At 64.4% G+C, this 57,671-nt stretch carries 48 protein-coding genes and 1 pseudogene (1 of these 49 only partly in view); 22 read left to right on the plus strand and 27 right to left on the minus strand.

Annotation, left to right across the window (positions count from 1 at the left end):
* Positions 1-140 carry the beginning of an alpha/beta fold hydrolase gene (locus NKG59_RS19905; protein ID WP_253540258.1) on the minus strand. Its footprint begins 769 nt before the window's first position, so 140 of the gene's 909 nt are visible here — the first part of the coding sequence; its start codon is at positions 138-140; its stop codon lies beyond the left edge, outside the window.
* A 175-nt stretch (positions 141-315) separates the two neighbouring features.
* Positions 316-1,386, minus strand: a complete 1,071-nt coding sequence (locus NKG59_RS19910) for an NAD(P)H-dependent flavin oxidoreductase (RefSeq protein ID WP_253540260.1) — start codon at positions 1,384-1,386, stop codon at positions 316-318.
* Between the two features lie 148 nt (positions 1,387-1,534).
* Between NKG59_RS19910 and NKG59_RS19915 the strand changes: the two genes are divergently transcribed.
* Both NKG59_RS19915 and NKG59_RS19920 read left to right on the plus strand, forming a co-directional pair.
* On the plus strand, positions 1,535-2,119 hold the full coding sequence (locus NKG59_RS19915; RefSeq protein WP_253540262.1) for a CGNR zinc finger domain-containing protein: 585 nt from the start codon (positions 1,535-1,537) through the stop codon (positions 2,117-2,119).
* A 116-nt stretch (positions 2,120-2,235) separates the two neighbouring features.
* Positions 2,236-3,000 (plus strand): SDR family NAD(P)-dependent oxidoreductase, encoded by a 765-nt coding sequence (locus NKG59_RS19920; RefSeq protein WP_253540264.1) that lies wholly within the window; start codon positions 2,236-2,238, stop codon positions 2,998-3,000.
* A gap of 330 nt (positions 3,001-3,330) precedes the next feature.
* On the opposite strand, the gene NKG59_RS19925 is transcribed toward NKG59_RS19920, so the two are convergent.
* From NKG59_RS19925 to NKG59_RS19940, 4 genes are all read right to left on the minus strand, one after another.
* The gene (locus NKG59_RS19925) at positions 3,331-4,767 is read right to left on the minus strand and encodes a M20/M25/M40 family metallo-hydrolase (RefSeq protein ID WP_253540267.1); all 1,437 of its coding nucleotides are present in this window, start codon (positions 4,765-4,767) and stop codon (positions 3,331-3,333) included.
* A gap of 191 nt (positions 4,768-4,958) precedes the next feature.
* Positions 4,959-6,506 (minus strand): methyl-accepting chemotaxis protein, encoded by a 1,548-nt coding sequence (locus NKG59_RS19930; RefSeq protein ID WP_253540271.1) that lies wholly within the window; start codon positions 6,504-6,506, stop codon positions 4,959-4,961.
* A gap of 207 nt (positions 6,507-6,713) precedes the next feature.
* Positions 6,714-8,120 (minus strand): alkaline phosphatase family protein, encoded by a 1,407-nt coding sequence (locus NKG59_RS19935; RefSeq protein ID WP_253540275.1) that lies wholly within the window; start codon positions 8,118-8,120, stop codon positions 6,714-6,716.
* A 107-nt stretch (positions 8,121-8,227) separates the two neighbouring features.
* The gene (locus tag NKG59_RS19940) at positions 8,228-9,487 is read right to left on the minus strand and encodes an MFS transporter (RefSeq protein WP_253540278.1); all 1,260 of its coding nucleotides are present in this window, start codon (positions 9,485-9,487) and stop codon (positions 8,228-8,230) included.
* An 89-nt stretch (positions 9,488-9,576) separates the two neighbouring features.
* On the opposite strand from NKG59_RS19940, the gene NKG59_RS19945 reads away from it, so the two are divergent.
* The 3 genes from NKG59_RS19945 to NKG59_RS19955 all read left to right on the plus strand — a co-directional run bounded on the left by NKG59_RS19945 (position 9,577) and on the right by NKG59_RS19955 (position 12,170).
* A complete protein-coding gene (locus NKG59_RS19945) occupies positions 9,577-10,539 on the plus strand; it encodes a GlxA family transcriptional regulator (RefSeq protein WP_253540280.1) in 963 nt (320 codons plus the stop codon).
* Positions 10,540-10,603: 64 nt separating this feature from the next.
* Positions 10,604-11,269, plus strand: coding sequence for a glutathione S-transferase (locus NKG59_RS19950; protein WP_253540283.1), 666 nt, complete (start codon positions 10,604-10,606; stop codon positions 11,267-11,269).
* A 40-nt stretch (positions 11,270-11,309) separates the two neighbouring features.
* The gene (locus NKG59_RS19955; protein WP_253540286.1) at positions 11,310-12,170 is read left to right on the plus strand and encodes a class I SAM-dependent methyltransferase; all 861 of its coding nucleotides are present in this window, start codon (positions 11,310-11,312) and stop codon (positions 12,168-12,170) included.
* Between the two features lie 12 nt (positions 12,171-12,182).
* On the opposite strand, the gene NKG59_RS19960 is transcribed toward NKG59_RS19955, so the two are convergent.
* From NKG59_RS19960 to NKG59_RS19980, 5 genes are all read right to left on the minus strand, one after another.
* Positions 12,183-12,515: a hypothetical protein gene (locus tag NKG59_RS19960; protein ID WP_024977499.1), complete on the minus strand. Its 333-nt coding sequence runs from the start codon at positions 12,513-12,515 to the stop codon at positions 12,183-12,185.
* A gap of 119 nt (positions 12,516-12,634) precedes the next feature.
* On the minus strand, positions 12,635-13,000 hold the full coding sequence (locus tag NKG59_RS19965) for a response regulator (protein ID WP_024977498.1): 366 nt from the start codon (positions 12,998-13,000) through the stop codon (positions 12,635-12,637).
* A gap of 29 nt (positions 13,001-13,029) precedes the next feature.
* Positions 13,030-13,563: a hypothetical protein gene (locus NKG59_RS19970; protein ID WP_253540289.1), complete on the minus strand. Its 534-nt coding sequence runs from the start codon at positions 13,561-13,563 to the stop codon at positions 13,030-13,032.
* 11 nt (positions 13,564-13,574) lie between these two features.
* Positions 13,575-14,291, minus strand: a complete 717-nt coding sequence (locus NKG59_RS19975; RefSeq protein WP_253540292.1) for a methyl-accepting chemotaxis protein — start codon at positions 14,289-14,291, stop codon at positions 13,575-13,577.
* Entirely contained in the window at positions 14,291-16,672 is a 2,382-nt protein-coding gene (locus NKG59_RS19980) for a HAMP domain-containing protein (RefSeq protein ID WP_253540295.1), read from the minus strand. The genes NKG59_RS19975 and NKG59_RS19980 overlap by 1 nt, the downstream gene beginning before the upstream one ends.
* A 462-nt stretch (positions 16,673-17,134) precedes the next feature.
* Between NKG59_RS19980 and NKG59_RS19985 the strand changes: the two genes are divergently transcribed.
* From NKG59_RS19985 to NKG59_RS19995, 3 genes are all read left to right on the plus strand, one after another.
* Positions 17,135-17,530, plus strand: a complete 396-nt coding sequence (locus NKG59_RS19985) for a DUF1801 domain-containing protein (protein WP_253540298.1) — start codon at positions 17,135-17,137, stop codon at positions 17,528-17,530.
* A gap of 77 nt (positions 17,531-17,607) precedes the next feature.
* A complete protein-coding gene (locus NKG59_RS19990; RefSeq protein WP_024977493.1) occupies positions 17,608-17,940 on the plus strand; it encodes a DUF2322 family protein in 333 nt (110 codons plus the stop codon).
* A gap of 156 nt (positions 17,941-18,096) precedes the next feature.
* Positions 18,097-23,019: an NAD-glutamate dehydrogenase gene (locus NKG59_RS19995; protein WP_253540301.1), complete on the plus strand. Its 4,923-nt coding sequence runs from the start codon at positions 18,097-18,099 to the stop codon at positions 23,017-23,019.
* Between the two features lie 8 nt (positions 23,020-23,027).
* Here the strand turns inward: NKG59_RS19995 and NKG59_RS20000 are convergent, their stop codons facing one another.
* Positions 23,028-24,278, minus strand: a complete 1,251-nt coding sequence (locus tag NKG59_RS20000; RefSeq protein ID WP_253540304.1) for a phosphatidylserine decarboxylase family protein — start codon at positions 24,276-24,278, stop codon at positions 23,028-23,030.
* A 101-nt stretch (positions 24,279-24,379) separates the two neighbouring features.
* On the opposite strand from NKG59_RS20000, the gene NKG59_RS20005 reads away from it, so the two are divergent.
* From NKG59_RS20005 to NKG59_RS20015, 3 genes are read left to right on the plus strand one after another with little or no spacing between them, the layout of a single operon-like run.
* Positions 24,380-25,012 (plus strand): UdgX family uracil-DNA binding protein, encoded by a 633-nt coding sequence (locus NKG59_RS20005; protein ID WP_253540307.1) that lies wholly within the window; start codon positions 24,380-24,382, stop codon positions 25,010-25,012.
* A gap of 57 nt (positions 25,013-25,069) precedes the next feature.
* A complete protein-coding gene (locus NKG59_RS20010) occupies positions 25,070-25,504 on the plus strand; it encodes a hypothetical protein (protein WP_253540310.1) in 435 nt (144 codons plus the stop codon).
* On the plus strand, positions 25,494-25,688 hold the full coding sequence (locus NKG59_RS20015) for a hypothetical protein (protein ID WP_253540313.1): 195 nt from the start codon (positions 25,494-25,496) through the stop codon (positions 25,686-25,688). The genes NKG59_RS20010 and NKG59_RS20015 overlap by 11 nt, the downstream gene beginning before the upstream one ends.
* A 132-nt stretch (positions 25,689-25,820) precedes the next feature.
* Here NKG59_RS20015 and NKG59_RS20020 read toward each other — a convergent pair whose 3' ends face one another.
* From NKG59_RS20020 to kbl, 10 genes are all read right to left on the minus strand, one after another.
* Positions 25,821-26,081 carry a hypothetical protein gene (locus NKG59_RS20020; RefSeq protein ID WP_253540316.1) on the minus strand — a complete coding sequence of 87 codons (261 nt, stop codon included), beginning with the start codon at positions 26,079-26,081 and terminating at the stop codon, positions 25,821-25,823.
* Between the two features lie 237 nt (positions 26,082-26,318).
* Positions 26,319-26,549: a hypothetical protein gene (locus tag NKG59_RS20025; RefSeq protein WP_082076146.1), complete on the minus strand. Its 231-nt coding sequence runs from the start codon at positions 26,547-26,549 to the stop codon at positions 26,319-26,321.
* Positions 26,550-26,930: 381 nt separating this feature from the next.
* The gene (locus NKG59_RS20030; protein WP_253540319.1) at positions 26,931-27,947 is read right to left on the minus strand and encodes a PgaD family protein; all 1,017 of its coding nucleotides are present in this window, start codon (positions 27,945-27,947) and stop codon (positions 26,931-26,933) included.
* Positions 27,944-29,227: a poly-beta-1,6-N-acetyl-D-glucosamine synthase gene (gene pgaC, locus NKG59_RS20035; RefSeq protein WP_045205782.1), complete on the minus strand. Its 1,284-nt coding sequence runs from the start codon at positions 29,225-29,227 to the stop codon at positions 27,944-27,946. The genes NKG59_RS20030 and pgaC overlap by 4 nt, the downstream gene beginning before the upstream one ends.
* A gap of 1 nt (position 29,228) precedes the next feature.
* On the minus strand, positions 29,229-31,394 hold the full coding sequence (pgaB, locus tag NKG59_RS20040) for a poly-beta-1,6-N-acetyl-D-glucosamine N-deacetylase PgaB (protein ID WP_420804042.1): 2,166 nt from the start codon (positions 31,392-31,394) through the stop codon (positions 29,229-29,231).
* Positions 31,395-31,444: 50 nt separating this feature from the next.
* Positions 31,445-33,910: a poly-beta-1,6 N-acetyl-D-glucosamine export porin PgaA gene (gene pgaA, locus NKG59_RS20045; RefSeq protein WP_253540330.1), complete on the minus strand. Its 2,466-nt coding sequence runs from the start codon at positions 33,908-33,910 to the stop codon at positions 31,445-31,447.
* A gap of 73 nt (positions 33,911-33,983) precedes the next feature.
* Positions 33,984-34,985: a LuxR C-terminal-related transcriptional regulator gene (locus NKG59_RS20050; protein ID WP_253540332.1), complete on the minus strand. Its 1,002-nt coding sequence runs from the start codon at positions 34,983-34,985 to the stop codon at positions 33,984-33,986.
* A gap of 589 nt (positions 34,986-35,574) precedes the next feature.
* Positions 35,575-35,820: a hypothetical protein gene (locus tag NKG59_RS20055; RefSeq protein WP_253540335.1), complete on the minus strand. Its 246-nt coding sequence runs from the start codon at positions 35,818-35,820 to the stop codon at positions 35,575-35,577.
* 109 nt (positions 35,821-35,929) lie between these two features.
* Positions 35,930-36,913 carry an NAD-dependent epimerase/dehydratase family protein gene (locus NKG59_RS20060; protein ID WP_045205779.1) on the minus strand — a complete coding sequence of 328 codons (984 nt, stop codon included), beginning with the start codon at positions 36,911-36,913 and terminating at the stop codon, positions 35,930-35,932.
* Positions 36,913-38,130 (minus strand): glycine C-acetyltransferase, encoded by a 1,218-nt coding sequence (kbl, locus tag NKG59_RS20065; protein ID WP_253540349.1) that lies wholly within the window; start codon positions 38,128-38,130, stop codon positions 36,913-36,915. Before kbl ends, NKG59_RS20060 begins: the two co-directional genes overlap by 1 nt.
* Positions 38,131-38,217: 87 nt before the next feature.
* Here kbl and NKG59_RS20070 point away from each other — a divergent pair, with 87 nt between their 5' ends.
* Entirely contained in the window at positions 38,218-38,814 is a 597-nt protein-coding gene (locus NKG59_RS20070) for a helix-turn-helix domain-containing protein (RefSeq protein ID WP_045205777.1), read from the plus strand.
* A 20-nt stretch (positions 38,815-38,834) separates the two neighbouring features.
* Here NKG59_RS20070 and NKG59_RS20075 read toward each other — a convergent pair whose 3' ends face one another.
* Positions 38,835-40,190 carry an MATE family efflux transporter gene (locus tag NKG59_RS20075; protein WP_253540352.1) on the minus strand — a complete coding sequence of 452 codons (1,356 nt, stop codon included), beginning with the start codon at positions 40,188-40,190 and terminating at the stop codon, positions 38,835-38,837.
* A 362-nt stretch (positions 40,191-40,552) separates the two neighbouring features.
* Between NKG59_RS20075 and NKG59_RS20080 the strand changes: the two genes are divergently transcribed.
* Positions 40,553-42,199 (plus strand): APC family permease, encoded by a 1,647-nt coding sequence (locus NKG59_RS20080; protein ID WP_253540355.1) that lies wholly within the window; start codon positions 40,553-40,555, stop codon positions 42,197-42,199.
* Positions 42,200-42,304: 105 nt separating this feature from the next.
* Here the strand turns inward: NKG59_RS20080 and NKG59_RS20085 are convergent, their stop codons facing one another.
* A complete protein-coding gene (locus NKG59_RS20085; protein WP_253540358.1) occupies positions 42,305-43,219 on the minus strand; it encodes a LysR family transcriptional regulator in 915 nt (304 codons plus the stop codon).
* A gap of 102 nt (positions 43,220-43,321) precedes the next feature.
* Between NKG59_RS20085 and NKG59_RS20090 the strand changes: the two genes are divergently transcribed.
* Positions 43,322-44,206, plus strand: coding sequence for an aldo/keto reductase family oxidoreductase (locus NKG59_RS20090; RefSeq protein WP_301288209.1), 885 nt, complete (start codon positions 43,322-43,324; stop codon positions 44,204-44,206).
* Between the two features lie 65 nt (positions 44,207-44,271).
* On the opposite strand, the gene NKG59_RS20095 is transcribed toward NKG59_RS20090, so the two are convergent.
* The gene (locus NKG59_RS20095; RefSeq protein WP_253540362.1) at positions 44,272-45,258 is read right to left on the minus strand and encodes a response regulator transcription factor; all 987 of its coding nucleotides are present in this window, start codon (positions 45,256-45,258) and stop codon (positions 44,272-44,274) included.
* On the minus strand, positions 45,239-48,676 hold the full coding sequence (locus NKG59_RS20100) for a hybrid sensor histidine kinase/response regulator (RefSeq protein WP_420804037.1): 3,438 nt from the start codon (positions 48,674-48,676) through the stop codon (positions 45,239-45,241). Before NKG59_RS20100 ends, NKG59_RS20095 begins: the two co-directional genes overlap by 20 nt.
* Before the next feature lie 224 nt (positions 48,677-48,900).
* Here NKG59_RS20100 and urtA point away from each other — a divergent pair.
* The 8 genes and pseudogenes from urtA (at position 48,901) to NKG59_RS20140 (ending at position 56,392) form a co-directional block, all read left to right on the plus strand.
* A pseudogene (gene urtA / locus NKG59_RS20105) lies at positions 48,901-50,137 on the plus strand (urea ABC transporter substrate-binding protein).
* Between the two features lie 87 nt (positions 50,138-50,224).
* A complete protein-coding gene (gene urtB, locus NKG59_RS20110; RefSeq protein ID WP_253540368.1) occupies positions 50,225-51,142 on the plus strand; it encodes an urea ABC transporter permease subunit UrtB in 918 nt (305 codons plus the stop codon).
* Between the two features lie 10 nt (positions 51,143-51,152).
* Complete coding sequence (gene urtC, locus NKG59_RS20115) at positions 51,153-52,289, plus strand: urea ABC transporter permease subunit UrtC (protein WP_253540371.1); 1,137 nt, start codon at positions 51,153-51,155, stop codon at positions 52,287-52,289.
* 14 nt (positions 52,290-52,303) lie between these two features.
* A complete protein-coding gene (gene urtD / locus NKG59_RS20120; protein WP_253540374.1) occupies positions 52,304-53,065 on the plus strand; it encodes an urea ABC transporter ATP-binding protein UrtD in 762 nt (253 codons plus the stop codon).
* Positions 53,066-53,080: 15 nt separating this feature from the next.
* Complete coding sequence (gene urtE / locus NKG59_RS20125; protein WP_027679771.1) at positions 53,081-53,770, plus strand: urea ABC transporter ATP-binding subunit UrtE; 690 nt, start codon at positions 53,081-53,083, stop codon at positions 53,768-53,770.
* 25 nt (positions 53,771-53,795) lie between these two features.
* On the plus strand, positions 53,796-54,818 hold the full coding sequence (locus NKG59_RS20130) for an aliphatic amidase (protein ID WP_253540377.1): 1,023 nt from the start codon (positions 53,796-53,798) through the stop codon (positions 54,816-54,818).
* Between the two features lie 26 nt (positions 54,819-54,844).
* On the plus strand, positions 54,845-56,026 hold the full coding sequence (gene fmdA, locus NKG59_RS20135; RefSeq protein ID WP_253540380.1) for a formamidase: 1,182 nt from the start codon (positions 54,845-54,847) through the stop codon (positions 56,024-56,026).
* A gap of 66 nt (positions 56,027-56,092) precedes the next feature.
* On the plus strand, positions 56,093-56,392 hold the full coding sequence (locus NKG59_RS20140; protein ID WP_092970957.1) for an FmdB family zinc ribbon protein: 300 nt from the start codon (positions 56,093-56,095) through the stop codon (positions 56,390-56,392).
* 102 nt (positions 56,393-56,494) lie between these two features.
* Here NKG59_RS20140 and NKG59_RS20145 read toward each other — a convergent pair whose 3' ends face one another.
* A complete protein-coding gene (locus NKG59_RS20145; RefSeq protein WP_253540383.1) occupies positions 56,495-57,523 on the minus strand; it encodes a MerR family transcriptional regulator in 1,029 nt (342 codons plus the stop codon).
* Positions 57,524-57,671 lie beyond the last annotated feature (148 nt).

Genomic DNA, 57,671 nt, shown 5'->3' on the forward strand with positions numbered 1-57,671 from the left:
AACAGCACGGTCGGCGCATCGGCTGGGCCAGCCTCCCGATAGAACACGCGCACACCTTCGACATCCACCGTGCGGTGGCGCACAGCGCTGAGGGCATACGCATCGACGGCCAGATCAGCGGTTCGGGCAGGGGCGTTCATGGCAAGGCTCCGGGATGGGTTTCGGGGAAACATTAGCTAAACCATCGTAACCTCTATAATTACAATTTACAAGTTACATGAAATTTTCCCATCGTTCGCATACCGATTTGTGATGTCAAATAAAACGGGCACGCCGTCTGGCGTGCCCGCGCGGGAAACGATGCAGCAGGAAAACTCAGGTGAGCCGCTCGAGCGCCTGGGCGGCAATGCGCCGCGTGATGGCTTCAGCCGAGTCTTCCGTGGCCAACTGGCCGGCCTGGCCCGACCACAGATTGATGAAATCACCTGAGCCGGTCGGCTCCGTCTTGGCGCGCAGCGGCGCCAATGCACCGCCGGCCGTGGGGAAGGCCGGGGCAAACGCACTCATCGGGCCAATCTCACGCATCAGCCGGTTGACGATGCCACGCGCCGGGCGGCCGGTGAACAGGTTGGTGAGCGCGGTGTCGGCATCCGTTGCCTGCTTGAGCGCCGCGCGATGAATGGCCGATGTCTTGGCCTCCGGCGACAACATATAGGCCGTGCCGATCTGCACCGCCGATGCCCCCAGCGCCAACGCCGCCACCACACCGCGCGCATCGCCAATGCCACCCGCCGCAATGATCGGCACCTTCACCGCATCCGCCACCTGCGGCACCAGCGCAAAGGTGCCGACCTGCGATTCGATCGTCTTGGCGAGGAACATGCCGCGATGGCCGCCCGCCTCGTTGCCCATCGCGATGATGGCGTCTACGCCGCGCGCTTCCAGCCAGCGCGCCTCTTCCACCGTGGTGGCGGCGGAGATGACCTTCGCCCCCGTGGCCTTCACGCGGGCCTGCAATTCCGGCGAAGGCAGGCCGAAGTGGAAACTCACCACCTCCGGCTTCAGTTCCTCCACCAGCGCGCAGGTCGCTTCATCGAACGGCGCACGGTTGACGGCCGGCGCTTGCGCGTTCAAGTCGATACCAAACTCCGCGTAGTACGGTGCCAGATGGGCGCGCCATTTGGCATCGCGCTCGGGATCTGACTGTGGCGGCGTGTGGCAGAAGAAGTTCAGGTTGATGGGCCCACGCACGGCCGCCCGGAACTGCTCGACTTGCTGGCGAATCTGCTCGACGCTGAGCATCGCGCACGGCAGCGAACCGAGGCCACCGCCGCGCGCCACGGCAATCGCCAGTTCCGCGCCAGCCACGCCGGCCATCGGCCCCAGCACGATGGGCACTTCGATATTGAACAACTCCAGCACGCGTGCGTCAGGCCATGCGCTCATGATCATCTCCGGCAAGAAACTTGGACGACACATGGTAATGCGGCGAGCTTTTCACCGGATTGGGCCGTTGAAACGTGCATGCAACAAGTAACTGGAATAGCACGTTAAATTGGTTACAATTTCCTCACCCTCTTTCTCGTAGACCGCCATGTCCTCACCTGCCGCCGCCCCCGCCGATGTGCCGCTGCTGATCGCCGACGATCCGGTGCTGGACATGCTCAACACCGTGGCCAACGTCAATGGCCAGCCCCACGATTTCTGGCAAAACGACGTCGATGTCTCCGATTGGCTGGTGCGCGCGGGCTGGCTCGCTGAGCCGGTGGCAGGCCGCTACCCGCCTGGCGTGCTGCTGGCTGTGGCGCGACACCTGCGCGAAGTGATTCGCACCTTGGTGGAAGCACGCAAGGCGGGCCGTGCAGCCAGCGCCGACGCGCTCAACGTGTTTCTGCGGCAGGCGCCCAGCCATCCGGTGTTGATATGGGGAAACGGCACCCCGAATGTCGAACGCCTGCGCCCGAACGATTCGGTTGAGCAGTGTCTCGCACCGCTGGCCGAAGCCGCCGCGCACCTGCTGGCAGAAGGCGATTTCCAGCTCGTGCGCGTGTGCGAACACCCTGAATGCACGCTGTGGTTTTACGACCGCACCAAATCGCACAAGCGCCGCTGGTGCAGCATGGCCGTCTGCGGCAACCGCCACAAAGTGGCCGAATATCGCAAGCGCCAGCAGGGCTGATCGCAGCGTCGCTCGTTCCAACGCTGGAACGCCGCGTCGCGGCCAGACGGGCTGCGCATCAGATGGCTGGTTCGTAATCTGTTCTCCCGAAACATTCACCGCGTCAGGAGAACAGCATGTCTCAAACTCAATCCACCCCCGCACAACGCCTCGCAGGTCGCGCGGCTATCGTCACGGGAGGCTCTCGCGGCATTGGCGCGGCCGTTGCGCGTCGACTGGCCGCCGACGGCGCACGCGTGGCCGTGGTCTATCGCAGCAACGCCGCAGAAGCCGACGCCGTGGTCAACGCCATCCGCAGCACCGGCGCACAGGCCATCGCCGTACAAGCCGACGTAAGCGACGCACCCTCCGTCGATGCCATGGTGAGCACCGTGCGCGAGGCCTTCGGCGCCATCGACATCCTCGTCAACAACGCAGGCATCCTGGAAAACCGACCGGTGGGCAGCATCGACCTCGCATCGTTCGACGCGCAGTTCCGCACCAATGCGTTCTCGACGATTCTCGTCACGCAAGCCGTGCTGCCACACGTGCCGGCGCGCGGCGGGCATATCGTGAACGTGTCGTCGAGCCTGGTGTACCGGCCCCGCGCAGGGCTGGCGGTGTATGCGGCAAGCAAGGCCGCCGTCAGCGCCCTCACCCACGCGTTTGCGGTGGAACTGGGCGCGCGCAACATCACCGTCAACGCCGTGGCACCCGCGCTCACGCGCACCGACATGACCGCCCCGATTCCCGATGAGGTGAAAGCACGCATGCGCGAATCGACCCCGATGGGCCGCCTGGCCGAACCAGACGACATCGCCGACGCCATCGCCTTCCTGGCCTCCGACGACGCCCGCTGGATCACCGGCCGCACGCTAATGACCGACGGCGGATTCATCTAACAACCCGCCTCTCCCACGGGCGCTGGGCCAAAACGCCAACCCAGGTACACAGAGGGTGTGGCCGTACCCTGCCCTAGATGGCGCCTTGGATTTTTGTCGCGGGGAGGAAAAAGAGGGGAGGCTGTCTGAGCGCAGCGAGTTTGCCTCCCCTCCCTCCCCGTGACACAAATCCAAGGGGAAGTCGCCATCTCGGGCGCGCCTTTCTTTGCTTACCTTTCTTTGGCAAGACAAAGAAAGTAAGTCGGCCCCGCCAGGGGCCGAAACCCAACAAAAAAAACCAGCACAAACAAGCCGCGCCCGATGAAAAACACGAGCGCAGCGCCCAACAATTTACTCAGCCAACCGCTTCACAAGCCGATAAAGAAACTCCCGCCCGTCATACAACCGCGCAATCTCGATACGCTCATCCAGACCATGCGTGCGCAAGTCAGCCGGCTCGGTAAACAGCCCCGACACGCCATACATCGGAATGCCCGCGTTGCGCATGAACCGGCTGTCGGTTGCGCCCGTACTCATCGCCGGAATCACCGGCACATTCCACATCTGCTGCGTCAGCGCCTCCACCGTCTTCACCAGGTCGCCATTGAGCGGCGACGCGGGGCTTGCGAGCGGCTTGTTGACGTAGCGCACGCTGATCTTCTCGTTGCCGATCACCTGCTTCAACTGACGATCGACATCGGCCGGATCATCGTGCGGCAGGATGCGGCAATTGACGGTGGCCTTCGCCGATTGCGGCAGCGCATTCTCGGCATGGCCGGCATTGACCATCGTGGCCACGCAGGTGGTGCGCAACTGCGCGTTGTAGAACGGAATGGCCGAAAGCCGATCGATCGCAGCCTGGTCCGGCTTGCCGGTGCCGACCGAACGCATGTCGTCCGCCAGTTGCCCCGTGGCCAGCGGCGCGCTGCGTGCGAAGTACGTCTGCGTCACGTCGGCCAGCTTGACGGGAAACTGATACGCGCCCAACCGATCCAGCGCGGCTGACAACGCATAGATCGGGTTCGTCTTCGTCGGCACCGAGCTGTGGCCGCCCACGTCACGCACTTCCAGCTCGTACGTCGTGTACATCTTCTCAGCCACCTGAATGCGGTGCAGCACCGGCTTGCCGTTGCGCAGCTCGCCGCCACCGCCTTCGTTGATACCGAACTCGGCCTTCACCAGCTCGGGCTTGTTGTTGACGATCCAGTACGCGCCGTTGGTCGGCACATCGCCGCGTTCCTCGTCTGTGGTCAACGCCAGGATGATGTCGCGCGATGGCTTGAAGCCTTCCTGCTTAAGCTGCCCCAGCACCGACACGAAGGCCGAAGCCATCGCCTTGTCGTCAATCGCGCCACGCGCGGTGAAATAGCCGTCCGTCTCTTGCAGCTTGAAGGGGTCGGTCTTCCAGTCTTCGCGCTTGGCTTCCACCACGTCAATGTGGGCAAGCAGCAGCATCGGCTTCTTGGCGCCGCTGCCCTTGAAGCGCAGCACCAGGTTGCCCTTCTTCGGGAACGGCTCAAGCACCTGCATGTCGGCAGCGGTAAAACCTGCATCGCGCAGGCGCTTTTCCATCGCATGCGCGGCCTTGGTGGTGTCACCCGCCGAATGCGTCGTGTTGATCTCCACCAGCTCTTTGTAGATGTCGTGATAGCGCTGCTGCTCGGGCGTGAGCGTGGTGGGCGCGGGCTTGCTGGCGGGGATGGTCTGAGCGAAAGCGCCGGCGCTGCATGCCAACACAGCTGCAGACACCAAGGCGCGAACGGGAACACGACGACACTGGAAACGCATGACACCTCCGAATAATCGTTATGTGAACCGGCTCATGGCGCGTAGCGAACGGCTCGGGGGGCGTAGCAAAACCATGAGCGGTTTCTGAGTGCACCGCATAAAACAAAGCGGGGCCGACCAGAAGGCCGACCCCGCAGTGTAGCGCCACGGCAGCCATTTCGCTGCCCGGGCAACCGATCAGAAGGCGTGCTTTACATCGCCACGCGGAAGACTGCCACAGCGCGGCGCAGCTCGTCCGCCTGTTCTTCCAGCGCCTGCGCAGCGGCAGCGGCTTCCTCCACCAGCGCGGCGTTCTGCTGCGTTACGTCATCCATCTGTGTGACGGCTTCGTTGATCTGCTCGATGCCGGTGCTCTGCTCAGCCGAGCCCGCGCTGATCTCGCCCATGATGTCGGTCACGCGCTTCACGGCCACGACGATCTCTTCCATCGTCTTGCCGGCACGTGCCACCAGCGTCGAGCCCGATTCCACACGCGTGGCGGAATCTTCGATCAACGATTTGATCTCCTTGGCGGCAGCCGCGCTGCGCTGTGCCAGCGTGCGCACTTCACCGGCCACCACGGCAAAGCCGCGGCCCTGTTCGCCTGCACGCGCGGCTTCCACTGCAGCGTTGAGCGCCAGGATGTTGGTCTGGAACGCAATGCCTTCGATCACGGCGATGATGTCGGTGATCTTGCGCGACGATTCGCTGATCTCGCCCATGGTGGTCACCACGTCCTGCACCACGGCGCCGCCCTGCACAGCAATCTCGGAGGCGCTGACCGCCAGCGTGCTCGCCTGACGCGCGTTGTCGGCGTTCTGCTTCACGATGCTCGTGAGCTCTTCCATGCTTGATGCGGTTTCTTCGAGCGAGCTGGCCTGTTCTTCGGTGCGCTGCGACAGATTGGTGTTGCCCGCTGCGATCTGCTGCGTGGCGGAGGCGATCGACTCGCTGCCGCGACGCACCGTCACCACGGTCTCCTTCAGCTTGGCTTGCATCTGTTGCAGGCCTTCCATCAGCAGGCCCATCTCGTCACGCGAGTGGATGCGGACGTCGGTGGTCAGGTTGCCGCCCGAGATCTCATGGAAGTGCACCAGCATCTCTGCGAGCGGGCGCGAGATCGCGCGCGACAGCACCAGGTAGCAGGCGGCAGCCAGCGCGATGCCCACGGCGATCACAATGATGAACGCCCACACCAGGCCGTCGAAGAACGACTGCGCCTTACCGTAGGACGAAGCGGCCACCTCAGCTTGAATAGCGCTCAGCCGATCGGCCTTGATGGCGTACGGGACGAACAGTTCGTACAGCTTGTCGAGCACCAGCGGGCGCGCGGTAGCGTAGTCGTGGCGGTCGAACGCCGCCAGAGTCGGCTTCAGACCATCGCTGAAGAACGCATCGCGCAGGCGCTTGGCCTCGCCAGCGGTCTGCTCTTCCTCGGGCGTAGCAAACGGCAGGGCGCTGTAGGCATTCCAACCGTCGTCGCTGGCCTTGACCTGTTCGCGGGCGGCCTTCACCAAGTCGGCGATCTTCGCGTCGTCCGTTTCATAGACGGCCCGATCCAACGCCGTACGGACTTGCACCAGCCTCGAAATGGCCTGACCCAGCGCACGTGTGGATGCGAGCTGATTCGAATAGGTTTCCTTTAGCGCGTTGTTGGAACGCATGTTGCCGTACAACCCCAGCGCGCCGACGCCCGCCAGAAATACAGCCAAAACAAACAGGACCAGCGCCAGCCGGGCCTTGATGGCGAGCGTCTTCATATCTGCCGTGGATTTTGCTAAGAACAAAACGTCGCGACCCCAGACGGGGCGCCGAATTTAGCGAAACTAACGACAGGTACTCAGCGTTCTTTAATCAATATGTCCGGGTTTGCACTGAATATACGGCGCGTACCGCACTTAGTTAAACGCGCTTCACACGCTGCGCGTCCATGCGTTCAACGGGTGAAACATTCGCTGCTTTCACGCTCATTGCCCGGCGTGCGGCAAATCCATCGACGCCAGCACATCCTTGATGTGCTGCGCGGCCTGCTGGGCATTCTGCGCGGCGGGCACGGGCGGCTGTTGATCGGTCGACAGATTGCGCACGTGGTCATCAATGCTGATGCCGGTGCCAAGTGGCGCGAGCATCGCCGCCGATTCGTGCATGGCCCATTGGAAGTCATTGAGCGGCGCGTTGCGGGCTGCCTGCAAACCGGCGGGGTTCGCTGCCATGGCGCGGGCGGCGACTGGGTCGCGGTTGTCATCGGGCGCGCTCAATTCCAGCACCTGACCCAGGTTGGGCGCACTGGCATCGCGGGCGGTGAGCGGCGTCTGGATGTTGTAGCGCATGCGCAGCGTCTTGATGATCGCGGTGTGGTCGTACGGCTGCGCCACGGTCGAGCGAAAGATGGTGCCTTTGGGAATCCACGGTGACACCACCACCGCCGGCACGCGCACGCCCAGCCGGTCGAACGCGAAAAGCTGCCCGGGTTGCGGCGGGCTGGGCGGCACCACGGCGGGCGGCGGCACGTGGTCGAAACAGCCACCGTGCTCGTCGAAGGTGATGACGAGCATGGTCTGATGCCACTGCGGCGAACTGCGCAGCGCGTTGTACACCTGCGCGACGAGTGCATCGCCGTAGCCGACGTCGTGCGGCGGATGCATATCGTTGGGCCAATCCAGATCGGCAAAGTAGCGGGGCTCGATAAAGCTGTACGAGGGCAGCTTGCCGCTGGACGCATCGTCGAGAAAATCATCAAACAGGTGGAAGTGGTCCAGATGCAGCCACAGCCGCGTGAGCGTGAGCGACTGCGCGAAGTCGTGGTAATAGACTGCCCAATCGTCGGGCGCCGCGCCGTCGAGCACATTGAACAGCGTCGGCATGAGATACGGAAAGTGCACCGGCGAGTTGTTCGGATAACCGTGCGCGGAACCGGTGTGCACAAAGAACCGGTTGGGCCACGTCTGGCACGGCGCCGAGGCAAACCACGCATCGCACACGGCATAGTTACGCGCCAGCGTGCTGAGTGCAGGCACCTGGTCCGACGTGAAGAAATGCATGATGTCGCGCGGGTCGCCACCGTTCTTGGCGTAGTTGGTGGTGAAACCCTGCATGGTCGGTGTTTGGCCGAGCGGCATCTGCTGACCGAAGAGCTGCTGGTTGATGTCGGTGAACAGCTCGCCCGGGTCGGGATTGGGCAGCGTCATCACGTTGGGCGGCGCGGGCGTCGTCCACACGCGGATCGGCTGACCGCCGCCGTCGGGATTGGTCTCTTCGCCCGACAGGCCGTCGAACTCCGCGCTCTTTGCATACAGCGTGCCGAACAGGTTGTCGAATGACCGGTTCTCCAACATCAGCACAACTACGTGCTCGATTGCATCCAGGCCTGGCATGGTGGCCCCCTCGTTTCGTTTTCGTTGCTTCGTCTTGCGGGCCCGCGCGGGGCGGCGCCCTGCGGGTCACTATAGGAAGAAACGAGGGGGATTGGCGTGGCGCGCGCCTACCGACGGTCCGCCGGCAGCACACGCCAAGCAATCAGCGCGCTGCCCGCCGTCACCAGCCACACCACGGGCCATGACGACCACGCCAGCACCTGCGGCAGGCACAGCGATGTGAGCCCGAGCGCCGCAAACGCGCCCGTGTTGCCCAGACCCAGCGCCGTGCCAGCACGCTGCGCACCGGCCAAGGTGGCCAGTTCGGTATAGCCCACGCCATGCCACGCCGATACGCAGATGCCGCCCGCCACCACGGCTGCCACCAGCGCAACGCGCATGACCGACAGATCAATCGACAGCGCCGACGTCATCCACGCCACGCCGGCCAGCAACGCGAACAGCACGACGCTCAACCGCGCGCAGGTAAGCAGATAGGCGCGGCGATTGCCGTGACGGTCGGTCCAGCGGCCGCTCCACACGCGCATGACGGCCGCCCCGCCCTGCACCGCTGCCATGGTCAGGCTGAGCGTGAGCACATTGGCGTGCGCAAAGTCGCGCAGGAACACCGTGGCAAAAGCGACGACCGCGCCTTGCGGTACGCACAGCAGCCCAATGGCCAAGGCCATGCGCAACAGCGTCGGATCGCGCAGCGGCCCCGTGCCGCCAGGCGCCGCAGTGTGTGCTGCCACATTCACCGTATCCGGCGCGTCATGCACCCACAGCCACGTCAGCGCCGCAGTCAACGCACACGCCAGCGCCAGCACGCCATACACGGCGGCAAACCCGGCGTGCGCGGCCAGGCTCGGCAGCACCAGCGCGCCAATGCCGCCGCCCAGCGGTACGGCGGTCTGGCGGATGCTCATGGCAAGCCCCCGCTCGCCTTCGCGAAACCAGCCCATGACGGCACGCCCGCTTGATCCGTTCACGCTGCCACCCAAGAGGCCGACGCTCAGCATGCCGCCCACCAGCCACGCCAGCGGCGGCACGTGGCCATGCAGCGGTGCCACGCAACATGCCATCACGAACAGCGCCAGCGCGGTTAGCCCAAGCCCGGCCAGCAGCACAGTGCGGTCGCCCCAGCGGTCGGTCAGCAAGCCCCACGGCAACTCGCTGATGGCAATGCCCAGCCCCAGCGCGCCCAGCGCCACGCCCAGTTCGGCATTGCCCAGGTGATACGCCGAGCGAATAAACACGGCAGTCGTCGGGATGCCCGAAAACGCCGCCGAAAAACTCGCATTGGCCGCCACCCCCACGCCCAGCACCTTCCAGCGGTGATGGCGCGACATGGGCGTCGAAGTGGCCGGTAAGCACATCGCGGTTGTCATGATCGTTTCTCCAGAAATGCGTTTGACAGCAGCAGTCTGGCGGAGCAACATCAGGCCTAAATGACGTTAATCCCTCATTTCAAGACATCATGCGCAGAATCGGCTTTTTGGTGTTTCCGGGCTGCAGCCTGCTCGATTTCACTGGCCCGCTGACGGCCTTTGACGTGGCGAACCGGCTCGCGCCGCAGCCGGCATATCGCATCGACGTGCTGTCCGAAAGCGGCACGCTGGTGCAGAGCGCGCCCGGCCTCGTCATGCAGACGCGGGGCCTGGACGATCCGGTCTTCGATACGTTGATCATCTCGGGCGGCAACGGCCCGCGCGAAGACGCGTTCTCGCCCCGGCTGATCACCTTCGTGCGGGAAGCGGCGGAGCATTCACGGCGCATGACGAGCGTGTGCTCCGGCGCCTTTGCGCTGGCGGCGGCGGGCCTGCTCGATGGCCGCCGCGCAACCACGCATTGGCGTATGGCGGCACTGTTGCAGCGGCGCTATCCGCGCGTGCAGGTGCAGAGCGATCACATCTTCATCCACGACGGGCCGGTCTGGACGTCGGCCGGCATCTCGTCGGGCATCGACTTGGCGCTGGCGCTCATTGAGGAAGACCTGGGCGTCGACGTATCGCGCGCCGTGGCCCGCGAGCTGGTGGTCTACCACCGGCGGCCCGGCGGGCAATCGCAGTTCTCGACCTTGCTGGAGCTGGACCCGGCATCGAGCCGTATTGCACGTGCGCTGGGCTATGCGCGCGAACACCTGCATGAAGCGCTGGACGTCGACCGCCTGGCCGAAGTCGCCCACCTGAGCCGCCGGCAGTTCGACCGCGCCTTTGTGGCCGAGACCGGCCAGACGCCGGCCAAGGCCATCGAAAAGCTCCGTGCAGAAATCGCCCGGCCGCGCGTGGAAGCCGGTGATGAATCGCTGGAACAGGTCGCGCGCGCCGTGGGCTTTGCCGATCCGGAACGCATGCGGCGCGCGTTCATCCGCGTGTTCGGGCAGCCGCCGCAATCGGTGCGGCGCTCCGGGCGGTCAGGGCACACACGGCTGGTGGCCTAACACGCCGCGCCAATGCATCCGCTACCCTGGCGCACCTGAAATCCGTAGCCTCGAATTCGCACCGATGTCCGACAATCAAGACCTGCCCCTGCTCTACAGCTATCGCCGCTGCCCCTACGCCATGCGTGCGCGCCTGGCGATGCTGCAGGCCAATCGACGCTTCCAGACGTTTGAGATCGTCATGCGCGACAAGCCTGCCGAACTGCTGGCGCTGTCTCCCAAGGGCACCGTTCCTGTCTTGCATCTGACAGACGGCGGCGTGCTGGAAGAGAGCCTCGACATCATGCGCTGGGCCTTCGAGGCAAACGACACGGATGGCTGGTGGCGCCGGGCGCAATCCGACGACAACCTCGCCCTGCTGCGCACCAACGACGGCGAGTTCAAACGCCAGCTCGATCGCTACAAATATCCCGACCGCTATCCGCTGGAGGCCAAGCCGCGCGAGACGGCCCGTGCCCTGGCAACAGAAACCCTGCTGATACCGCTGGAATCACGCTTGCTGGATCAACGCTATCTTGGCGGCTCGACGCCGTGCGCGACCGATCTGGCGATCTTCCCGTTCGTGCGGCAGTTTGCAGCGGTGGAGCCGGACTGGTTTGCCGTTCAGCCTTTGCCGGCAGTGCAAGCGTGGCTTGGCGAGTGGCTCGGCAGTCGCCTGTTCGAGGTCTGCATGACGAAGCAGCCCGTGCAGGCCGTTGCCGTGTTTCCGGAGTATCAGCATCCCAATTGATCAACTGATCGACTGATCCATCGATGGAGGCGTGTGTGCAATGAATGAACCACAAACTGCATCCCACGACAGCACAGCAGCGCGCGTCGCGTTGTGGCGCGCCTTGCATGTGCACAGCGATGCACCGCCGCACGTGCTGGAAGACGAGGTGGGCTTGAAGTTGCTGGCCCCGGAACCCGGCTGGCAACAACGCGGCGACATGGATCCGCAGTTCACGCGTCCGTTTCGCGCGTCCATCGTGGCGCGCGCACGCTTTATCGAAGACCTCGTCATCGAGCAAGCAGGCCGCGGCTTGAGCCAGTACGTGATTCTCGGGGCGGGGCTGGACAGCTTTGCGCAGCGCCGGCCCGATGTGGCGGCAGGCATGACGATATTTGAGGTCGATCAGCCGGGCCCGCAGGCCTGGAAACGTCAGCGCCTGGAAGAACTCGGCTTTGGCGTTCCACAGTGGCTGCGCTTCGTGCCGGTGGATTTTGAGGCGCGCGAATCCTGGCAGGATGCGCTGGTCGCGGCCGGATTTGATGCGAGCAGGCCGGCCATTGTGGTGTCCACGGGCGTGAGCATGTATCTGTCGAAGGAAGCCAACGCGGCCACGCTGCGGCAGGTGGCGTCGCTTGCGACGGGCTCGATGCTGGCGATGACGTTCCTGCTGCCGCTGGAGATGGCGGACCCGGACGTCCGGCCCGGCCTTGAGATGGCGGAGAAAGGTGCACGCGCGAGCGGCACGCCGTTCATCAGCTTCTTCACGCCGCCCGAAATACTCGCACTGGCCCGCGAAAGCGGCTTTCGCGATGCCCAGCACATTTCAGCAGACATGTTGACGGGGCGCTATTTCTCCGGCCGCGCCGATGGGCTGCGCCCGCCGCGCAATGCCGAAGAGCTGCTGGTGGCGACGGTCTAGCCGCGCACGCGTCTACCGCTCGCGCAGCGGCCCGGGCAGTGCCTTCAGGCCAATCCACAGCACACCGATGACCACGTTGACTGGCACGCTCAACGCGCTGGGCACGTAGAACAGTACCGACAGGCCCGGCGTGTTGAGCCCCAGTTCCAACACGCCGCCCAGTGCGTAGAAAAGCAACCCGCACCAGAGCCAGCGACGCATGTAAGCGAGCAACCAGTGCGCGTGCGCCTGGTTGAAACGCCACGCGGCAGACCGTTCGAACAGGTTGCCGCGGCTGGCATCTTTGAACAGCCAGCCGAAGAAGAAGTAGCGGTACAGCAGCGTGCGAAAGGCGAGCTCTTGCATGATGGCTCCCTCGGCCAAACCAGCCTTCAAGCGAGCAAGTTTGGCTCCAAAATCGCGCGGGCGCCATGCCCTGCAGCGTCGGGTTGATCATGAAGCACCCGGCCGTGCCGCCCCGCCTTTCAGCTCGCCAGCTTCTTGAAGGTCTCCAGCACTGCGTCGCCCTTGAACGGCTTGACGATCCAGCCCTTTACCCCGGCGGCCTTGCCGCGGTCTTTCATGGCAGGGCTGCTTTCGGTGGTGAGCATGATGACGTTGACCGTCTTGTTGCCCAGCTCGCCTCGCACCTTTTCAACCATGGTCAGGCCGTCCATGTTGGGCATGTTCACATCGCTGATGACGAGTCTGACGCCGGGGTTGGCCTTGATCTTGGCCAGGCCGTCCTTGCCGTCCACGGCGGTGTCCACCGCCAGACCGTGCTTCTTCAGAAAGCCGGCCACCTCATCGCGGACGGTGCTCGAATCGTCGACAACCAGAATCTTGCTCATGACGCTTTCCTCGTTCTCAATCTTTCCAATCAAAACAATTCCAACTCACCGCCGGATTCCACTTCGTCGCTCACATCGGCCACGAAGTCCAGCGGGGCATGGGCACACACGCACACGGTGGCATCCACGCGCACCGTGTCGTTGATGGTGACTGCGTAGGCGGCCACGTAACCGGGCTTGAGCACGTCCAGATACGGCAGGCAGCGTGCGCTCACCACATAAGGCGTGGACATGCCAAGGTCGGGAAACACCTGCAGCAGTTCCTGGTTCAGCGCGCCGCAGCACAGGTTGCCGATTTCCAGGCGCGCTTCTTCAAAAGAACGCCCCGTACCTTCACCAGTGAAATAGGCGCGCGCGGCGTCGGAGTCATCAAAGCGCAGCACCAGCAGCAGGCGGAAGGCGATGGACGAGATGGTGAGGATCAAGGCCTCCTCACCGCTCACGGTGTCGCCTTCGGCTGCGGTGCCGATATGGCACAGGTCTTCCGCCTGCCGCGCAAGCCGCGTACGTACGGCCTTGCGGAAGATGCGATCGAAACTGTCTTGTGCGTTGCTGCGGATCACGTCGGGCCTGCCTAGTGAAGCTGGTGTTGAAACTGGCTGGCCAGCGCCTCGACGCTCGACAGCGACGCTGTGATCATCTTGCCGCCCGCCTGGATGTCCTGGAACGTGGCGGTTGTCGTCAGATCGTTCAGGTGCAGGCTGTTGCGGTAGCTCTTCGACAGTTCTTCCGAACGCGCAGCCAACGCGCGCACTTCGCTGGCCACCACGGCAAAACCCCGGCCCGCCGTGCCCGCACGCGCCGCCTCGATGGATGCATTGAGCGAGACGATCACGACATGCCGCACGATGGATTGCAGCTCCTGGTTCTTCGCGTGCATATCGTGGTTCTGCTCCATGAGCGAGATCATCTGCTCATGCCAGCGCTCGAACGTCAGCGCCAGGCCGCGCAGGCGCGCCGCTTCTTCGGCAATCTTCGCGGCGCGGCTCGCCCACTGTTCCTTCGCTGCCGTGGCCGACTGCAGTTCGGTACGCAGTTGCTCGATGACTTCCAGCTGATCGGCAGCGGCATCACGCATCTGGGCAACGGTGGTTTCCAGCGCGACAACTTCGCGCCCGCCCGTCTCCACCAGCGCGGCGTGCCTCGCAAGATCAGCCGACAGATCGGCGACACGGCGATCGGCCTCGCCCAAGGTGCGCGCCATCGCATTCACTTTCCGTTGCCCGATCAGCCACACCAGCACACCAGCCACGGAGCCGCCGGTGATGACGGCCAGAACAATCGCCCCCATCACGATGCTTCCTTATCCAGATCCATGCGCACTGCCTGTTGCGCGCCGAGCGCAGCGTTCACGCTGTCGACCGCAAGCCGTTCAGGCAGACACACCACCGTCTGGAACTGGCGAAACGCGGCACCCTTGTTGTCATCGGTAAAGCGCAGTTCGATGCTGCCATGTTCACGCTTGAGGAACTCCAGCACGGCGTCCATGCCGACCCCGCGTCCGGACACTTCTGTCACCTTGTCGGCGGTCGAGAAGCCGGGGCGGAAGATGCACTGCGCGATGTCTTCGTCGCTGGCGTGTTGGTCTGCGCCGATCCAGCCGCGCTCAATGGCGATGCTGCGGATGCGGTCGAGCGCAAGACCTCGGCCGTCGTCGCACAGCGTGATCTGGAGCATGCCCTGGTCAACGCCCACGTCGATGTCGATCGTGCCGGCAGACGGCTTGCCGTGCGCCAGGCGTTCGGCGGCGGGTTCGATGCCGTGGTCGATGGAGTTGCGCAGCAGGTGCATGAACACGTTCTGCAGGATGCCGCGCGCCTCGCTGCGCACGCGGTAGCCGTTGTCGTCGATGCGCACGGCCACAGGCTCCTTGCCCAGTTCCTGCGCCAGCGACGGCAGCGATTGCAGCGCGCCGGACAACAGCGCGTCCACCGTCTCGCTGCCCAGGAGGCGCAGCTGCTCATAAATGGAATCGCGCATCGCAACCAGTTCGTGCAGGTTGCCTGGGTTGGCAGACTCCAGCAGGCGCAGGCTTTCCTGAATGCGTGCCATCACATCGGGGGCCTGCATGGTATTGCCCGGTGCCGTATCGCCCTTGCGGCCCAGCTTGACCTCATTGATGCGGGCGTAGTTCTCGATGGCCTCGCGCACGCGCGTCAGCTCTTCCATCAGCCAGTCCTGATCCCACGTGTGTTCGGTGTCAGGTTCGCGCAGCGCGTGGTAGGTCTGCTCGGTCTCGTGCACCACGTTGGTCAGATGCTGCAGGTTGTACGTGCGCGCATTACCCTTGATGGTGTGCATGTTGCGGAACAGCGCCGCAATGGCCGCGCTGTCCGCCTGCGAATACTGACGGATGATCCGCTCGTTCTCGTGCACAAAGGTCGTGGAGCTGTCGATGAAGTGCTGGAACTTCTCCTGGCTCACCGCCAGGATCTCGCCAATCATCTCCAGGTTGCGGCGCTGCTCGCTGGCCTCGGCGGCCAGCTTGCGCAGTTCGGTCACGTCGCGCACGCACAGCATCAGGCGCAGGATCGTGTCGCTCTCGTCGGTAATGGCCGACCACGACAAATCGAGGGTCTTCACGCGTCCGTCCGGCATGCGCTTTTCCACCTCGCTCGCAAGCAGATGCTGGTTGAACGCGAAGTTGATGATGTCCTGCCCAAGGCAGGCATCGACCGCCGCTTCCACCTGCGACAGCGCATCGGCGCCAAGGCTGGTATCGGCAAAGATCAGCTCCATCAACTTGCGGCCGGCAATCTCCTGCGTCTCGAAAATTGATTCAAGGTAGATCGAATATTCCTCGTGCACCACGCCGCCATCGACCACGGTCAGGATGCCCTGCTGCATGTTCTGCAGCATCGCCTGGATGTCTGCCGTCTTCTGTTTGAGCAGCGCAGCGTTCTCCTGGATCTTCTCGATCATCTGGTTGAACGCGACGACCGAGTGGCCGATCTCGTCCATGCGGCCCACCGGCACACGGCGCGTGAAATCCTGGCTGGTGGCGATCTCGCTCATCTCGGCCTGCATGCGCGTGAGCGGTCGGGTGATCTGACGATACAGCAGCATGCCGACGGCGGTCAGCAGCACGATGGCCACGCTGCTCACCACGCCAATGGTGGTGGCCGTGCTCGCTAGCTTGCCGTTCAGGCCAGCGATGGCCTCGTCTTTCTCACGGTTTTTCTCGATGCGCAGCGTCTCGACAATCTTTTCCAGCACGTCTCGGTAGCTGGCCACGTTGGCAAACAGGAAGGCCTGTGCCAGTTCATCCTTGCCCGCGAGCTTCATGTCGGTGGTCTGCTGGATGGCCTCGACGTAGCTGTCGACGCTTTCCTTGGCCTGTGCAACCAGGCCTTCCTGCGCGTGGCTGTTGGCGCGCTTGGCCTGCACGTCCAACGCCGCCCGCAGCGCCGCTTCCTTGGCTTTCAAGTCCTCCCTGGCCTGCGCGACGATGTTGCCGTCCGGCGCATACACCAGCGCCATCGTCGCAAGCTGGACATCCTTGACGAGCGATACGAGGTCAGCCGACGCCAGCGCGCTCGGCACCACGCCCTCCGTCACCTGGCGGACTTCTGCCGCGCTGCCGCGGGTCTGGTAGACCGCGTATCCGCCGATGGCCGCCAGCGCGGCAAACATCAGCACCACCAGCAATGTAATGCGATGACGAATGGTCATTTGAAATTCTCTCGATTCAGTCACCCCCTGAAAGAAGGGGTGCTTCAATATGTTTTCCTGAACACCGGAGGCGCAATTATTGAAGTCGAAAGATGACCAATCGATGACCGTCGCATCAACCATCCCGGCATTGCGGCATTGAATTCCAGCAGTGCCGGCAGTGCGCCGCATACCCGCGCGGCACTTGGATTCCCGGCGAAATCGTTTGACATCCCCACTCTAGTAGGGGAATTGCACGAAAGCGCTAAAGTTATTTTTCTCACCGCCGTTAACTGAGCGCCGCCTTATTTTCTTTTTTATTTCGCGCATTATTTCTCGCGCTGATTCCATAAGCAGAAAAAAGGCATTTCTCAGTGTCCCGGCGCGCAGCCTGATGGCGTATCTCGCCCACCGTTGCCAAGTGGCTACCGGCCCATGTTCCTGCCAGAATGGTTTGCTTGGGCCCACCACGGAGGCAGACACATGAAGAAGAGCACGCAGGACACCGCCGCACCCGCATCCGAACTGATCGACGCACGCATTGCAGAGCTGGACGACTGGCGCGGCGAGATGCTCGCCCGCCTGCGCGCCGTCATCCGCGCGGCCGACCCCGACGTTGTAGAGGAATGGAAATGGAGCGTGCCCGTGTGGTCGCACCATGGCCTGATCTGCACCGGCGAGGCCTACAAGCAGACGGTGAAGATGACGTTTGCCAAGGGCGCCTCCGTGCCTGACCCTTCCGGCCTGTTCAATTCCAGCCTGGACGGCAACACCCGCCGCGCCATCGATTTCCGTGAGGGCGACAAGGTGAACGAGAAAGCGTTGAAGGCGCTCATCCAGGCAGCCATTGCGGTGAACAAGGCCGGCGCCAAGCGTTGAACAACGCGCAAGCTCGCGCGGGTCGGGCCAGAGCCGTTAACATACGGCCCGCCTGATCAACCAACGGAGCTACCGCAGTGATTCAACCGACCAGTGTATTCAAGGACAACCTCGCCCAGCTGCCCGCCATTGACGGCATCGAACGCATCGATCTGGTCGACGGCCAGGGCGCCGTGGTGGCTGATATCGAAAACAAGCCCGGCAAGCAAGGTTCGGTGGCGGTGTATCACTACCTGCAGCAGACGTTCGGGCAGCTCGACGCCAAGGCCGCCGAGCACGGCCTGGCCGTGTTTGCCGAGCACACCATCGACGCACGCAACCGCCCCGGCGCCCACCCGAATGTGGACCGCCTGCTGGCCATCGCGGCGGGTGAGCCAGCACTGCGCATCAACGTCGTGAAGGCTGGATGACGCATCGGTGATGCACGCCGCAAGTAGCGAGTGAACCACCTGTTCTCTCGCTGCACTGCACACAGCGGCATCTGAAAAGCCGTGCGCGGCGCACGCTGATTGCCAGCCATGGGCACGCGGCGTAGCATGAGGCAGCCCTTCTTCGGGAGCCGCCTCATGCCTGACCAGCACGAAGACAAGGTCCGCCAGCATATGGCGGATGCAGTGGCCCTGGCGCGCGAACGTGCGCCCGATATTGCCGACCTGTTCGAGCCGTTCCTGCGGCACTACTACGGCCTGGCAGACCCCGAAGACGTGATCTCGCGCAGCGTTGCCGACCTCTACGGCGCGGCGATGGCGCACTGGCAACTGGGTCAGAAATTCGTGTCGGGGCAACCGCGCGTTCGGGTCTACAACCCGAGCCTCGAACAGCATGGCTGGTACTGCGGTCACACGGTCGTTGAAATCGTCAACGACGACATGCCGTTCCTGTTCGACTCCGTGACCATGGAGATCAACCGGCAAGGGCTAGCCCTGCATTCCGCCTTCCACCCCGTCTACCGCGTACAGCGCGATCGCGCAGGTATGCGCGTGGCGGTCTCAGCCGGCGGCGGCGTACAGCGCCCGGCGGCCCTTGCGGGCGACATGCCCGACACACCCGCCGATGCGGACAGGGAAACCCACGGCGTTGCCCGCTTCGAATCAACCATCCACATCGAAGTCGATCGGTTCTCCGAGCCGGAACGCCTGCAGACATTGCACGACGGCCTGATGCGAGTGCTGGGCGACGTGCGTGCCACGGTGGAAGACTGGAAGCCCATGCAAACGGCCGCCCAGGCCGCCATCGATGCGCTGGCCGTACGCGCCGCGCAGCCCTCCACCGGTGACGTGGAACGTGCCGAGATCGCAGAGACGCAGGCCTTTCTCACCTGGATGCTTGAGCGGCATTTCACCTTCCTTGGCTATCGTGATTACGAACTGATCACGCAAGACGATGGCCATTACCTGCGCGGCATACCGGGCACCGGCCTGGGCGTGCTGCGGGAAGCGCTGCGCGACACCTCCACGCCGGACACGACGCGCCTGGCACCGGGCGCGGCCAGGTTCATCGACGCGCCCGAGCCCATCTTCCTCACCAAGGCCAATTCGCGGGCAACCGTGCACCGCCCCGGGTATCTCGACTACGTCGGCATCAAGCTGTTTGACGCCGAAGGCCGCGTCTGTGGGCAGCGGCGTTTCCTCGGGATGTACACGTCGAACGTCTACATGGTGCCGGCCGAAGACATTCCGCTGGTGCGCCGCAAGGTGGCCGACGTGATCCGGCGTACGGGCTTCCTTCCCGACGGGCATCTGGCCAAGACGCTGGTCACCATCCTGGAGCAATACCCGCGCGACGAGCTGTTCCAGATGGATGCCGAAGCGCTGCACGACATCGCACTCGGCATCCTGCGGCTGCAAGAGCGCCAGCGCACGCGCCTGTTCGTGCGCCGTGATCCGTTTGACCGTTTCGTGTCGTGCCTCGTGTTCGTGCCGCGCGAGAAATTCAACACCGACCTGCGCGTGCGCATCCAGAGCCTGCTGCAGGCGGCGTATCACGGCACCGCCGTGGAGTTCACGCCGCAATTGTCGGAATCAATGCTCGCGCGCATCCATATCACCGTGCGCACACAGCCGGGCAACGTGCCCGAAGTGGACGTTGCCGAACTCGAAGACCGCATCGTTCAGGCCGCCCGGCGCTGGCAGGACGACCTGGCCGACGCCCTGCTCGAACGCGGCGGCGAAGAGCGCGGCAACCGCCTGCTGCGCCGCTATGCGGGCGCGTTTCCAGCGGGTTTTCGCGAGGACTACGCCGCGCGCCTTGCCGTGCGCGACATCGAACTGATGGAGCCGCTGCTCGGCGCCAATGCGGCGGACAAGGTGCTGACCATGCAGCTTTACCGGCCGCTCGAAGCGCCGCCCGGTGCGCTGCGTTTCAAGATCTACCGCGCCGGCCAGCCGACATCGCTGTCGCACAGCCTGCCGATGCTTGAACACCTGGGCGTGCGCGTCAACGAAGAGCGCCCCTACTGCATCGAACCCGCCGATACCGCCCCCATCTGGATGCACGACTTCGGCATGGAGACCATCGACGGCAGTGAAGTCGATCTGGACGAAGCCCGCGCGCGCTTTGAAGACGCCTTCGCGCGCATCTGGTGCGGCGATCTGGAAAACGACGATCTCAACCGCCTCGTGCTGCAGGCTGGCCTGACTTGGCGCGAGGTGCGCATCCTGCGTGCGTATGCGCGCTACATCCGCCAGATCGGTTCGACCTTCAGCAATACGTATATGGAAAGCGCGCTGAACGGCAATCCGTCGATTGCGCGGGCGCTGGTGCGGCTGTTCCTGGTGCGATTCGACCCCGCCCTTTCCGAGACCGAGCGTTCGCGCGCGAGCGAAACGCTGCGCAAGCAGATCGACGAGGCGCTCGAAGACGTGCCCAACCTGGATGAAGACCGCATCCTGCGGCAGTTCCTGGGCGTGGTGGAAGCCACGCTACGCACGAACTATTTCCAGAGCCTGCCGGACGCCGGGCAGGGTCAGCCCAAGCCCTATCTGTCGTTCAAGTTCGACCCGGCGCGCGTGCCCGGCCTGCCCGAGCCCAAGCCGATGTTCGAAATATGGGTGTATTCGCCGCGCGTGGAAGGTGTGCACCTGCGCGGAGGCAAGGTTGCGCGGGGGGGCTTGCGCTGGTCTGACCGGCGCGAGGATTTCCGTACCGAGGTACTGGGCTTGGTCAAGGCACAGATGGTCAAGAACACGGTCATCGTGCCGGTGGGCTCCAAGGGCGGCTTTGTCGTCAAGCAACCGCCGCCGGCCAGCGACCGCGATGCGTATCTCGCCGAAGGCGTAGCGTGCTACCAGACCTTCCTGCGCGGGTTGCTCGACCTGACCGACAACTACGTCGACGGCCGCGTCGTGCCGCCGCGCGATGTCGTGCGCTATGACGAAGACGATCCCTACCTTGTCGTTGCCGCCGACAAGGGCACGGCCACGTTCTCCGACTACGCCAACGCCATCTCGGCCGAATACGGCTTCTGGCTCGGTGACGCCTTCGCTTCCGGCGGCTCGGTGGGCTACGACCACAAGAAGATGGCCATCACCGCGCGTGGCGCATGGGAATCGGTCAAGCGGCATTTCAGCGAGATGGGCGTCGATACGCAGACGCAGGACTTCACCGTCATGGGCGTGGGCGACATGTCGGGCGATGTGTTCGGCAACGGCATGCTGCTCTCGCGCCATATCCGCCTGCTCGCAGCATTCGACCATCGGCACATCTTTCTCGACCCGTCGCCCGATGCGGCCACGAGCTTTGCTGAGCGCGAGCGCCTGTTCAACCTGCCGCGTTCAAGCTGGGCCGATTACGACCGTTCGCTGATCAGCCCTGGCGGCGGCATATTCCCGCGCACGGTCAAGTCGATCGCGCTCACGCCGGAAGTGCGCGCCATGCTGGATGTGACGGCCACCGAAATGGCGCCGAACGACCTGCTGCACGCCATCCTCAAGGCGCCTGCTGATCTGCTCTACAACGGCGGCATCGGCACCTACATCAAGGCCAGCACCGAAACGCATGCCCAGGTGGGCGACCGGGCCAACGATGGCCTGCGCGTGAACGGCGCCGAGCTGCGCTGCAAGGTCGTGGCAGAAGGCGGCAACCTGGGCTGCACGCAGCTCGGCCGCATCGAGTACGCGCAGCGTGGCGGGCGCATCAACACCGATGCCATCGACAACTCCGCAGGTGTGGATTGCTCCGACCACGAGGTCAACATCAAGATCCTGCTGGGGCTGGTCGTGGCCGATGGCGAGATGACGCTCAAGCAGCGCAACACGCTGCTGGCCGAGATGACCGACGAGGTGGGCGAACTGGTGCTGCGCGACAACTACTTCCAGACGCAGGCGTTGTCACTTGCGCGCACGCGCACGGCGCTTTGGCTCGACCCCGAGGCGCGGCTGATGCGTTATCTGGAGCGTGGCGGGCGCCTGAACCGCGCGATCGAATTCCTGCCCGCCGATGAAGACATCGACGCCCGCCGGGCAAGCGGCGGCGGCCTCACCACGCCCGAGCGCGCCGTGCTGATGGCCTACAGCAAGATGTGGCTGTACGACGTGCTGCTGGGCAGCGATCTGCCCGACCAGCCTTTCGTGGCCGATGGCCTGCCAGACTATTTTCCGAAGCCGCTGCACACGCGTTGCGCTACGTCGATCCCCCGGCACACGCTGCGTCGCGAGATTCTGGCGACGATGCACGCCAACGCGCTCGTCAACCGAGCGGGTGTGACCTTCGTACACCGGATGGCCGAAGAAACCGGCGCAGAGCCGCTTGCCGTGGTGTGGGCAAGCCTCGTTGCACGCGCGGTCTACCGGCTCGACGCGCTCTGGCAACAGGTCGATGCCCTGGATGCCCAGGTGCCGCACGAAACGCAAACTGCCCTGTTCGCGGCGCTCGCACAGTTGCATGAGCGCGCGACGTTGTGGTTCCTGCGGCGACGCGTGGGGGATGTGCCGACCGCGGTCGAGCACTTCCGGTCTGCGGTTGATGCGCTCGCACCCGAGATTGACGCGCTGCAACCGGAGGAATCTGCGCAAGCCGCCGCACAGCAGCGGCAGGTCTTTACCGAAGCCGGTGTGCCGGAGGCACTGGCCCGCGTGGCAACTGGCGTGCCGGCGCGCGTGTCGTTGCTCGACATTGCGGAGGTCGCTACGGCAGGCGGCTGCGATGCGCGGCTCGCCGCACGCGTGTACTTTGCCCTCGACCAGCCACTGGGTTACGGGTGGCTGCAAGGCGGCATTCTCGGCCTACCGACACAAACGCATTGGCAGATGCTGGCGCGCGCGACGCTGCTCGAAGAACTGGGCCAATTGCGGCGTCGGCTCACGCAATCGGTGTTGCAAAATGCGGCCCCTGGCGCGAGCGCCGAAGCCCTCATCGACACATGGCGCGGCACGCGACAGGAAGCGCTGGCGCGCTACAACCGCGTGATTGCCGATCAGGTCGCTGCAGGCTCGGCCGATCTGGCGATGCTGTCGGTGGGCCTCAACGCACTGGCAGAGGTCGACGCTTGACAACGCCGCTATCTGGCACGCGCCAGTGCGGCGTTGACGCGCACTGGCGGCGTGTCGTGCGGGAACGGCGGCTGCACGACGAAGGCATCCACCACACCGGGCTGGAAGAACATGCAGTACGTCGATCCGCCGTACTGGAAGTAGCCGAGCTCCTCGCCCTTGCAAACATGCTGGCCCGGCGTCACGTCGACCATGCACGACGACACCTCCGCCATGCCGATGAACACGCAACCCACGGTGCCCACGGCCGGATCGTCGCAAGCAATGGTGATGACCGCGCGTGCGGCCACGGCCGCACTGTAGCCTTGTGAATCGTTCAGCCCTTCCGGGTCAGCGCCTTCCGATTCCACGCACGAGTAGTACGTGCCGTCTACGTGGAAGGTATCGACGATGGTGCCGGCGACGGGCGCATGCCAGCGGTGGTAGTTGTAGGCGCTCAGGAAGGCCTGGTAAACACTGCCGCCAGAAAACAGCTCGGCGAGGTGGGCCTTGCCCGGTCCGAAGATGTCGCGCAATGAATACGGCTGCGCCTTGATCCAGAACGCGTCTTCATAGCGCGCATCGTGGCTGATGTTGTAGGGGGCGGCCTCGCAAGCGCTGACGATCAACTTGTTGTCGTCCTCGCCCGCTACGGGTCGCATGCCGGCACGAAAGCGGCGCGTAAAGAAGTCATTCCAAGAGGTAAAGCCCCAGTACGGCTGCGACGGATCGCACAAAAACTGCTCCATGCCGATACGCCGTGTCGCTTCGGGGCTGAACCAGCCGTCGGGCTCGCGCGTGTTCAGATAGGCACGCGAATGCGGGCCGCTGAGGAAAGCGCTCCAGCCATTGAGCACCGCCTCGAGCGCATCGTTGAAGCGCCGGTCACGGAACAGCGCATAGCCGGATGGCATGCACATCGGCCAATCGAGCAGTGCATTGAGCGGACAGATCACCAGCGCCTTCTCGCTGAAGCGCGGCGCGCACGTAACGATGTGGTCAATGGCGAGCAGCAGTTCTGCGCTGTCCTTGTAGCCGAGTTCGTATCCGCGCTCCTTCGCTTCGTCGATGGCGCGTGCGAGGTGCATGCGCAATGCGGGCTCGCCATCGATCAGGTTGGCGAGCGCGCGCACAGCAGCCACTGAGGGCGTCTTTGACGGACGAGACAGCGCTTGCGCAACCAGTTCGATGCGGAACGCCGCAAGTTGCGCCTCGCCTTCCGGCAGCCAGTTGCCGAGCCGGCGCCGCCGGTCCAACGGAACATTCGATGCAGCTTCCAAAGTGGTCTCCTCGTCAATGCGGGAGACCAAGCAACGTGCGTTCCACATGGGCGCAGTGGCATTCGGGTTGCTTTGTCGTTGTTGTTCTCATCTGCCTGCCCATGAAGAAACCTCCTCCCGCTTCCCCGCCCGCCAGCGACGAGACCGACCCCGACCAACAGCCGGATTCGCTCGACGCGTGCCGCCGCTGCGATCTCTGGCGGCACGCCACGCAAGCCGTACCCGGCGAGGGCAAGCGGCGCGCTCGCATCATGCTTGTTGGCGAGCAGCCCGGTGACGGCGAAGACCTGGCCGGCAAGCCGTTTGTGGGTCCTGCGGGGAAGCTGCTCGACCGTGCACTGGAAGACGCCGGCATCCCGCGGGACGAGGTGTTCATTACCAACGCGGTGAAGCACTTCAAATGGGAACTGCGCGGCAAGCGTCGCCTGCACAAAACGCCGGGGCAGCGCGAGGTGCAAGCCTGCATGTACTGGCTGGAGCGCGAGCTACAGCAGGAAGCGCCGGCGGTAGTGGTGGCGTTGGGCGCGACCGCGTTGAAGGCGTTGCTCGACGATGCACATGCGCGCCTGCAAGAGCATTTCAACAAGCCGGTGCGCCATGAAGGCCGTACGGTGTTGGCGACATGGCACCCGTCATACGCACTGCGCGCCCCAGAGCCGGCGGCGCGTGAGAGCGCCTATCTCGACATCGTGACCGCACTCAAACATGCGCGGCGGCTTGCTGCCGGCAAGTAGCTGCACGGGCGCGCGAGTTGCGTCCGCGGAACCGACACTGACACTTCACCGGAGCCGATGATGATTTGCACCCAATATGCCGCACGCACGTTCTGCGCAGTGGCGGCAATGTTTGTTGCCCTGGGCAGCGGCACCGCATTCGCACAAGCAACAGGCGCACAGTCCGGCAGCAGCGATAACGCACCCGCAGCCCATGCAAACAGCACCACCGCGACGGGCACCACAAGCCGCACCGATCGCCCCACCGGGCGTGACGCGACGCGCAACCGCACTCGCACCGACAGCGCCAACCCTTCCGGCGAATACGTGCCGCGAACCGGTTCCACTTCGCATCAGGACAAAAACGGCAACGTGGTCAAGGACAAATCAACTGGCGGCAGCCCGCAGGGTCGCGAGCGTCCGCCCGCGACCCCGCCGAACAATTCCGGCAACTCACCCTTGAAGCAACACGACCCGACTCGTGCGCATTCAGGAGCACCCCATGAACAATGAAAATCCCATCCCCGGCACGCCTCCTGCGCCCGTCGCGCCCGGCGACGAAGCGGCGCCCGGGGCACCCAGCAGCGGCGAGGCGGTCTGCCCGGTGTGCAACGGCACGGGTCAGCGCGACGATGGCAGCCCCTGCCCCATGTGCGAGGGCAGCGGCAAGATCATTCAGGGGATTGGTGGGGGCTGATGGTCCCCGCCTTCTGCGCTTGCCGCCGGGCGGGGACGTAACGGTCGGGCGACCGTATCCATCTGGATGACGCCCAATTCTCTGGTGTTGCCATATGCGCCCAGTCGGGCACTCAGGTCGGGGCACGCCCGATCAACGATGCTCCATCTCTTCGTGAACGTCGTGTGCATGCGCGCGTGCCTCGTGCTCGCGGTGCCTCAGGGCTTCGCGGTCACGCATGATGTCGCGGTGCTCAGCATGGAGTTCACGGTGCTCTTCGCGGCGCTCCATGTGCCGCTCATGCTCCATGCGCTCGGCACGTTCATGATCCCGGTCTTCCGGACGTGGCGGGGGCATGGGCTGCGCCAGGGCAGCAGTACCGGCAACGGCAAGCAGGGGGGGGTTGGTTTTCATGGGGTGGCTCCTCTTGAACTGTCATGAGTGCCTACCCACCGACGCTCGTGCGTCGAAATTTCAGGATAGGCCTCTGCAGTTCAGCAAGAAGCCCGCCCCTGGCTCCGCAGGCGAGCGCATCGGCGACGCCCGGGCCGTCAACATTGTGTTTCTGTTTGTATTGATCGCAGGCACGTCACTCGCCCCTGGACTCAGGTCCAGGCAACGACTGGCTGCATGCAATGAAGAAAGGTGCGCCTAGTGAGACACAGCCATCAAACGGCGGCCGCTGGTGCGGACGTGTCCGGAAGCCTTGAGCAGGATGTAGCCCTGGAGGGTTACCCGGGCATAGCTATGGTCGGGGCCACGGCGCTCCAGCGTAACGAGCTGTCGCTCGATGAGCGCTTCGACATCGGCGCGATCCAGATCGTCGGATTCAGCGCCGTCGTTGACGAGAAGAAGAACGGCAAATTCATGGGGACTCAGCACAGTTGTCTCCAGCTTGTCTATTGGTCACGGCATGCGACGCGTGACTGGGGTGGGCTTGGTTTTCACTGACACCATGAGCACTGCAAGAGCCGCCAAGAACACCGGGAGAGAGCAACTGGACTTGCAGGAGAAGCCAGCATAGGCACCCTCGCAGCGGCATTCAAGAGGGCAATTCCGTCATCCTTCCAGGTGGCGCTGCGGCCGCATGGGCGATGACGGTGCATCAACCGTTTGCCGTGCTGTATAGCGCACCGGCGGCAACGATTGCGCATCACCGAAAAGTCCGTCCTCCTCCGTTTGCGCTAAATCAATTGCCCAAAAGAACGCGCCCCGGTGACTCACATCACCGGGGCGCTGAGTGCTGCGTTGGGGCGGGCGACCTTACACGTCGTCGGCGACGATGTTGGCACGGCGGCCGAAGCCGTGCAGCGGGTCGATGCGTTCGACGCGTTGGAGTCGCGCATAAGGATCGTCCAGTTGTGCATGCGCACCAAATGCATGGAGCGCGCGATGGCGTTCTGTGGCTCGGTGCGCTGCGTGCACTGCAGCACGGCCGTGCACCACTGCGGTCACGCTGCCGTAATGGCGGGCCATGCCGGGCCGCATCGCGTACGTCTGCACAGGGGATTCGGGCGATTGCGGTTCGACCCAATCGTTGCGGCCCAGACGCCCGCGATAGCCAAAGCGATGGAAGCCCGAGGCCTCGGCCGTCACCGCATCCACGGCCTTCACCACGTCGCGCGGTTGTTGTGCAGGTGCATCAACGCGCGCCAGCGAAGGCTCTTCGCGATCGAGGTTCTCCAGCACGATCGCCTCGCTGACGAGGTGGGCGCCCAGTACCGGCTCTTCCGGGTCGTATTCCGGGCTGCGGGTGAAGGGTGTGGGCGGCGTGGAGGTGCCGACAGGTGCAGGACGGCCCGCCCACTCTTGCCAAGAGCGCACGTGGGTGATATCGCCGTCATCGTCGTGATCGACCACCAGCAGGCGCGTGTTGCGCGGACGCTGCCACGCGGGCTGCTCGGGCTGCTGCCCGTGCAACGCCCCGCGCGAGGCGCGAGCGGAGGCCCCGGCGGATGGAGCCGGCATTGCCGGCGCACGCACGAGCTTGCGGCGAATGGCACGGTCCAGCCGCGACAGGATCATCCACACCACGAGCACCCCGCCCATGCCGGCGATGATGTTGCCGTACATGCGCAGTTGCTCGAATGGCAGGCCGCTGGGGCCCACGCTGCTGATGGAATAGCCCACGTACAGGCCCAGCAGACCCCAGATCGAGATCACGAGCACCGGACGGAAGATGCGGAACCACAGCACATGGTGCAAGGTCCCGACGACACCCTTGTCCGAGAACGACTGTCGGATCGAGTTTCGCGAAACATCAATGACGAGCATGGTCATGGCGAATTCCCCTGTTGTTGTTGGATGCCCCGGTCGGGGCTCGTCCAGCGGGCACGGGCACGCGTACGCTGGAAGGCGACGGCTGGAAAGCCGACCACCGTGGTGACAAGGTTCAGGATCCAGAACGCAACCGGATACCAGACGGTGTCGATGAAGTAGCGCAGGATGTTGTCGTCGTAGCGGCGATCGATAAAGCAGCCGATCAGCAACTGCAGCACGCAGGTGATGAAGAGCAGCGTGCCGTGCCAGCGCGGGAAGGCTTCCATGCGCCATTCCGGCGGCAGGGTGATGAAGAAGCCGAGCACCGACCACGTAATGACGATCAGCATGTTGTACGCCCACACAACCGACAGTGCGTATTCGAAGAAGATCGGCCACATCATCGATTGCCGCAGGCTCACCATGGCCGGCGCGTACTTGATCAACGCCTGGATGCCGCCCTTGGCCCAGCGCAGGCGCTGCTTGTACAGGCCGCGGAACGTCTCGGGCATCAGGATCCACGACAGCGCACGCGGCTCGTAGCGGATCATCCAGCCGCCCACCTGCAGCTTCCAGCTGATGTCGATGTCTTCGGTGAGCATGTCATTGCTCCAGTAGCCGACATCCTCAATGGCGTGCTTGCGGAACATCACGACCACGCCCGACACCGTCAGCAGCCGGCCATAGACCTGCTGCGTGCGCTTGATGAGGCCCACGATCGACGAGAACTCGCCCACCTGCATGCGCCCCAGCAGAGTGGAGCGCGTGCGGATGCGCGGGTTGCCCGTCACTGCGCCAATGGTCGGGTTCTCCATCAGGTGGCGGATCATCCAGGCAATTGCATCCACGTCCAGGATCGAATCGCCATCAATGCACATCAGGTACTCGGCGTCGGTCACCTGCGCGGCGGTGGTGAGGCCAATTGCCTTGCCCTGGTTCGACGACTGGTGGATCACCACCAGCTGCGGGTATTCCGCAGCCAGTTCGTTCAGGCGGTCACCGGTGCGGTCAGAACTGCCGTCGTTCACGGCGATGATGTCGTAGTTCGGATACCGCATGCGTGCGAGGTGGCTGATCACCTCGCGCACATTGGCCTCTTCGTTGTAGCAAGGCACGATGATCGACACCTTGGGATAGCTCTTCACCCCCAGGAGTGCCAGCGGATGCCGTACGTTCTGCGTGCCGCGTTCGAGCAGGAAGTAGTGCAGCAGCCCGCCGATCATCCAGAAATACGACATGAAGAACGGGTAGTAGAAGACAAACCCGGAGATCCAGCGCTTGGCGGTGAGTGCGTCCACCATATCAGCCTCCCGCCTTGTTGGTGTGGGATGGCGCGGCCGCTTCCGTCGTCGCGGGCTTCTTGTCTGCCGCCGCATTCGGCGGCTGGCTCTGCGGCGCAGCGCTGCTGTCGAGCTTCTCAACGCTGGCCTTATTGCCACCGGGCGGCTTGCGGGTCTCGATGTACGTCTTGAGTGACATCACATCGCGCAGCACCTCGGTATCGGGCCGGCCGGCAATGAAGTCGTCCGGGTAATAGCCGTAGTTAAGGGCACCTGCCGAGCGCAGCGCGCGCATCTGATCACGCAGTTCGGTCGTGGGGATTGGCTTGTCCTGATTGCGCCAGTCCACCGCCTGCAGCTCGAAGATGGTCTTCTTCAGGCCATCCTTGTGCTTGGCCACGGCGGCGGTCAGCTTCTTCATCCAATCCTTCGGGTCCTTGGCTTCTTCCATGTACGGCATGGCTTCGAGCGCCACGTAGTCGTACGCCTCCAGGAAGTCGTCATAGTTCTGCGCCGTCCAGGCCTCGGCCTTCGGATCAAGCACCGGCCCCGAAAAGATGTTGCGCGCGGTCAGCATGTCGCGGCCGTTCTGATAGCCCTGCGCCACCGCAATCAGCTCTTTCGAGAACGAGATCAGCGCAGCGGTCTTGGCCTTCGACCACTTCTGCATCAGCTCCGGCGACTGGCGGATCTTGTTGATATCGCCGGGCAGGCCCATGGCCTCGTAAGCCTTGAGCGCGGCGGGGCTGGCATCTTCGTAGTCGTCGAGCACGCCGTCGTCGTGGAACAGCACGCCGTCGATGATCGAGTTCTTGGCCAGGTCCTCATAGATGTCGCGGATCATCTGGCGCGCCTGCGGATCGAACGGCGACAGGCGCGGCGGCTTGACCGTGCCCGGCTTTTGCGGCGCACCCGGCAGCGACTGCACCAGGTGCGTGGCCGCCGGATTGTTGGCCGGCAGCTTGTACGACAGCATCGGCAGCCAGGCGTATACCTCCACCTTTGCACGCGTCTTCAACTGCCACGACACGCGCGAGAACAGGTCCGCACGCATCGGCATGTGCCGGTTCGGGAAGTACACGGCGTCCACGGCGCCGTTGCCCTTCGGATCGGCGAAGGCCTGTAGGTAGACCACACGCGGCGCCAAGTCCTTGATGCGGTCGATCAGCTTGCCGAGGTTGGCTTCCTGCTGCTTCGGGTCTGGGTCGTAGATGTAATCCATGTCGACCTGCACCACGCGCTGCACGGGGTTGATCTCACCGTGGTGCGTCACAGGCTCACGCAGCGAGCGCTCCAGATCACCTGTGTCGGTGTCGTAGCCCATCAGGCTGCGGCGGATGGCGGTGAGCGGCACGTCCGGCGTGTTCGGGCCGGGCTCCAGCGTCAGCATGTACTTCAGGCCCACGTTGGCGGCTTCCTGGTCGAGCATCTGGTTGTGGGCACCATACGGCCACACCACCGTCTGCACCTTGGTGCCAGTGTTCTTCTGGATCAGGTCGATGCTGCGCTGCAGGTCCTCCCGCACGCGCTTGCGGTATTCGTCATCGGTCTCATACCGGCCCAGATTGCGCAGATATTCGTGCGTGGTCGCCGCCGGCATCTCGTTGCCTTGTGGATTGCCCAGCGCGCCGTGGTGCATGTCTGCCGTGTGCGTGGCGAACTCTGCCAGGCCCGAGGCCTGCATCTCGCGGATCTGGTTCCAGTTCATGAAGAAGTCACGCGGCACGATCTGCTTGTCCGACAGCTTGATCTTTGCTCCCGGGGGTGCGTTGGTCCACTCCGTCACCAGACCGAACACGGCGGGAAACCGGAACTGCTTGAGCAGCGGGAAGACCTTCGTGTAGTGGCTTTCATAGCCGTCATCGAACGTCAGCAGGATCGGGCGCTTGGGCAGCGGCTTGCCGCCATGGCGCGCTGCGTCGATCTGCGCGAGCGTGACGGGGTGGTAGCCGTTGGCCTGGATCCAGCTGAACATGTTCGTCAGCATCTTGGTATCGACGGCAAACCCATCGGGCAGCTTTTCGAAACTGGCACGCAGGTTGTCGCGGATGTCGTGAAAGCACAGCACGCGGAACGTCTTGCCGTCGTCCGGATCGGGCTTGGGCAGGAAGTCCACCTGAACGGCGGCGGCAGGTCGAACGGCAGCAAGGAAAGCCAACGTCAGGACGAGCGCCAGTCGCGGTGCCATCCAGGCGAAGAATCGTCGCAATGACGGTTGTCGGAGAGCTTGCATGGGCATCACAGCGGAATGTTGAGGTTCAGGTACAGGAACTTGCGGTTCTCAGGCTGGCCGTCGTAGCTATGGCGACCAAAGCCGATGCCGTAAGACACCTGCGTCTTGCGATTGATTTGCCACACGTGCTCCAGCCGCGCTTCGTACATCGGACTGCTGCCGAACGACTGCTGGTTGTACATGCCGCCTGTCAGGTACACGCGCTGCGTGAACGACTTGTCGGCGTAGCGCCAGGGCGTCCACGACCAGATGGCCGTGGCTTGGCCGCTGTAGTCGCGCGATGGGCTGAAGTAGTTCAGGCCCGTCATCGTGTTGCGGCTGGTATCGGCCCCGAACAACACGCCGATGGTGTGCCGCGGCGAGGTGAACACCTGCTGGTAAAAGTTCGCTGCCACGCGCTGGCGCAGGTTGTCGTCGGTGTAGCGCGACACGCCGTACGTGAGCGATGCGTAGCGCGTTTCGTCCCAGGTGTAGCGAACGTTGCTGCTGACGCTCTTGCCGGTCACGCCCACCTGGTACGCCTTGTAGGGCACTTCCAGGTCATCGTTGGTGACCATGCCCGACACCTTCCAGTGGTCGCTCGGGATCCACGTGGCATCCAGGGTGCCGCCGGTCTTGCCAGCCGCGCCGACGGATTGGTGCACCTCGCCGTTCACCTCGACGCCGGTGTCGAACCACTGCAGGCCCGCGCCGTTGCGCACGCGACTCTCCGATGCGCCGTCAAACTGCGCACGGCCCGCAAAGTTGTGGAAGAACAGCCGATAGTGGTCTGCAAACGGGCCGCTGTAGGCCTTGGTGTCGATACCGTACTCGTTGTTGGCGAACGCCGAATTGCCCTTGTCCGCCGTCGACTGGATGATGAGCTGCGGGCTCTGATAGACGTCCAGATCCTTGCGCAGCGCATGCACTGAGCCGTTCTCCGGAAAGCGTTCGTCCAGCCCGTTGGCGACGTTCTTGGCGGTCTTCAGATCGTCCACCGCCAGCGACGCGCGGCCATAGCCTGCTACCACGCTCAGGTCATCCGGGTGCTCGGCAAGCGCCGTCTTGTACATGTCGCGTGAGCGATACGGCTCGGTCTGCACCATCGCGCCGTCGGCACGTGCGCTGACGAGCGATGCGGCGAACGGCGCTTCGTGCCGCCACTTGTCCAGCTCGGCAATGCCCTGGTGCGTGCGGCCCGTCAGGATCAGGTACTGCGCCTCCAGACGCTTGATGCGCGAGTAATCGGGATTGGGCGTACCGGCTTCGGGCGCCAGTCGCACGTACTCCGGGTTGTCGGCCTTCATCTTGTCGAGCAGCGCGCGAGCCTCTTCAAAGCGGCCGGTGTCGAGCATGGCGTAGAACAGGCCTTCCTGAACGTCGCCGGTTTCGATCTCGCCGGGGCCCGCATCCTTGAGCGCGCGGGCGTAAGCATCGGCGGCCTTGTCGGGCGTATCGAGATACGCATAGGCATCCCCTGCGGCCACACGTGTGTAGGCCGGCACCTTGCCCGTCTGCGACATGGCTTCGTAGCGCTTGACGGCATCTTTCATCCGCCCGCGCGAAGCGAGCGCCACCACTTCGTCCGCCACGATCTGCTGGCGGAACTCTGCGTTTTCCGGCGTATCGGGCACCTTCTTGAGCAGCGCCTCGATTTCGGCCACAGCCTGATCGATGATGACGAAGCGCTCCGGCCCGTTGATGACCTTCAACTGCTGACGCCCCCAGCGGATGCGCTGCGCGGCGGCGGCATGGTCAACGTGCCACGATTCGCTTTCCTTGAACCAGTCCGGATGCTGGCGCAGGTTTTCTTGCGCGAGCGTGGCGGCGCCCTCGCGCGACTCCCGCATGACCTCGTCGTGAAACGCCTGGCGGTCGGTCGGCATCGCGCCTACGGGCGCGTTGTCGGGCGCATTGCCGGCGGCGTGGGTGGCCGCTGCATTGGCCGCTTCCGGCGACACCTGCAGCGGTTCGAGCGCGCCGGGCCCTTGAGCGCTCGGGCCTGAAGGCATGGCCGGGGCCTGTGCAGCCGTATCCGGTGCAGGAGCGCCCGGCGGCAGGATCACCGTGGGCGACGGTGATGCGGGCCGCGGTGCGGGCGGCGCCGCCTCAACAGCAGGTATCGGCGACGTGGCGGCCGGCGCGGTTGCTGCGGGCGATGTCGTGACGGACGAATCTGCGGGCGGCACCGCCGGTTGCGCAACGAGCAGCGTGTTGGCCGGAGACGCCGGCACGTCGTCACCGCCGGCGATGACGGTCGTGGATGCAAACGTGGCCGGGCCCTTGGCGGCGGCGGCGGTCAGTTGCGAATCGATCAAGCGGCGCGTGGCCGCGTTGGAAGCATCGTCGGTCGCGGCGTGCGCGATCATCGGCACCGTGCCGACCACCACAACGGTGGCGGCGGCAATAGCGCAGCGGCGGGGATGCCATGCCGCGGCCGCGCTGGTGCGCTCGGCCGGCAGGCTCCAGGAGAGTGGCTCGTGGGTTGTCATTGTTGTCATGTCCAGTGGGCGGCGCGTGCGGGCGCACGCCATCCGCGTTGCACGAAGAGCTGACCGGGCTGAGTCAGCCGAGGCGGGCCGTACCGTTGGCGGCGCGCACCGGGGCGCGCATCGGCTTGGCAGGCGTCACGCCCCCAAAGGCTCGCGTCATGGCAGCCCAGCGCGATTCGGCGCCCAGTTCAGCGCCCGATGCGGTCACCGACGTGGTGGTCCGGTCGGACGCCCCCGGCTGGGGGGATGAAGACGCCATCACCGCGTCTCGGGCCGGTGCACTGGGCTGGAGCGGGTGCGTTGTGCGTGCGGCGGTCTGCACGAACACGTCTGCATCTTGCGCATCTCCAGACACCTGGACCGATGTCTGTGCGGATGCAACGTTGGTCGTGGCGGCAGCCCCGCCCTGCAGCTCCAGTGGAATACCCACGCGCATGGCGGCGTACACCGCTTCGCTCTTGTTGCGCACGTTCAGGCGTCGATACAGCGTGCACGCGTGCGTTTTGACGGTGGCTTCCGAAATGCCCAGCAGGCGGCCGACACCCTTGACGGAATGGCCGCGCGACAGCAGTACCAGCACTTCGTACTGCCGCAGAGACACATTCAGCCGCTGCGCCGCTTCCGACGCATCCAGCGAGAGCATCGGCATGGCGGCATTGGCCGCACGCGGTATCAGGGCCGGATACGACTGGCCGCCGGCCAGCACGAGCCGCAGCGTGGCCAGCAAGACTTCCGGCGATTGCGATTTGGCGCAGTAGGCGTCTACACCGCACGTCATGGCGACGTGCGCTTCTTCAGCAGAGAGGCTGGCGGCCAGCAGCACCACGCGGCTGGCCTCGCTGGCGGCGATCGCCTCGCGCAATTGGGCAGCGAATTCACCGGCGTTGACCGGGCCGTCGGCCTCGTCCAGCCCGATGACGAGCAGATCGGCTCGCTCATCGAACGCGTGCAGTTCGCCAGGGATGCCCGCAGGCAATGCCGGGGCGACGACCTCCAGGCCGAGGGTGGGATGCGCGAGCAACTGCGCAAGTCCGGCCCGTAGCAACGGATGATTCTCCAGCAGGACTGCTTTCATGGTTTCCTCGTTTTCTTGTGAAGCGATTCCGGTCAGGCGCGCACAAGCCAGCCGCTGCGGGCGAGCACGCATATGACCGTCGAAACCCCGGGACCGTCCGAGAGAAAGCGCCCTGCCGCCAGCTATGCGCCGGCTCTGGAGAAGCGAAGTGCGAATGCCGTGTGGACCGTGGGGCCGTGGGGACCAATCCGGTTCCGGATTCGCTTTATTGGAAAAACCTGTTCTGCAGGTGGCGGAACTGCCTTGCACATGCAGAGTGACCGCACGACATAGAGCAAGCATCGGGCCACCTCCGTGCAGCGCAACATCTGCTTACACTTGCGGCACAAATGGTGACGAGCAGAAGGCGGGCAAAACCCGCTGTGGCAAAGGATTGGCGGGCCGCGATATCGGTTGGTGCGATGCCGCAAATTCACTTCATTTCTGTAACGATTCAGTTACGAATTCGCGACGTGTGACGACCGACCCGATCATGCCGCCGGTTGTCCACTGAACGTTTTTACAACCTGTTTTAAAACTTACCGAGCGAGCGCGGCAGGCGCCACATTGCCGGCACGGCCGGCAGCGGATAGATGACCGATACGCCCCTTCAGGGCTTATGGCGCATGGCAAAAAGGAAGAGGCTGTCGATGGCGCCCACCATGAAGATGATGCCCGCAGCCATATGCAGCATCCAGGCGCCGTCAGCAAACGGCAGTTGAATCGACGTGTGCGGAATGACCCCCACCGCGCCCGCCGCCACCGACATGCGCAGTACCGGCATCCACCATGTGCGCTTGGCGGGCTGCGGATCGTCGCGATGACGCGGCGCGGGGTCGGGCGTCGAAGAAGACATGCGGCAGGGACGAGAAGTGATGGCCATGCTGCATTGTTGAACACAACCGATCGAAGCGAAACACAAAACAGCGCCCTGCAATGCCCGCAATTCCCCTAACTGAAGCTGCCTAGGCTGGATGTGCAGCCAGGTGGGCAAGGTTCTGCAGCATGTCGGTCGTCATCTCCGCCACACCGTATTCGGGCTTCCAGCCCCAGTCGCGCCGGGCGACCGAATCGTCGATGGAGTTCGGCCAGCTGGCCGCAATCGCCTGGCGGAAATCCGGCGCATACGCCACCTCGAACGACGGACGATGCCGGCGGATCTCGGCCGCCAGCTGCTCCGGCGTAAAGCTCACGCCTGCCAGGTTGTAGCTGCCGCGCTGGGTGATGCGCTCGGCCGGGGCCTCCATCAACTCGATGGTGGCGCGCACGGCGTCTGGCATGTACATCATGGGAAGCGCCTCGTCGTGATCAAGGAAGCACGTATAGCGCTCGCCCTTCACGGCCGAATGGAAGATGTCGATGGCGTAGTCGGTCGTGCCGCCGCCCGGTGCGGTCTTGTACGAGATCAGCCCCGGATAGCGCAGGCTGCGCACATCCACGCCGTGATGCTCGAAATACCAGCGGCACCAGCCCTCGCCGGCCAGCTTGGAAATGCCGTAGACGGTCTTGGGCTCCATGATCGTGCTCTGCGGCGTGTTGTCCGCAGGCGTGGTGGGCCCGAACGCGGCAATCGAGCTGGGCCAGAAGATGCGCTCAAGCTGATGATTGCGCGCGGCCTCCAGCACATTCAGCAGGCCATTCATGTTGAGCGCCCAGCCCCACGTGGGCGACTGCTCTGCCGCAGCCGACAGCGCCGCCGCCAGGTGATAAATCTGCGTGATGCCGTGGCGCTCGATGATCTCGCGCAACTGGCCGCGATCGGTCACATCCAACGTTTCGTGGCGAATCTGCGGGTGGCGGCCACGGGGCACCATGTCGCTGGTCACGACGTTGCCAGTGCCGTAGCGCTCGGCCAGCGCGGCGGCCAGCTCCGTCCCCAATTGCCCGTTGGCGCCGATGATGAGGATGCGCGGCGCCGTTCCAAAATTCGCGCTGGTGCCGGTGCTCATCAGATGATCCCCAGTTCCTTGCCGGCGGTTTCAAACGCCTTGAGCGCCGCATCGAGTTGCGCGCGCTCGTGCACGGCGCTGATCTGCACGCGGATGCGCGCCTGCCCCTTGGGCACCACCGGGTAGAAGAAACCAACCACGTAGACGCCCAACTCCAGCAGGCGTTTGGACAATGCCTGCGCCTTCTGTGCGTCGTACACCATGATCGGCACGATGGGATGGTCGCCCGGCTTGATATCGAAGCCCAGTTCGACGATCTTGCGGCGGAAATACAGCGCGCTGTCTTCAAGCTTGTCGCGCAGTGCGGTGTCGGCTTCCAGCAGATCGAGCACCTTGATGGAGGCCCCGACAATGGACGGCGCCACTGTGTTCGAGAACAGATACGGCCGCGAGCGCTGGCGCAGCAGCGCCACCACTTCCTTGCGCGCGCTCGTGAAGCCGCCCGACGCTCCGCCCAGGCCCTTGCCCAGCGTGCCGGTAATGATGTCGATCTTGCCGAACACGCCGCGGTGTTCGTGCGAGCCGCGGCCGCGCTTGCCGAGAAAGCCCGTGGCATGGCATTCGTCAATGCCCAGCAGCGCACCGAACTCATCGCAGATGGCACGGATTTCATCCAGCCGCGCGATGGTGCCGTCCATTGAGAACACGCCGTCGGTAAACACAAGCTTGAAGCGTGCGCCCGCCGCATCGGCCGCCTTCAGTTGCGCGCGCAGATCCTCCAGATCGTTGTGCTTGTAGCGATAGCGCTGCGCCTTGCACAGGCGGATGCCATCGATGATGGACGCGTGGTTCAGCTCATCACTGATGACGGCGTCTTCCGCGCCCAGCAGCGTTTCGAACAAACCGCCGTTGGCGTCGAACGCCGAGCCGTAGAGGATCGTGTCTTCCGTGCCGAGAAACTTCGCCAGCCGCGCTTCCAGCGTCTTGTGCAGGTCTTGCGTGCCGCAGATGAAGCGCACCGAGCTCAGGCCAAAGCCATGCGTGTCGAGCGCCTCGTGCGCAGCCTTCAGCACCTCCGGGTGCGACGACAAGCCCAGGTAGTTGTTGGCGCAGAGGTTGATGACCTCCTTGCCGTCAGCCGTGCGGATCACCGCGCCCTGCGGCGAGGTGATGATGCGCTCGGTCTTGTAGAGACCGGCTTCCTCGATCGCCTCCAGTTCGCGGCGGATGTGCGCGTAGAAGGCGTCGGTGGAAGCATTGGCTTGCGTTGTCCCCATGGTGCTGCTCCTGTAGACTGCGTTGATCGATAAATCGAACATGTTCGATATATCGAATAATTCGTTCAATTTACAAGATACCAACCGATGGCACAAGCCCCCGCCAACGATGTCCTCGCCGATGGCCCGCCCGCCGTTGGTGCCAAGCTGCAAGCGCTGCGCCAGGCGCGCAAGCTGTCGCTCGATGAACTGTCGCGGCGCGCAGGCGTGTCCAAATCCATGCTCTCGCAGGTCGAGCGCAATCTGGCCAACCCGACCGTCGCGGTGCTGTGGCGCCTGGCCACCGCGCTTGGCGTAGGGCTGGCAGATTTTCTGTCGCCCGAAGGCGCGGCCGATGCGGCGCCCGCGGTGACGGTCATCCCCGCTCACTCCATCCCAGTCATCAAAAGCCCGGATGGCAAGTGCGAATTGAAGATTCTTGGCCCTGTGGACCTGGCGGCGCGCTTTGAATGGTATGAACTGGCGATCCAGCCCGGCGGCGTGCTGGCGTCAGAGCCGCACGAGCTGGGCTCGAAGGAGCACATCTCCGTGCTCAGCGGCACGGTGACCGTGCAATCCGGCCCGAGTGAGAAGAAGGTGCGGCATGGAGAATCGGCACGCTACCCGGGGGATGTGCAGCACGCCATTTCAAACGCCGGCAAAACGGTGGCGACGGCGTTGCTGGTGGTGGAATACGCGCAGTAGCCGCTGCAGATTGACGCTGCCTAGGCTGCCTGCAGTTGAGGCGCCCGCCACACGCGCGGCAGCAGCACCCCGAGCATCAGCCCGCGCAACGCCATGAACCCCAGCATCGACAACCACAGCCCGTGGTTGCCCCACAGCGGCTGCAGCGTGACCGACAAGCCCCAGAACGCGGCAGCCGCCACGGCCATCGTCACCAGCAGTTCACGTGTGCGCGTCGCGCCGATGAACACGCCGTCAAACTGGAAGCCCCATACCGACACGATCGGCAACAGCGCCGCCCACACCAGATAGTGGCGCGCGGCTTCGCGCACGGCGGGCTGATCGGTCAGCACACCGATGATGCCGGCGCCCGCCAGCGCGTACACGGCGGCAAAAAGCCCTGCCCCCAGCACCGACCAGAACGTCGACACGCGAATCGCCATGCGCAGCGCCGTGCGGTCCCGCGCGCCCATGGCGGCGCCCACCAGCGCTTCGGCCGCGTGCGCGAAACCGTCCAGCCCGTAGGCCATGAAGGTCAGGAAGTTGAGCAGCAGTGCGTTGGCCGCCAGCACCACATCGCCCTGCTTCGCGCCCGCGTGGGCAAACCAGCCGAAGGCGGCCAGCAGGCACAGCGTGCGCAGGAAGATGTCGGTGTTCAGGCCCATCAGGCGGCGCCAGGCGTCGCGGGCGAGCAGTTCGGTGCGCGTAAGCGGCGGCAAACCCATCGGCCGTTGCAGCCAGAGCAGCAGCATGCCGAGCCCAAACCCGGCAATGTCAGCCAGCGCCGTTGCCGCGCCAATACCGCCCACGCCCATGCCGGCCCCCAGCACCAGGGTCAGCACTGCCACCATGTTGACGGTGTTGATGAAGACCTGCAGCAGCAAAGCACGCCGCACCTGCTGGCGCCCGAGCAGCGTGCCGAGCACCACGTAGTTGGCCAGCGCAAAGGGCGCCGACCAGATGCGCGTGTGGCAATACACCTCGGCCATACGGGTGACGGATTCGCTCGCACCAAGCAGCGCCAGCGTGATGCGGATCGCCGGCACCTGCAGCACCAGCAATGCCGCTCCAATGGCAAATGCCAGCAGCAGCGCGCGCACCACGCTCGCGCGTAACGCCTGCGTGTCGCCCGCACCGTGCGCCTGCGAGACCAGCCCCGTGGTGCCCATGCGCAGGAAGCCAAACCCCCAGAACACGAAGTTGAAGAAGACCCCGCCCAGCGCCACGCCGCCTATGTATTCCGGCCCCGGCAGATGCCCAGCCACGGCGGTATCCACCGCCGAGAGAATCGGCTGCGTCAGGTTGGCCAGCACGATGGGAAACGCCAGCGTCAGCACACGCCTGTGCCACTGCGTAGGTGACGCAGGTGCAACCGAAGTGGCGAAAGAGGACTCCATGGGGAGAAAAAACTGCGAGGAACGATGAAAAAGGCGGTGCAACCGCTCACGATTTCGCTATCATTGCGCCCCATTGCGGGCTCCGGAAATCGGGCGGCAAGTGCGGCACCCCGCACAACGTCGTCGATGACTATACGCGAATCCCCCCGGAAGGCAGACACCGTGTTTTGCCTTTCATCGCGGCCGGACGGGTGCGGTTGATGCTACGCATCATCCGGCACACGCATGTCCTAGGCTGGTGACACCCACCACATGGGACGGCGGGCGACGCCCAAACAGCGTCGCCTCGGTAGAACTAAGCGGACTGGTAAGCAACCGCGATGCCCTGTCGAACTTCCGACTCGCCGGGGCGGAGACTCCTCTTGGAAAAAAACGTACAACGCAATCTGGGCGCCTGGGCATTGATGCTGACCGGGCTGGGCTCGATCATCGGCTCCGGCTGGCTGTTCGGCGCCGGCCACGCTGCAAAGGTGGCGGGCCCCGCTGCCATCTTCACCTGGATCATTGGCGCAGTCGTCATCCTGGCCATTGCCCTGACGTATTCCGAACTGGGCGCGATGTTCCCGGAATCGGGCGGCATGGTGCGCTATGCGCGCTACTCGCATGGCTCACTGGTGGGCTTCGTGGCGGCCTGGGCAAACTGGATCGCCATCGTCACCGTCATCCCCATTGAGGCCGAAGCCTCCATCCAGTACATGAGCAGTTGGCCGTGGCCCTGGGCGCAGTCGCTCTTCCAGCACGGTGAGCTGACGCCGCCGGGGCTGGTCCTGTCGGCGGTGCTCGTCGTCGTGTACTTCCTGTTGAACTACTGGGGCGTGAAGGTGTTTGCCAAGGCGAACAACGCCATCACGATCTTCAAGTTCATCATTCCGGCCGCAACTGCGGTGGCGCTGGTTGGAGCAGGCTTCCACCCGGGCAACTTTGGCGCGAGCACGGGCGCGAATGTGGCAGGTCAAGGGTTCGCCCCGTACGGCTGGTCCGCAGTGCTGACCGCCATTGCCACCAGCGGCATCGTGTTTGCGTTCAACGGTTTCCAGAGCCCGATCAACCTCGCGGGCGAGGCGCGCAATCCGGGCCGCAACGTGCCCATCGCGGTGATCGGTTCGATCCTGCTGGCTGCGGTGATCTACGTGGCGCTGCAGGTGGCCTTCCTGGGCGCGGTGCCGCCTGAGTCGCTCGTCAATGGCTGGCACGGCATTGATTACCACTCGCCGTTCGCCCAACTGGCGATTGCGCTGAACCTGAACTGGCTGGCCGTCGTGCTGTACATCGACGCCTTCGTCAGCCCGTCAGGCACCGGCAGCACGTACATGGCCACCACCACGCGCATGATCTACGCGATGGAGCGCAACAACACCATGCCGGCCATCTTCGGCCGCGTGCACCCGCTGTTTGGCGTGTCGCGTCCGGCCATGTGGTTCAACCTGGCGGTGTCGTTCATCTTCCTGTTCTTCTTCCGTGGCTGGGGCGCGCTGGCTGCTGTCATCTCGGTAGCCACCGTCATCTCGTATCTGACGGGCCCGATCAGCGTGATGTCGCTGCGCCGCACGTCGCCGCAACTGCATCGCCCGCTGCGTCTGCCGGGGCTCTCGCTCGTCGCGCCGTTCGCGTTTGTGTGCGCATCGCTCATCCTGTACTGGGCCAAGTGGCCGCTGACGGGCGAGATCATCGTGCTGATGCTGGTGGCACTGCCCGTGTACTTCTACTACCAGGCCAAGGCCGGCTGGCCCGACTTCAAGACGGAACTCAAGGGCGCGTGGTGGATGATCGCCTACCTGCCGACCATCGCTGCGCTGTCGTACTGCGGCAGCACGGAGTTCGGCGGCCACGGCTACATTCCCTACGGTTGGGACATGGGCATCGTGGCGGTGCTCTCGCTGTTCTTCTACCACTGGGGCGTGGCCAGCGGCTGGCACACGCGCTATCTGGATGAAGTCGAACACGTACATGACGACGTGCCAGCGCACGACACCAAGCGTGCGCCGCGCGCCGTGCCGCAACGCGCCTGACACCGCTGTTGTTCGCAAGAAAGAACGCCCGACCGGTTCTGCCGGCGGGCGTTTTTTCTTGTATTGGCGCAGTGACGCCGTAGCGAGGGCCCCAGTTGTTAAAGCTCAGACTGCATCTTGGCCTGACCCGGCCTTGATGAAATCGATGAATGCCCGGAGCGGAGCCGGAACGAGCCGCCGTCCGGGGTAGTAGAGATACGGACCAGGGAACGGCCGCCACCAATCCTCGAGCACGGGCTCGAGCGCCCCGCTCGCAAGATGCGGGCGCAGCCAGTCTTCGTACAGATGCACGACGCCGACGCCGGCAACAGCGGCGTCCACAACGAGATCCGTCGCGCCGCCAATGCGGACGAGCAGCGGGCCAGATGGGTCCACGTTGACCACTTCACCGTCACGCTCGAATTCCCACGGCGGCATGGCGCCGCTCGCAAACCGCCCGCGCATGCAGGCGTGGTCCAACAGGTCGCGCGGATGCGTGGGGCGGCCGCGTCGATCGAGATAGCCGGGTGCCGCCGCCGTCGCGAACCGCTGCGTTCGCGGCCCGATCGGAACGGCGATCATGTCCTGTTCGAGCCGATCGTCATAACGGATGCCCGCGTCGCAGCCGGCGGCAAGAATGTCAACAAAGCTTTCCTCGGCAACGACCTCCAGCCGGATATCGGGATAAGCCTCAAGAAAGCCCGGGATGATGGCGGGCAGCACCAGCCGTGCGGCGCTCATCGGCACATTGAGCTTCAGGGTGCCGGCCGGTCTTTCGCGGAAATTGTTGACCACGTCCAGCGCGGCTTCCACCTCGCTCAAGGCCGGCCGCAAGCGGGTGAGCAGGCGCTGCCCCGCTTCGGTTGGTGAGACGCTGCGCGTTGTTCGGTTCAGCAGGCGCACACCGAGCTGGGTCTCCAGCCGACGCACCGCCTCGCTCAGCCCCGATGCGCTCGCGCCCATCAACCTTGCGCCTTCACGAAAGCCCTTGGCTTGCGCCACCGCCACGAAGGCATTCAGATCACCCAGATCGACTTGCATTGTTCGCCTTTTCGCACAGCCCGTACGGATTATGTCTACTTATCGCGCACCGCGCTTGCGCCTAATCTGCCGTCACCTCGTCTTTCACACAGGAGTGTGACCATGTCCCCCATCATTCAGGCCGGCACGTTTTCCATCGGCGGCCACCAGGTGCATCGTCTCGGCTACGGCGCCATGCAGCTCGCGGGCCCAGGCGTCTTCGGCCCACCCAAGGACCGCGACGCCGCACTTGCCGTATTGCGTGAGGCTGCTGCCTCGGGCGTCAACCACATCGACACGAGCGACTTCTACGGCCCGCACATCACGAACCAGTTGATTCGCGACGCCTTGCATCCCTATCGCGACGATCTGCTCATCGTCACCAAGATCGGCGCTAGGCGCGACGCCAAGGGCGCGTGGCTGCCGGCATTCTCAGCGCAGGCGCTGACCGAAGCCGTGCACGACAACCTGCGCAATCTCGGCCTGGATGTTCTGGACGTGGTGAACTTGCGAATCATGTTCGACACGCATGGCCCAGCCGAAGGATCGATCGAAGCGCCGCTCACGGCCCTGGCCGAACTGCAACGGCAGGGGCTCGTGCGGCATATCGGGCTGAGCAACGTCACGGTCAATCAGATTGCGGAAGGACGGCGGATCTGCGAGATCGTTTGTGTGCAGAATCACTACAACCTCGCCCACAGAAACGACGATGAACTGATCGACGCGTTGGCCGCCGACGGCATCGCGTATGTCCCGTACTTTCCGCTGGGCGGGTTCAGCCCGCTGCAATCGTCCACGCTCAACGATGTGGCGACGCGACTCGGCGCAACCCCGATGCAGACGGCCCTCGCGTGGCTGCTGCAGCGGTCGCCGAACATTCTGGTGATCCCGGGCACCTCGTCGGTCGGCCATCTGCGCGAGAACCTTGGCGCGGCGGCGATTACGTTGCCGGAAGATGCAATGCACGAACTCGACGCCGTTGCACTTTCCACGGACGAGGCGGCGTGATTCTGCGCATGGCGGCTGTTCTCTGGCGATGCGCCGCCACGAAACCGGCGCAGCCTGACGGACCCTCAGCCCGGCTGAGACTGCAAAGCAAGCGCGGCCGCCGCGGCGCGCGTTTCCACACCAAGCTTCTCGAAGATGTGCTCGAGGTGCTTGTTGACGGTACGTGGGCGCATACCGAGGATGTCGCCGATGTCGCGATTGGTCTTGCCGCGTGAAATCCACAGCAGCACCTCCGCCTCGCGCGCGGTCAGACGAAACCTTGCGCAGAGGCGATCGCTCACCTTGCGGTCGTCGTGCTCTTCCAGCTGGATGACCCACGCGCTGTGCGGCGCGGGGCCAGCCAACCTTGCCACCAGCCGCACGCCCTCGCCGTCTTCCGCCATCCGGCCGGCCTCCGGCGCGCCAACGGGTCCCACGCTCTGCGCCAGCCACTGCTGCAATACCGGCGGCAGCCGCTGCATGTCGCCGTGGTCCGGATAAAAGCGTGCAAGCAACGGCGCGACCCGCGAACTGCGCCAGTGGATCGCGCCATGCAAATCGGCCACTAGCGCCGCACGCCCACCTAGCCCAACGATCTCGTCTGCCTGCCGGTGCGCACGGGCTCGCTCCAGATGCGCAGCAACACGCGCAAGCACCTCTTCCGGGCGGATCGGCTTGGTGATGTAGTCGATACCGCCTGCGCGGAAACCGCGCACAACGTGCTCGCTCTCCGTCAGTCCCGTCATGAAGATCACGGGAATCTGCGCGTGACGCGCATTAGCCTTGATGTGCTCGCAGGTCTCGAAGCCGCTGATGCCGGGCATGACGGCGTCCAGCAGGATGATGTCGGGGGTCAGGCGCTCGATGCGATCCAGCGCGCTGGGCCCGTCCAGCGCCACCAGAACGGTGTAGCCGACCGCGTCGAGCGCATCGGACAGCAGCGCCAGATTGTCCGGCGTATCGTCAACGATGAGCACGACGCCGGAGCCCGCAGCGGCCGCACCGATCGCCTGCGAGGCCGATGGCATATGCAGCGCCGCCGCGCCGGCATGGTCAATCCACGCTGTGTTCATCTGAAGGGGCTCCTTTGAGCAACATATCCAGTTCAGTCAGCCGGAAGCGCCGCGCGGCCGAACGCACAGGTTGCAGCACGCCGGCAAGATCAGGATCGCGATGTTCGGCTTCATCCAGCAATTCGATGAGCCCGCGGATGTAGCCGATCTCGAGCAGCGGCCGCAACTGTGCGACCAGCTCTGCCGGCAGCGGCGCATGCGAGCGTGCCGGCGGCGGCGCTTCCTCAACCGCTTCGCTGTCGACAATCCATGCGAGGTTGAGCAGCTCGCCCACTTTGTCGAGCAGATGTGGCAGGTGCACAGGCTTGGCAAGGTAGTCGTCGCATCCGGCAGCGGCACCGCGTGCACGGTCACCGGCAAACGCATTGGCCGACAACACCAGGATTGGCGCAACACTAAGTGCCTGCTTGCGGATCAGCCGGCTGGCCTCGAAGCCGTCCATTGATGGCATCGAGACATCCATCACGATCAGGTCGACCGGCAAGGTGCCGAGCTGGCGCATCGCCTCGGGCCCGCTGGCGGCTTCGACGAGCGTGAAGCCCAGCGGCGCGAGCGCGCCCACCACGATGCGGCGCTGCTCGCGTTGGTCATCCACCACCAGCACGGTCCGCCGCACACCGCGATACCCGCTGACATGGCGAATGCGGTCGACCGCGCGGGGCTCGCGCACCTCCGGCAGAAACAGTCGCACGGTGAAGCGCGTGCCCTCACCGGGCACACTGTCCACGCTCAGCTGGCCACCCATCAGCGTGGTGAGCATGCGGCAGATGGTCAAGCCGAGGCCAGCGCCGTTGTCCTGCGCGTGCGCTGCGGCGCCCCGCTCGAACGGCAGGAAAATGCGCTCCAGTTCATCCGAGGCAATGCCGATGCCAGTATCGAGAATTTCGAACGTGGCAATCTCACGCGCGTAGGCCACACGCAGCGACACCGTACCGCTGTCCGTAAAGCGCACCGCGTTGCCCAGCAGATTGATCAGGATCTGGCGCACGCGCTTCTCGTCCATGCGCACCGCATCGGGAATGCGGCCCACATGCTCCATGCGGAAGGCCAGTCCTTTTTCAGAAGCATGCGGTTCCATCATCGCTTCGATCTGCGTCAGGAACGCAGGAAACGCCACCTGGCTCACGTCGAGTTGCAGCTTGCCGGCCTCGATGCGTGCAACGTCCAGCAGCCCGTCGACCAAGGCCAAGAGGTGCTCGCCACTGCGGAAGATGGTGGCAAGGCCCTCGCGACGCGCAGGTGGAATCGACGCGTCGCGCATCAGCAGTTGCGCATAGCCGAGGATGCTGTTGAGCGGCGTGCGCAGTTCATGGCTCAAGCCCGTCACGTAGCGGCTCTTGGCCCGGTTGGCAGACTCGGCGGCTTGCTTGGCCTGCTGCAGCATGGCATCGGTCTTGCGGTGCGCTTCGATCTCGCGCATCAGCAGCATGGTCTGGCGGTTGGACTCTTCCTGCGCGACCTTGCGGCTTTCCTTGGCCAGCACCAGCCACCAGGCGCCCACGCAGCCGACCAGCGCCAGCGCAAAGAACGCCTTGATGTAACCGCGCGCCAGCAATTGCAACGGCGATTGGTCCGCGCTCAGGGTGACGGCGGTCTGGTAGTAGATCAGCGTCAACACACCTGCCAGCAAGCCCAGCACGATCAGCAGCACGGCGGCGTACTGCGCCACGCGCACGTGCAGTCGCGGCAGTTCAGTGTTTGGAAACCAATGTCGCCACGCCTGCGCGATTTGCGCAGACAGTCTGCCGTGCGGCTTACAGGCATCGCCGCAGCGCGCATCCAGCGAGCAGCATAGCGAGCAGATGCTGCCGGCGTAGGCGGGGCAATGCGCCATGTCCTCTTGCTCGAACACGTTCTCACAGATGACGCAGCGCATGGCGCCGGCGTGCGCATGTTCGGCGTCGGCGGGCGCGTGCACCTTGCGGGCGAGGTAGAACCGCCCGCGCGTGGCCACGGCGATGAGCGGCGCGCAAAGGAACGCCATGCCCAATGCGACGAACGGCGACAGCGCTTCCGTCACGGCACCGAACAACCCGAGGTGAGCGAGCGTCGCGACCACCGAGGCGATCAGCATGGCGCCCACGCCAACCGGATTCACGTCGTAGAGGTACGCGCGCTTGAACTCGATGTGCGCGGGGCTGTATCCCAATGGCTTGTTGATGACGAGGTCCGCCACCAGCGCGCCGATCCAGGCGATGGCAACGTTGGCGTACAGCGCCAGCACTTCGCTCAGTGCCTCGAACACGCCCAGCTCCATCAGCAGCAGTGCGATGAGCACGTTGAAGACGAGCCACACCACCCGCCCCGGATGACTGTGCGTGAGGCGCGCAAAGAAGTTGGACCATGCCAGTGAACCGGCGTAGGCATTGGTGACGTTGATCTTGATCTGCGACACCACCACGAACAACGCCATGGCCGCCATCGCCAACGCAGGTGAGCCGAACACGTACTGATAGGCCACCAGGTACATCTGCGTGGGCTCCACGGCGCGCGCCGTGCCCACCTCGTGCTGAACGGCGAGGAAGACGAGAAAGGAGCCGCCCAGCATCTTCAGCGCGCCCGGCACCACCCAACCGGGCCCGGCCGCCAGCAGGGCCAGCCACCACTTGCCGCGGTTGGCGCGCGTCTTCTCGGGCAGAAAGCGCAGGTAGTCGACCTGCTCGCCAATCTGCACGATGAGCGCAAAGGCCACGGTGCAGCCGGCGCCAAAGGCCAGCAGGTTGAAATCGCGCCCCGACTCCGACAGGCCGCCAAAGCTCGGCCAGTCGGCAAAGGCGCGCGGATTGCGCAGCAACACTGCAGCGTAGGGCAGCACCAGCAACACCAGCCACAGCACCTGGGTCCAGCTCTGCAGCCGGTTGATCGCCGTGATGCCGTGCGTCACCAACGGGATGATCACCAGCGAGCACAGCACATAGGCAATGGGGAGCGGCAGCCCGACGTAAAGCTGCACGGCCAGCGCCATGATGGCCGCCTCCAGCGCCAAGAAGATGAACGTGAAGGTCGCATACACGAGCGAGGTGACCGTCGAGCCGATGTAACCGAAGCCGGCGCCGCGCGTGAGCAGGTCCATGTCGACACCGAAGCGCGCTGCGTAATAGCTGATCGGCAGGCCGGTCAGGAAGATCAGCACGCTCACCACCACGATGGCCCAGAACGCGTTGGTAAAGCCGTAGTTGATGGCCAGCGAACCGCCAATGGCCTCCAGCGCCAGGAACGAGGTGGCTCCCAGCGCGGTATTCGCCACGCGGAATTCCGACCACTTGCGGAATCCGCGCGGCGTATAGCGCAATGCGTAGTCTTCCAGCGTCTCGTCGGCGACCCACGTGTTGTAGTCACGACGGATCTTGACGATGCGCTGGGTGCCGGATTGGTGCACGAACGCTCCCCGTTTCGGTGAACCGCGCCTGAGCTTCATGCTCTAGGCGAGAAGGCGCGGCGGGCGATGCAAGTTCCGTTCCGCCCTGACGCTCGCCCGGCTCACTGCCGTGATGTCGCTGCGTTTTTGCTTGCGGATGGCTGCGCCGTGCAATGCGGCCGCGCTGTACGTCGGTTGACGTATTCCTGCAATCGAGGCCCCCGCCTAGGCTTGCCTCCATGCCTGTTCACACCGACCACCATCCGCAACCGGGAGAAACCACGATGTCACGCCACCCCTCGCGCCTTCGGCGCCTCGCCTTGTGTCTTGCCGTCACGCCACTGCTGGCGGCGCCGCTTGCCGCGCTCGCGCAATCGCACCCGACTGCCAAGGTCAATACCACCAAGCTTGCCGTGACCGACACCGAGGTCACGGTCGGCCAACTGCATTCGGCAACCGGCACCATGGCGATCAGCGAGACTGGATCGATCCAGGCAGAGCGCCTGGCCATCGACCAGATCAACGCCGCGGGCGGCGTGCTGGGTCGCAAGATCAAGATCATCCAGGAGGACGGCGCATCGGACTGGCCGACCTTTGCCGAGAAGGCAAAGAAGCTGCTCGAAGCTGACCGTGTCGCCACCGTGTTCGGCTGCTGGACCTCGGCGTCGCGCAAGGCCGTGCTGCCGGTGTTCGAGAAAGACAACGGCCTGCTGTACTACCCCACGTTCTACGAGGGGCTGGAACAATCCAAGAACGTGATCTACACCGGGCAGGAAGCCACGCAGCAGATCCTGGCCGGGCTGGATTGGGTGGCCAAGGAGAAGAAGGCAAAGACGTTCTATCTGGTCGGCTCCGACTACATCTGGCCGCGCACGTCGATGAAGATCGCGCGCAAGCACATCGAAAACGTGCTGCACGGCGAGGTGGTCGGCGAGGAGTACTACCCGCTCGGCAACACGCAGTTCGGCTCGCTGATCAACAAGATGAAGCTCAAGAAGCCCGACGTGATTTTCGCTGCCGTGGTGGGCGGTTCCAACGTGGCCTTCTACAAGCAGATGAAGGCAGCGGGCGTGACCGCCGACAAGCAGACGCTGCTGACGCTGTCCGTCACGGAAGATGAGCTGCTCGGTATCGGCGGCGAGAACATGGCCGGCTTCTACGCCTCCATGAAGTACTTCCAGAGCCTGGACAACCCCAACAACAAGAAATTTGTCGAGGCCTTCAAGGCCAAGTACGGCGCCAAGGCCGTCATCGGCGACGTCACCCAGGCGGCTTACCTCGGCCCGTGGCTGTGGAAGGCGGCGGTTGAAAAGGGCCGGCAGCTTTGACGTCGACAAGGTCGTCGCGGCCTCGCCCGGCATTGAGCTGAACACCGCGCCGGAAGGCTACGTGAAGGTGCACGCCAACCACCACCTGTGGAGCAAGACGCGCATCGGGCAAGTCCAGACGGATGGCCAGTTCAAGGTTGTCTACGAGTCGGGTCTGATCGAACCGAATCCGTTCCCGAAGGGTTACCAGTAACCCGCCGCAGACGCGGTCCGGCCGCAACAGGGTTTGCAAACCGGACGGACCGCTTCCCACCGCATCCATCGTCTTCGTGGAGCCGCCATGACCTCGTTGTCGGAATTCGGGGCGATCTTCGCCATGCAAGGCTTCAACGGCCTGTCGTTCTTCTGCGTGCTGCTGCTGATGGCACTCGGCCTGGCCATCATCTTTGGGCAGATGGGCGTGATCAACATGGCCCATGGCGAGTTCCTCACCATCGGCGCCTACACCACGTACCTCCTGTCGACGCTCACCGCCAGCTACGCGCCAGCACTGCAGCCGTACTACTTCTTTGCGGCCGTGCTGCTGTCGTTCGTACTGGCAGCGGCCATGGGTTACGCAGTCGAGCGGTTGATGATCTCGCGGCTCTACAACCGCCCGCTCGACACGCTGCTCGCCACCTGGGGCCTGAGCCTGGCCATGCAGCAGGCTTTCCGCTCCATCTTTGGGGCGAAGGAGGTTAGCCCCGCGCTGCCCGACTGGCTGATGGGATCGTTCTCGCCCGGCGGCGGCATCGATATCCCGATCAACGGCCTGTTTGTGATGGCACTGACCACGCTGCTGACCGGTGCGCTGTTCCTCCTGCTGTTCCGCTCGCGGTGGGGCCTGCAGGTGCGCGCCACGGTGCAGAACCGCGTGATGAGCGGTGCGGTCGGCATCGACACGCGGCGCGTGGACCGCATGACGTTCGCACTCGGTTGTGGCGTGGCCGGGGTAGCGGGAGCCGCGTTCACCACCATCGGTTCGACCGGCCCGACTTCGGGGTCGCTGTACATCGTCGACACCTTCCTGGTGGTGGTGTTCGGCGGCGCGCAAAGCCTGCTGGGCACCATCGCGTCGGCTTTCACCATCGCCCAGACGCAATCGACCACCGAGTTCTTCCTCACAGGCTCGATGGCGAAGGTGCTGACGCTCTCGGCCGTGATCCTGATCCTGATGATGCGGCCCCAGGGGCTGTTCTCGGTCAAGGTCCGCAAATAAGGAGTCCGACATGAACCCCACGCTTCATTCACGGCTAGAGCGCAAGCGCGATTGGCTCGGTCTGGCCGTACTCTGCGCCGTCATCTTCGTCGTCATGCCGCTGGCGTTTGATGTATTCCGCCTGAACCTGATCGGCAAGTACCTGAGCTATGCCTTCGTGGCCGTCGGCCTGGTGCTGTGCTGGGGCTACGGCGGCATCCTGAGCCTGGGCCAGGGTGTGTTCTTCGGGCTCGGCGGCTATTGCATGGCGATGTTCCTCAAGCTGGAAGCCTCCGACCCGGTCAGCACCAAGATCCAGTCTACGCCCGGCATTCCCGACTTCATGGACTGGAACCAGTTGACCGCCCTGCCGTTGTTCTGGGAGCCGTTCCGCCACTTCGGCTTCGCGGTGGTCGCGGTGGTGTTGGTGCCCACGCTGCTTGCATTGCTGATCGGCATCGCCATGTTCAAGCGGCGCGTGGGCGACGTGTATTTCTCGATCGTCACGCAGGCTATCGCGGCCATCCTGTCGATCCTCATCATCGGGCAGCAGGGCTGGACGGGCGGCGTCAACGGCATCACCGACCTGAAGACGCTGCTCGGCTGGGACATCCGCACCGACTCCGCCAAGCTGATCCTGTACTTCGTCACCGCCGGCCTGCTGGTCGGCTGCATCGTGCTCGGACGCTTCATCCTGCGTTCCAAACTCGGCCGCCTGCTGATGGCGATGCGCGACAAGGAAGAGCGCGTGCGCTTCTCCGGTTACGACGTCGCCAGCTTCAAGGTGTTCGTGTTCTGCGTGGCGGCGGCCATGTCGGCCATCGGCGGGGCGATGTTCACGCTGCAGGTGGGCTTCATGTCGCCGTCGTTCGTCGGCATCGTGCCGTCGATCGAGATGGTCATCTATGCCGCGGTGGGCGGACGCCTCTCGCTGCTGGGCGCGGTGTACGGCACGCTGCTCGTCAATTTCGGCAAGACGTACTTCTCTGAGTCCTTCCCGCAGCTGTGGCTGTTCCTGATGGGCGGCCTGTTCATCGCCGTGGTCATGTACTTCCCCAACGGCCTGGCCGGCCTGTACGACAGCCACGGCCGCAAATGGATCGCACGGCTGCTGCAAGGCCGCCGCACGGCGGCAAAACCGGCGCCCAGCGCCACCGCGCAAGGCTAAACCCGGAGACCATCATGACCCAACCGATCGGCGTGGAAATGCCCAAGCCCGTGCTGGCGATCGAAGACCTGACCGTGTCGTTCGATGGCTTCAAGGCGGTGGACAGCCTGAACCTGTACGTAGACCGCAACGAAGTGCGCGTGGTGATCGGCCCCAACGGCGCCGGCAAGACCACGGTGCTGGACCTGATCTGCGGAAAGACGCGCGCCACCTCGGGCAGCATCCGCTTCAACAACCTGGAGCTGACGAAGATGCGCGAGCACGACATCGTTCGCTCGGGTGTCGGCCGCAAGTTTCAGACCCCCTCCATCTACGAAAACCTGACGGTGTTCGAGAACCTGGAGATGTCGTTCCCGCGCGGGCGCAAGGTGCTTGGCGCACTCGCCTTCCGGCGCGCGCCCGACGTGGTGGAGCGCGTAGAAGCCGTGGCCCGCGACATCTTCCTGCACGACCTTTTGCACCAGCAGGCGGACCTGCTCTCGCACGGGCAAAAGCAGTGGCTTGAGATCGGCATGCTGCTCATGCAGGAGCCGGAACTCGTGATGCTCGATGAACCCGTGGCCGGCATGAGCGTGTCGGAACGCGAGAAGACAGCGGAACTGCTCGGCCGCATCAGCCAGGGCCGCTCGGTGCTCGTCATCGAGCACGACATGGAGTTCGTCAAGAGCATCGCCCACCGCGTGACCGTGCTGCACCAGGGCAAGGTGCTGGCCGAAGGCAGCATGGATGCGGTGCAAGCCGACCCGAAAGTCATTGAAGTCTATCTGGGCCATTGAGCCCCGGAGCCGCACATGTTCAACGTGACCGACCTCGTTTCCGGATACGGCCAGAGCCAGGTGCTCCATGCCCTGAACCTGCAGGTGGCACCGCAGGAGATCGTGGCCGTGATGGGCCGCAACGGCATGGGCAAGACCACGCTGTTCAAAACCCTGATGGGCATTCTTCCGACGCGCTCGGGCAGCGTGTCGATCGACGGCCAGGAACTGACGGCCCTGCCTTCTTTCCAGCGCGTGGCGCGCGGCATCGCCTACGTGCCGCAGGGCCGCATGATGTTTTCGAGCATGACGGTGCTGGAGAACATCCAGACCGGTCTACCGGCGTCTGCCGGCGGGCGCGTGCCGGACGAACTGTATGCGCTGTTCCCCGTGCTGTACGACATGCGCGGGCGCAAGAGCGGGAACCTGTCGGGCGGCCAGCAACAGCAGCTCGCCATCGCCCGCGCACTGGCCACCAACCCGAAGGTTCTGCTGCTGGACGAGCCGACCGAGGGCATCCAGCCATCGATCATCAAGGACATCGCACGGGCGCTGAAGGAGATCCGCAAGCTGCGCCAGCTCACCATCGTCGTGTCGGAACAGGTGCTCAGCTTCACCCTCGATATCGCCGACCGCTTTCTCGTCATCGACAAAGGACGCTTCGTCTACGAAGAAACGCGCGACAAGGTCGATGCCGCCACCATCAGCCGATACCTCTCGGTTTGACTCACCTCACACCATAGGAGCAAGCATGCGTCACGGGGACATTTCGAGCAGCCAGGACTGCGTTGGCGTGGCCGTCGTCAACTACAAGATGCCGCGCCTGCACACGCGCGCCGAGGTGCTGGAGAACGCGCGCAACATCGGCCGGATGCTGGTCGGCATGAAGCAAGGTCTGCCCGGGCTGGACCTCGTGGTGTTTCCCGAATACTCCACGCACGGGATCATGTACGACGCCGCCGAGATGTACGAGACGGCGGCCACCATCCCCGGCGATGAGACCGCCATTTTTGCCGCGGCATGCCGCGAGGCCAAGGTGTGGGGCGTGTTCTCGCTCACCGGCGAACGTCATGAAGACCACCCCAACAAGGCGCCCTACAACACGCTCATCCTGATGAACGACCAGGGTGAAATCGTGCAGAAGTACCGCAAGATCATGCCGTGGTGCCCGATCGAAGGGTGGTATCCCGGTGGCTGCACCTACGTATCCGAAGGCCCCAAGGGCCTGAAGATCAGCCTGATCATCTGCGACGACGGCAACTACCCCGAGATCTGGCGCGACTGCGCAATGAAGGGCGCCGAGCTGATCGTCCGCTGCCAGGGATACATGTACCCGGCCAAAGAGCAGCAGGTGATGGTGTCCAAAGCCATGGCGTGGATGAACAACGTCTACGTGGCGGTCGCCAACGCGGCCGGGTTCGACGGCGTGTATTCGTATTTCGGGCACTCGGCCATCGTTGGATTCGACGGCCGCACGCTGGGCGAATGCGGCACCGAAGAGATGGGCATCCAGTACGCCGAGCTGTCGGTCGGGCTGATCCGCGACGCGCGCAAGCACCTGCAATCGCAGAACCATCTTTATAAGCTCCTGCACCGCGGCTACACCGGCACCATCAACTCCGGTGAAACGCCAGAAGGCGTAGCCGCCTGCCCCTTCGATTTCTACAAGACCTGGGTGAACGATCCGGCCGCCGCGCGAGCGCAGGTGGAGGCCCTCACCCGCCGCACCGCCGGCACGCCCGAATGCCCCATCGATGGCATCCCCCACGCCTGACGCCAATTCCCTGAGGAGAAACCACCATGCAGCATTTCAAGATCCAGCCCGGCAAGCCACTGGCAGAGCAGGCCGAACTCGGCCACAACCGCTGGCATCCGGACATCCCGTTCCTTGCCAAGGTCAAGCCCGGCGAAGAGATCATCATCGAATCGCTGGATTTTCTCGACGCGCAGATCCGCGACGACGACAAGGTCGACGACGTGCGCAATGTCGACCTGACGCGCGCGCATCCGCTCACAGGGCCCTTCTACATTGAAGGCGCGGAGCCGGGCGACCTGCTGGTGGTGGACCTGCTCGACATCAAGCCCGTCACGCCGATCGGCTTTTCCGGCGTGTTCGCAAAATCCAACGGCGGCGGCTTCCTGGCGGATTATTTTCCCGATGCCGACAAGGCCATCTGGGACTTGAAAGGCGTCTATGCCACGTCGCGCCATATTCCCGGCGTCCGGCTGGCCGGCCTGACACACCCTGGGTTGATGGGCTGCCTGCCCTCCCGCGAACTGCTGGACGAATGGAACCGCCGCGAAGCACCGCTGGCCGCCAAGGGCCTGGCCCAGCCGCCTGACCCGCGCACCGCCGTGCTGCGCGGCGTGTCCGGCGCAGAATTCGATCGCATGGCAGGCGAGGCTGCACGCACGGTGCCGCCACGCGAGCACGGCGGCAACACCGACATCAAGGACCTGTCGATCGGCACCCGCATCTTCTTCCCGGTGTACGTCAAGGGCGCCGGCTTCTCGATGGGCGATCTGCATTTCTCCCAGGGCGACGGCGAAATCGGCTTCTGCGGCGCGATCGAAATGGACGGCGCCACGCGTGTCGGGTTCGACCTCATCAAGGGCGGCATGGCCAAGTACAACCTGAGCGCGCCGATCTTCATGCCCAGCCCCGTCAAGCCGCGCTACGACCAGTGGTTGACCTTCGAGGGCATCAGTGTGGAGAACGGCACCAACTACTACCTGGATGCCACCGTCGCTTACCGGCAAGCGTGCCTGAAGGCCATCGATTACCTGACGCACTTCGGCTTCACCGCCAGCCAGGCCTACATGCTGCTGACGGCTGCGCCGGTGGAGGGACGCATCGGCGGCATTGTCGACATCCCGAACTGCGCCTGCACGGTGTCGATTCCCACGGCGATCTTCGATCAGGACATCACCCCCAAGGGCATGCTGAACGACAAGTCGCACTGGGGCCGCAAGCCCGACTGACGCTGATGGCCAATACGCGCCGGCCATGGCGGCACCGCTACGGCCGGCGCTGCAACGGAGGCATTCATGCCGCTATACGACATCCGCTGTACCGCTTGCGACGGCATTTTCGAACGGCTGATTCCGGCTGCGAAACTGCACGCGCCCACGCCCTGCCCCTATTGCGACGAAGACACGCCCGCCGCGCCAATGCCGACCGGTGGGCGCGTTGCATTGAAATCAGTTTCACGCTGGCAACCCAGTTCGCTGCATGAGCAACTGGCGGGCAAACCAATCACCGGACCAGGCAGCGCCGGGGGCTCCGGCCGCCGCAACAGCGTCCTCCATGTCTGCGGCGGAAAGCACTGTTCGATCTGCGGTGTGTGAGCCCAGACGCTGGCCCTTGATGGTGGCCTCTTGCATACACAACAACGCGCGGCCAAGGCGCCTGCCTGACCGGCAGACGCCTCGGATTGCGCAAGCGGCGGCTTACGCTGCCGCCTTCAAACTTTCCATTGCCTCACGCACATAGGCGATGAGGTCCGGGCCCATCCACGGGCTGGCGGAAAGCTCCGGCTCCCGCTCCATCGCCAGGCGCACCTTGGCTTGCGTTTGCGGATCGTCGCCCGCATACGAGCGGAACAACTCGATCCAATGCCGCGCAAGCTCCTGCATGGCCGGCGCATGCGGAGGCGTGCCCTTGGCTAGATGCTGCCGCACCTGCGCAATCAGGGTCGGCCACTCATTGGCACGCTTGCCGAAGTTCGCGCGCATGAATTGCAACTCATGCGCCGATAGATACTTCCCGTAGATCGCCAGCTTGGTTTCGTTCGCCGCCTCCATGATGAAGTCGAGCATTTCCAGGCTGATGCCGGTGCGCTCCTGCAACGCCGGCTCGTTGATGTGCATCGTGTGCAGCTTCGCCGTGAGAACCGGGTCGAGCGCCGCGTCCTGCGCGAGCAATCCCATCCATTGCTTGGCAAGCGCCTGCGCCTCGCTGCTGCGTGAGGCCACTTGGCGCGTCATCGCATCCTGCACGGTCGACACCAATGCCGCCCACCGTTCGTGGCGGGCGGTATCGGCGTCCATGCGTTCGGCGCGGGCACGTTCTTCCTGCGAAAGGTATTTGTCGTACATGGTCATCCATTCCAAGGTTGTGAGCCACTCGGTCAATTCGGGCTCCTCCTTGCGCACGAGCTGGCCGTGCAGCCGCGACAGTCGATCGCGCAGCACGCTGGCTTGCGTGATCTGCTGATCGAGCATCGCGATCTGCCGTTCCACGATCGTGGTCAGGGGAATGTCCGGATTGGCCAGGAAAGCCCCGACATCGGCCAGCGACATACCGAAGCGCCGCAACGCCTGGATCTGGTGCAGACGGGCGACGTCAGCCCTGTCGTACAGCCGGTAGCCGCTGTCGGAGCGGGCCGAAGGCGTGAGCAGGCCGATGGTGTCGTAGTGATGCAGCATGCGCACCGAGAGGCCGCAGCGTTTGGCGAGATCGCCCACTTTCAACAACATGGTGGCTCCTGTCTTCTGGCTTGGACACAGGCTAGGACCTCACACAATGTGAGGGTCAAGCACGGCGTGAATAGGATCGAAATGCACAGCGCCCGATGAAGATGCGCGCGCATCGCGCATTCTGAACCACGCCCCTCTGTGGTGGGGA

The sequence above is a fragment of the Ralstonia chuxiongensis genome, assembly GCF_024158925.1.
Lineage (GTDB): Bacteria > Pseudomonadota > Gammaproteobacteria > Burkholderiales > Burkholderiaceae > Ralstonia > Ralstonia chuxiongensis.

Bases quoted from the DNA above. Each gene is read 5' to 3' on its own strand.
- NKG59_RS19925 (WP_253540267.1), bottom strand. From the start codon at position 4,767: ATGCGTTTCCAGTGTCGTCGTGTTCCCGTTCGCGCCTTGGTGTCTGCA.
- NKG59_RS19920 (WP_253540264.1), top strand. From the start codon at position 2,236: ATGTCTCAAACTCAATCCACCCCCGCACAACGCCTCGCAGGTCGCGCG.
- NKG59_RS20020 (WP_253540316.1), bottom strand. From the start codon at position 26,081: ATGAAAACCAACCCCCCCCTGCTTGCCGTTGCCGGTACTGCTGCCCTG.
- NKG59_RS19975 (WP_253540292.1), bottom strand. From the start codon at position 14,291: ATGGGGGCGATTGTTCTGGCCGTCATCACCGGCGGCTCCGTGGCTGGT.
- NKG59_RS19910 (WP_253540260.1), bottom strand. From the start codon at position 1,386: ATGAGCGCATGGCCTGACGCACGCGTGCTGGAGTTGTTCAATATCGAA.
- NKG59_RS20010 (WP_253540310.1), top strand. From the start codon at position 25,070: ATGATGATTTGCACCCAATATGCCGCACGCACGTTCTGCGCAGTGGCG.
- NKG59_RS20070 (WP_045205777.1), top strand. From the start codon at position 38,218: ATGGCACAAGCCCCCGCCAACGATGTCCTCGCCGATGGCCCGCCCGCC.
- pgaC (WP_045205782.1), bottom strand. From the start codon at position 29,227: ATGGTGGACGCACTCACCGCCAAGCGCTGGATCTCCGGGTTTGTCTTC.
- NKG59_RS20055 (WP_253540335.1), bottom strand. From the start codon at position 35,820: ATGTCTTCTTCGACGCCCGACCCCGCGCCGCGTCATCGCGACGATCCG.
- NKG59_RS20005 (WP_253540307.1), top strand. From the start codon at position 24,380: ATGAAGAAACCTCCTCCCGCTTCCCCGCCCGCCAGCGACGAGACCGAC.
- NKG59_RS20015 (WP_253540313.1), top strand. From the start codon at position 25,494: ATGAACAATGAAAATCCCATCCCCGGCACGCCTCCTGCGCCCGTCGCG.
- NKG59_RS19945 (WP_253540280.1), top strand. From the start codon at position 9,577: ATGCGCAGAATCGGCTTTTTGGTGTTTCCGGGCTGCAGCCTGCTCGAT.
- NKG59_RS19965 (WP_024977498.1), bottom strand. From the start codon at position 13,000: ATGAGCAAGATTCTGGTTGTCGACGATTCGAGCACCGTCCGCGATGAG.
- NKG59_RS20085 (WP_253540358.1), bottom strand. From the start codon at position 43,219: ATGCAAGTCGATCTGGGTGATCTGAATGCCTTCGTGGCGGTGGCGCAA.
- pgaA (WP_253540330.1), bottom strand. From the start codon at position 33,910: ATGACAACCCACGAGCCACTCTCCTGGAGCCTGCCGGCCGAGCGCACC.
- NKG59_RS20100 (WP_420804037.1), bottom strand. From the start codon at position 48,676: ATGAAGCTCAGGCGCGGTTCACCGAAACGGGGAGCGTTCGTGCACCAA.
- urtC (WP_253540371.1), top strand. From the start codon at position 51,153: ATGAACCCCACGCTTCATTCACGGCTAGAGCGCAAGCGCGATTGGCTC.
- urtD (WP_253540374.1), top strand. From the start codon at position 52,304: ATGACCCAACCGATCGGCGTGGAAATGCCCAAGCCCGTGCTGGCGATC.
- NKG59_RS19915 (WP_253540262.1), top strand. From the start codon at position 1,535: ATGTCCTCACCTGCCGCCGCCCCCGCCGATGTGCCGCTGCTGATCGCC.
- NKG59_RS19960 (WP_024977499.1), bottom strand. From the start codon at position 12,515: ATGCAAGAGCTCGCCTTTCGCACGCTGCTGTACCGCTACTTCTTCTTC.
- NKG59_RS19940 (WP_253540278.1), bottom strand. From the start codon at position 9,487: ATGACAACCGCGATGTGCTTACCGGCCACTTCGACGCCCATGTCGCGC.
- NKG59_RS19955 (WP_253540286.1), top strand. From the start codon at position 11,310: ATGAATGAACCACAAACTGCATCCCACGACAGCACAGCAGCGCGCGTC.
- NKG59_RS19930 (WP_253540271.1), bottom strand. From the start codon at position 6,506: ATGAAGACGCTCGCCATCAAGGCCCGGCTGGCGCTGGTCCTGTTTGTT.
- NKG59_RS19985 (WP_253540298.1), top strand. From the start codon at position 17,135: ATGAAGAAGAGCACGCAGGACACCGCCGCACCCGCATCCGAACTGATC.
- pgaB (WP_420804042.1), bottom strand. From the start codon at position 31,394: ATGGCACCGCGACTGGCGCTCGTCCTGACGTTGGCTTTCCTTGCTGCC.
- NKG59_RS20090 (WP_301288209.1), top strand. From the start codon at position 43,322: ATGTCCCCCATCATTCAGGCCGGCACGTTTTCCATCGGCGGCCACCAG.
- NKG59_RS20075 (WP_253540352.1), bottom strand. From the start codon at position 40,190: ATGGAGTCCTCTTTCGCCACTTCGGTTGCACCTGCGTCACCTACGCAG.
- NKG59_RS19935 (WP_253540275.1), bottom strand. From the start codon at position 8,120: ATGCCAGGCCTGGATGCAATCGAGCACGTAGTTGTGCTGATGTTGGAG.
- urtE (WP_027679771.1), top strand. From the start codon at position 53,081: ATGTTCAACGTGACCGACCTCGTTTCCGGATACGGCCAGAGCCAGGTG.
- NKG59_RS20060 (WP_045205779.1), bottom strand. From the start codon at position 36,913: ATGAGCACCGGCACCAGCGCGAATTTTGGAACGGCGCCGCGCATCCTC.
- kbl (WP_253540349.1), bottom strand. From the start codon at position 38,130: ATGGGGACAACGCAAGCCAATGCTTCCACCGACGCCTTCTACGCGCAC.
- NKG59_RS19980 (WP_253540295.1), bottom strand. From the start codon at position 16,672: ATGACCATTCGTCATCGCATTACATTGCTGGTGGTGCTGATGTTTGCC.
- NKG59_RS20145 (WP_253540383.1), bottom strand. From the start codon at position 57,523: ATGTTGTTGAAAGTGGGCGATCTCGCCAAACGCTGCGGCCTCTCGGTG.
- NKG59_RS19950 (WP_253540283.1), top strand. From the start codon at position 10,604: ATGTCCGACAATCAAGACCTGCCCCTGCTCTACAGCTATCGCCGCTGC.
- NKG59_RS20095 (WP_253540362.1), bottom strand. From the start codon at position 45,258: ATGAACACAGCGTGGATTGACCATGCCGGCGCGGCGGCGCTGCATATG.
- NKG59_RS20140 (WP_092970957.1), top strand. From the start codon at position 56,093: ATGCCGCTATACGACATCCGCTGTACCGCTTGCGACGGCATTTTCGAA.
- NKG59_RS20030 (WP_253540319.1), bottom strand. From the start codon at position 27,947: ATGACCATGCTCGTCATTGATGTTTCGCGAAACTCGATCCGACAGTCG.
- NKG59_RS19995 (WP_253540301.1), top strand. From the start codon at position 18,097: ATGCCTGACCAGCACGAAGACAAGGTCCGCCAGCATATGGCGGATGCA.
- urtB (WP_253540368.1), top strand. From the start codon at position 50,225: ATGACCTCGTTGTCGGAATTCGGGGCGATCTTCGCCATGCAAGGCTTC.
- NKG59_RS20050 (WP_253540332.1), bottom strand. From the start codon at position 34,985: ATGAAAGCAGTCCTGCTGGAGAATCATCCGTTGCTACGGGCCGGACTT.
- NKG59_RS20130 (WP_253540377.1), top strand. From the start codon at position 53,796: ATGCGTCACGGGGACATTTCGAGCAGCCAGGACTGCGTTGGCGTGGCC.
- fmdA (WP_253540380.1), top strand. From the start codon at position 54,845: ATGCAGCATTTCAAGATCCAGCCCGGCAAGCCACTGGCAGAGCAGGCC.